Here is a 57,671-nt window from a genome sequence, read left to right as displayed (position 1 = left end):
ATAGGCATTTGTATGCAATGAGTTACAGTTATCTTGTAATGCCATCAATGCTTGTAATGTTGTACGAATATCATTAAAATCAATCTCTTGCGCATGTAGACTACGACCAGATGTTTGAATATGATATTTTAGCTTTTGCGCACGTTCATTGGCACCATATTTATCACGCATTACAATGGCCCAAATACGACGAGCAACACGTCCAATTACTGTATACTCTGGATCAAGTCCATTCGAGAAGAAGAACGATAGATTTGGTGCAAAGTCGTTAATATTCATGCCACGACTTAAATAATACTCTACATACGTAAAGCCATTTGCTAAGGTGAAAGCTAATTGGGAAATAGGATTTGCCCCTGCCTCTGCAATATGGTAACCCGAAATAGAAACGGAATAGTAGTTACGCACCTTATGATCAATAAAGTATTGCTGAATATCACCCATCATACGTAAAGCAAACTCTGTCGAGAAAATACATGTGTTCTGTCCTTGATCTTCTTTTAAAATATCAGCTTGTACTGTACCACGTACAACCTGCAATGTGTTTTCACGTGTCTCGGTAAACTCTTCTACTGTCAAAGTCCGTCCTAGCTCTTGTTCGCGCAATTTAACTTGTTGATCGATCGCCGTATTCATGAACATCGCTAAAATAATAGGCGCTGGACCATTAATGGTCATAGATACAGATGTAGACGGTGCACATAAATCAAAGCCTGCATAAAGCTTTTTCATATCCTCTAATGTACAGATCGATACACCCGATTCCCCGACCTTACCATAAATATCTGGACGGTAATCTGGATCTTCCCCATAGAGAGTTACAGAATCAAAGGCTGTAGATAAACGTTTCGCATCGTCATCCTTCGATAAATAGTGGAAGCGTTTATTTGTACGTTCAGGTGTTCCTTCACCAGCAAATTGACGCTTCGGATCTTCTCCCTCACGTTTGAATTGGAAAACACCTGCTGTATAAGGAAACTCACCAGGAACATTCTCTTTGTACACCCAGCGTAATATTTCACCGTAGTCCTCAAATTTCGGCAATGCTACTTTAGGAATTTTTGTACCAGAAAGACTTGTTGTTTTTAAAATAGTGCGAATTTCTTTGTCTCGAACCTTCGTCACAAACTCATCACCAGCATAAGCTTCTTTTAAAGTTTGCCAATTATCCAATATACGCTTGGATTCTGCTGATAATTCATCTCTGACACCTTGTGCTAAAGAAGAAAGCGATGCTATAAGTGCATCCTCTGGTGCTTTTTCCTTAACTGCCGTAATAGCACCTTCTAATTGGAACAGACGGCGAGCAAATCCCACCTGCTGTTCTGATTTTTTATGATAGCCACGAACCGTGTCAGTAATTTCACGTAAATAATAACGACGATCGTTTGGAATAATGACATCTTGCTTTTGCGTCTTAGCAAATTGCTCATAGCTTGTTTCCCAATTGTAGCCTGTTTTTTCGTTAATAATATGAACTAAAGCTGCGAATAATGCATTGGTCCCTTTGTCATTAAACTGGCTAGCAATTGTTCCATAAACAGGCATACTATCAAGTGATTCTTCCCATAGCTCACGAGATCGTTGGTATTGTTTTTGTACTTGACGTAGCGCATCCTCCGAGCCTTTACGCTCAAACTTATTGATCGCAATGACATCTGCAAAATCAATCATATCAATTTTCTCAAGCTGTGTAGGTGCACCAAATTCACTTGTCATAACATACATGGAAAGATCTGTATACCTTGTGATTTCGGCATCACCTTGACCAATACCACTTGTTTCGACGATGATTAAATCATAGCCCGCTACACGTACTACATCTATTACATCACCAATAGATGCAGATAATTCAGTGCGAGAGCCTCGTGTTGCTAAACTACGCATATAAACGCGGTTATTGAAGATGGCGTTCATGCGAATTCTATCGCCAAGTAATGCTCCACCTGTTTTTTGCTTTGTTGGATCGACTGAAAGAATGGCTACACGTTTATCTGGGAATTCTTTCAGGAAACGGCGAATCAGCTCATCCGTTAATGAAGATTTCCCTGCGCCACCTGTTCCTGTAATCCCCATGACAGGTGTACCTTTTGAACGCTTTCGTGCCTCAATTAACATCTCTTTCGTAGCTTCATCCTCATTTGACTCAGCTGCTGTAATTAGATTGGCTAAAATTTCAGGCGTTTCTGTCGTTAAAGCCTCTAATTTATCTAAATAGTTGCCTGTTGCAGTTGGAAAGTCCGTTCCTTTAATTTGCTCATTAATCATCCCTTGTAGCCCTAAAACACGGCCATCCTCTGGTGAGAAAATGCCTGCAATGCCATACGCATGAAGCTCTTTAATTTCACGAGGTAAAATAACCCCACCACCACCGCCATAAATTTTAATATGCGGTGCCCCTTTTTCACGCAGCAAATCATACATATATTTAAAGTATTCCATATGCCCGCCTTGATAAGAAGAAACTGCAATACCTTGTGCATCTTCTTGAATCGCGGCATTCACGACTTCTTCGACAGAACGGTTATGCCCTAAATGGATTACTTCTACACCGCTCGATTGTAATATGCGTCGCATTATATTGACCGAAGCATCATGTCCATCAAAAAGACTTGATGCTGTCACAAAACGTACGTGATTTTTTGGACGATATACTTCTACCTTTGTCATATGAAATCCCCACTCTCTCCCCTTAATGAATTGAAAAAAGCCGACAATTGCAATGTCGATGTATGCAATTGCCGACAAACCCCTTACGAAATATTAGAACCCCTTTATGCCTGAAATGAACAAGGTGATTTGCATGTCGATGAACTCATCAATTGAATGTTGACGATGTAATGCCCATTTGCGGAACGCCCAACTTTGTCCTGAGACAACTAAGTTATTGGCTGCTAAATGGATTTGCTTGTCTGTCATTGTTAGTTCCCCAGACTGCACACAGCGCTGTAGCAAGCGTTCAAAAGTGGCAACCATTTCAAACTCTTTACTAAAGACATAGCGTTGTGCTTCTTTTGACAATGATTTTGTTTCTTGATACATGATTGTTAGCTCATCAACCATGCTATCAATTTGCACGAAATATTCTCGAATCATTTCTTTTAACTCATCAATTGTTCCAGCTTTAATCTCGTAACTTGAAAGCCGCTCCATTGCATGATGATAGATACTATCACAAACAAGATAAAGAACGTCTTCTTTAGTACGGATGTACTCGTATAAAGTACCAATACTAAAGCCTGCAGCTTTTGCGATTTCTCTCGTCGTGGCACGATGAAAGCCTTTTTCTTTAAATAGCTTAATAGCTCCTTGAATCATTTGTTCACGACGAATGGCGATTAAATTTTCATCTTTTACAGTTGACTGTACTTGGGGCCTTTTATCTTTTTCTGTCATCAATTATTTCGTTAGCATACGCGAGATTACAAGACGTTGAATCTCCTGCGTACCTTCGTAAATTTGAGTAATTTTCGCATCACGCATAAAGCGCTCTACTGGATAATCCTTTGTATAACCATAGCCACCAAATACTTGAACCGCCTCTGTCGTTACACTCATTGCTGTATCGCCAGCCATTAATTTCGCCATTGCAGAAGCCTTACCATATGGTAGGTTATTAGACTCTAACCAAGCCGCTTGGTATGTAAGAAGTCGAGAAGCTTCAATTTGAGTTGCCATGTCTGCTAATTTAAAAGATACACCTTGGTTAGCAGAGATTGGTTTACCAAATTGCACACGTTCTTTGGCATAGTCAACTGCTGCATCCAGCGCTCCTTGTGCAATTCCTACAGCTTGAGCAGCAATACCATTACGTCCACCATCTAGTGTCGTCATAGCAATTTTAAAACCTTCCCCTTCAGCTCCTAGCAGATTTTCTTTTGGAACACGGCAGTTGTCGAAAATGATTTCGGTTGTAGGAGATGAACGAATTCCTAATTTCTTTTCTTTCTTCCCTACAGAGAAACCTTTAAATCCAGCTTCCACGATAAATGCTGATGTACCGTGTTTAGCTTCTGGATCTGTTACTGCAAACACAATATATGTATCTGCCACTCCGCCGTTTGTAATAAAGATTTTTGAGCCATTTAAAATATAATCATCGCCATCACGTTTAGCATATGTTTTCATGCCACCCGCATCAGATCCTGAACCTGGTTCTGTTAAACCATACGCACCAATATGTTTTCCTTCTGCCATTGGACGAAGGTATTTTTGTTTTTGTTCTTCTGTACCGAACTTGTACAGTGGCCATCCTGCCAGTGAAGTATGTGCTGATAATGTTACCCCAGTGGAGGCACAGACACGTGATAATTCTTCAACAGCAATGACATATGCAAGGTAGTCAAACCCAGCTCCACCATATTCCTCTGGCCACGGAATACCAGTTAACCCAAGCTCCGCCATTTTATCGAAAATTGCACGGTCAAATTCTTCATTCTCGTCACGTTCAGCAGCTGTTGGTGCCACTTCATTTATAGCAAAATCACGAATCATTTCACGTAATTGTTCATGCTCTTCTGTTAACTGAAAGTTCATTGTCCATTTCCCCTTTTTAATTAGACTCTGTTCTATGTTACCTGTGTGTTGTTCTGGGTTCAGCGATTGTCAATCATATTGGAGCATTGGAGCGAGTTTCCATTCTTGATGAGGGTCTTTACTCCACTTTAATAAGTCATCCCTAAGAGAATAGCCTATCATCAGGCTTTATTTCAGTAAATGTTTACTAATAACTAGTTTTTGAATTTCACTTGTACCTTCATAGATTTCTGTGACCTTTGCATCACGGAAATATCGCTCTACTGGATAGTCCTCAGTGTAGCCGTAGCCGCCAAAAACTTGAACCGCTTCTATTGACGTTTGTACAGCTGTTCGTGATGCGAAAAGTTTGGCCATTGAAGCTTCTGCTCCACACGGTAAACCTTTTGCACGTAAATCTGCTGCACGATACACTAATAGTTTTGCCGATTCAACAGCTGTTGCCATATCAGCGAGTGTAAAGCCAACTCCTTGTTGAGCAGCAATCGGTTTACCAAATTGCTCACGCTCTTTTGCATAAGTAGTAGCCGCCTCTAGTGCTGCTTCAGCAATCCCCAATGCCTGTGCTGCAATACCGATTCGCCCTACATCTAAATTCGCCATCGCAATTTTGAAGCCTTCTCCCTCTTCCCCTAAAAGGTTGTCGGTTGGGATGCGGCAATTATCGAATGTCAGTTGAACAGTGCGTGAGCCATGTAAACCCATCTTTTGTTCATCTTTACCAATGATTAAACCTGGTGTTCCTTTTTCAACAATAAAAGCTGAAATACCTCGTGTTTTTTCAGCAGGGTTGGTTGAGGCGAATACGATATATACATCAGCCTCTCCGCCATTTGTAATAAAAACTTTAGAGCCGTTAATCACATATTCATCGCCATCTCGTACTGCCTTTGACTGTAGAGAACCTGCGTCAGAGCCTGCACCTGGCTCTGTTAAACAAAATGCGCCTAAATATTCCCCGGCTGCAAGCTTTGGTACATAACGCTTCTTTTGTTCCTCATTTCCAAAGTAAATGATCGGATTTGTTCCAACCGAAGTATGCACTGATAAAATAACCCCCATTACAGCGCTTACTTTTGACAATTCATTAATCGCAATAATATACGATGTAAAATCCATACCAGAGCCACCTAAGTCTTCTGGTGTCGTAATCCCCATTAAGCCAAGTTCACCCATTTGTTGTAGAAGCTCACGTGGAAATTCTCCTGCTTCCATCCGCCCTACCCATGGTTGAATTTTTTCCTGAGCAAATTGACGAACCATATCGCGCATCATCATTTGCTCATCTGTAAATTGCAATTGCATCTATAATGTCACCCCTCTAAGTTGTCCGCAACATCTACATAACCCCATCCCCATAGGATTATTCGTAAACGTAAAAGCCTCTTCCTGATTTCTTTCCTAGCCAGCCAGCTGCAACGTATTTACGAAGCAGTGGACAAGGGCGATATTTACTATCTCCTAGACCCTCATGTAAAATTTCCATGATGTAAAGGCAAGTATCTAAGCCAATGAAGTCTGCTAATGTTAATGGTCCCATCGGATGGTTCATACCTAGCTTCATCACATCGTCAATTGCTTCCTTCGTAGCTACACCTTCATAAAGCGCATAAATTGCTTCATTAATCATTGGTAGCAAAATACGGTTTGAAATAAATCCTGGGAAGTCATTCACTTCTACTGGTGTTTTCGCTAACTTGACTGTCATCGCTTCAACAGCTTTGTATACTTCATCCGTAGTTGCTAAACCTCTAATGATTTCAACAAGCTTCATTACTGGCACTGGGTTCATAAAATGCATACCAATTACTTGCTCTGGTCGATTTGTTACCGCTGCAATTTCAGTAATAGGCAACGAAGATGTATTCGTAGCTAAAATGGCATGTGCTGGTGCAATGCCATCAAGTTGCTTAAAGATGGATTGCTTAATGTCCATATTCTCTACAGCTGCCTCGATGATAATATCTACATCACTAGCATCCTGTAAATCTAGTGACATACTAATTCGACCTAAAACAGCCGCTTTGTCATCCTCCGTTTTACGGCCCTTTTCTACATCACGTGATAAATTTTTCGTAATAACTCCTATTCCACGCTCGAAGAACTCTTGTTTGATATCATTCAATTTCACATCATAGCCTGCTTGTGCACAAACTTGTGCAATACCAGAGCCCATTTGCCCTGCACCAATGACCATTACCTTTTGAATTCCCATTAGTTCAGTCCCCCTGTTTTTGGTACTTCAATCATAATCGCATCACCTTGACCCCCACCTGAACAAATTGCAGCAATACCGATGCCTCCACCACGACGCTTCAATTCTTGTGCAAGCGTTAAAATAATACGTGCACCAGATGCTCCAATAGGATGACCTAAAGCAACCGCACCGCCATTAACATTCACCTTTTCAGCATCTAAATCAGCTAACTGCTTGCTGACCAAAGCGACTGCTGCAAAGGCCTCATTGATTTCGATCAAATTAATATCTGCTAATGATTTATTGGTTTTTTTCAGCAATTTATTAATAACAAGACCTGGTGTTTGTGGGAAGTTTTCTGGCTCAATGGCAAGCTCTTCATGACCTAAAATTATTGCTAATGGCTCTCTTCCTTCACGTGTGGCACGTTCCTCACTCATAACCACGAGGGCACATGCACCATCGTTAACGCCAGGTGCATTACCTGCTGTAATCGTGCCATCCTTGTCAAAGGCTGGTTTCAGTTTTGCTAGTACCTCCAACGTTGTACCTGCTCTTGGTGCTTCATCTGTATCGACGACCAGTGGTTGTCCTTTACGTTGTGGAATCTCCACTGGTACGATTTCTTCAGCAAAGTAACCTTGTTCAATTGCCGCTAGTGCGCGCTCATGACTGCGAACAGACCAAGCATCCTGTTCCTCACGACTGAGCGAGAATTCCTTAGCTGTTGCATTACCATAGCTCCCCATATGCGGTCTCGCTTTATCGAAAGCACATGTTAAACCGTCATAAAGCATGCCATCCACCATTGTGGAATCTCCCATACGCAAGCCATTTCGACCATTTAACAGATAGTACGGAGCATTGGACATAGACTCCATTCCACCAGCAATAATCACTTCTTCGTCCCCTAATCGAATCAATTGATCTGCTAATGTCACTGCACGCATCCCTGATGCACAAACTTTATTGATTGTTTCTGTTTTTACCGCTGTTGGTAAATTGGCTTTTATCGCAGCTTGCCTCGAAGGTATTTGCCCCTGTCCCCCTTGTAAAACAGAGCCCAAAATAACCTCATCTACTTCGTCAGATGCAATATTTGCTTTCTCTAGCGCACCTTTTATTGCAATTGCCCCTAGATCACTTGCATGTAATGTTGATAATGAACCTCCAAATTTACCAAATGCAGTTCTTGCTCCTGCTAAAATGACAGCTCTATTCAAGTAAAACACCCCTTTTGTTTTACGTACTCGATGAAGTAGTATAGCATTTCATTGACTGAACGCTCGCTCGACTTCTATCGATGAAAAATGGGAGCTTGTTAGTTGCAACTCCCATTTCCATTTAATCTTATTCTACAAAACAATTTTTTATTGTGCAATTTATATTTTTCAGATAACTAAAATATTTCTACAATAGCGATCATTTTTCTGCGTTCGCTTCCGTATTCTCGTCCTGTTGAACATTTTCTACGGATGCTACCACTTCCTCTAATGTTTCTTCTTCAGCTTCCTCAGATGAAGGATCAACAGCCTTCACTTTTTCACCGAACACTGAACGCTCTAGTAATTCTGCTACATCGAATGTGCCAATAGAGTCTTCCACTTCTTTTGCCTTTGTACCATCCTCCAGCATTGTTAAGCAATAAGGACAGCCAGATGAAATAACGGATGCATTAGTAGCAAGAGCTTGCTCTGTACGAGCTACATTAATGCGATTACCAACATGCTCTTCCATCCACATTAAGCCACCACCTGCACCACAGCACATAGCAGTTTCGCGATTTCGTTCCATTTCCACAAGCTTCACACCCGGGATACCGCGTAGAATTTCTCTTGGCGCATCATAAACATCATTATAACGGCCTAAGTAACAGGAATCGTGGAAAACAATTGTTTCATGAACTTCATAATTGAGTGCCAGACGATTTTCCTCAATCAACTGATTTAGTATTTCAGTATGATGATACACTTCGCCATTCCAGCCAAAGTCTTGGTATTCATTTTTAAAGATATTGTAAGCATGAGGGTCGATTGTCACTATTTTCTTCACATCATTTTTCTCAAACTCATCAATATTTGCTGTAGCTAATTCTTGGAATAAAAATTCATTTCCTAAACGACGAGGTGTGTCCCCAGAGTTTTTCTCTTTATTTCCTAAGATCGCAAACTTCACACCAGCTTCGTTTAATAGACGACAGAAAGCTAAAGCAATTTTTTGAGAGCGATTATCGAATGCCCCCATCGAACCAACCCAGAATAGATATTCCATTTCTTCGCCAGATTTTTTTAACTCTTTTACTGTTGGAATATGGATTGTTGGATCAAGATCACGCCAATTCTCTTTTTCTTTACGGTTTAAGCCCCAAGGATTCCCTTGTCGTTCGATATTTGTCATGGCACGTTGTGCATCAGGATTAACTTTTCCTTCCGTCATTGTTAGATAGCGACGTAGGTCGATGATTTTATCAACATGCTCATTCATTACTGGACATTGATCCTCACAGTTTCGACAAGTCGTACAAGCCCAAATTTCTTCTTCTGTAATCACATCGCCAATTAAAGATGGGCTGTAAATATCTTCAATTACTGCGCCTTCAGCACCAGCAGCCATCGCAAGCTGATTACCCTTGGTATTGGCAAAGAATTGATAAGGTACCCAAGGCTTTTGCTTTGTTACAACAGCGCCAGTAAATGTTAAATGATCACGCAATTTTACGATTAAATCCATTGGAGACAGCATTTTTCCTGTTCCAGTTGCAGGACACATATTGGTACAACGTCCACATTCCACACAAGAATACAGATCGAGCATTTGCTTTTGTGTGAAGTCTTGTATGCGTCCAACTCCAATTGAAGGCATATCCTCTTCACTTTCAGCATTTTCTCCTGCTTCTTCTAATGCCTCAAAATCGATAGGCGTTAATGTACCCACACGATCTAAACGATTCATGTAAACATTCAGTGGGCTAACAATTAAATGGAAATGCTTAGATTGTGGTACATACACAAGGAATGTTAATAGAATTAAAAGATGTGCCCACCACATAACATAAAACACTCCAGCAGCTACTGATGCAGGTAGGAAGCCAAATATAGCAGCAATGCTTGAAGCAACAGGCTCCGTATAAGTTAACCCCTCACCATGCCAGATTAATCCCATACCATTAGCGATTAATGTTGAGACCATTAAGCCACCAATGAAAATTAATACAAGACCGTTTTTCCATCCTCTTTTTAGACGCACTAGCTTTTCTACATAGCGGCGGTAAAATGCCCACACTACCGCAACTAAAATCATTAAAACTACAAGCTCTTGGAAGAACGTAAAGACACCATAGAAAATACCTAATGGCAGATGTGATCCTGGTGCTAGTCCTTTCCAAATTAAATCAATGGCCCCTAACTGAACCATCAAAAATCCATAGAAAAACATCACGTGAATTAATCCACTCTTTGGATCCTTTAATAGCTTGTTTTGACCAAATACATTGACCATAATATAGCGTAGTCGCTCTTTAACACTTTCATCAAACTCAACCTTTTTCCCCAATTGCACATACTTATAGCGTGTTTTCAACAGATAGAAGAACAATCCTACTGCATAAAGCACAACCACGACTGTTAAGACTATGTTAGCAATTAATAATGGACTCATGGTTGGTCCCCCCTTTAGTTTGTCGTAATTTTCTCTCTTTGCGGCAAATTTGCTAGTTCATACGGAAATGTGCGTCACTATATCAATATATTCCTATTCTAATAAATGAGTGAGCATTCAGTCAACATAAAACGGAAATATTTCTGATAATTTTATATTCTTACACTTTACAAGAAAAAAAGCCACCCTGAAATTTATTCAAAGTAGCATTTTTTTACTTTTCCTTTTTAAAATTTAATTAATAAAAGCTGCGACATTCACATAACAAGTTTATTTTTTGAAGACATTGCCACTGCGAATGTATTCAATATCTGCTACGTTTAATCGAGCATTTACAACACGTGCGGCTGCAAATAAATAATCTGATAATCGATTTAAATATTTTTGTACAACTTTCGGCACGTCCTCCACTTCTTTCATAAGTGTCACCATTTCACGCTCTGCTCGTCGTGCAACTGTACGAGCAATGTGTAAAGTTGCAGCTGCTGGTGCGCCACCTGGTAAAATAAAACGTTGTAATGGTGGTGCCTCATCTGATAAAGCATCTATACGAGCTTCCAGCACTTCAATCGGTTGCTCTGTTAATTTATAGTGGCGTTCTTTCATCACATTGGCAAGGTCACCACCAGCATCGAATAGTTCATGCTGAATTGTTTCAAGATCTGTTAAAATATCCTTAAAAAGTGCTTGATCTAATTCACTTACTGCCTTCCCGATAAAAGAGTTTAATTCATCAATCGCCCCGTATGTTTCAACACGTAAGCTATCTTTATCAACGCGTCCGCCAATTAGACTTGTTTTCCCCGTATCGCCTGTTTTCGTGTAAAGCTTCATTTCTCTCATCTCCTAAAACTGATTTTTATAATTTCTGATGGCCTGAACTGTTGTTTCATAAACACCCTTGGCAATCATTTTACCAACTTCCGTAATCGGGCCACCATACAGCATTTCTTCCCCTTTTTGAGTTGCTGCAATTAACAGACTATCTGTAGCAGTTCCTGTAGCAATAGTTCCACTACGCTCGTCACGAATATCTTCTGATTGCAAAGCTTTTGTTTTCGCCTCTGTAGCTGTCATCAGTGCCTGGAAAAATGCCTCCTCCGATAAACAGCCATTGATTATGATCCATGTATTGATAGTACCAATATATGGATCATCCTGTCTTTCGTGTACACGTGATACATCAACCGCATTGCCCACACCAGCTGTTACAGCTACTATCATACTGCCAAAAGGCGCTGAAAATTCATTGATGGCAACAAGAGCTGTTGGCACTGCTGTCAGCATCACAACAGTACTTGTTGGGGAAAAATTCTCTCTTTGCAAAAAATCACTAACTTCTCTTTTTACATCACTTATCACATAATCACCAGGTACAGAGCGGTTTAACAAGCAATTATGCCAGCCAATACCTGGGTTATGAACAGCAGAGGACACTGTTTTTAACGGAATCTCTGATTGAAGTTGAATATAGTGTTCCGTTATCATGAAATGTTCTTTTTTGATGACAGCTCGCTGCTGGTAATCAGTTGTTGCGGGCATCATTGTAATTTGAGGTTTTGGTATTTCGGGATGGGCATATGTAGCCACTCGTGCTTGATAAACTTCTTCAATTTGGGAGGCTATTAATACTTCATGCGGTACTCCAAGTGCTCTCATTTGCCCACCCTCCATAAGCAATAATTCATCACAATAGAGAGAGGCTAAATTCATATCATGTAGTACCATAACGACCGTTAAACCACACTCCACAGCTTCCTTCCTGACCATATCTAAGATTTGCCGTTGATGTGCAATGTCTAGATGATTGGTTGGCTCATCCAGCAGTAGAATTTCTGCTGTTTGCGCTAATGCCTGGGCAACAAATACTCTTTGTTGTTCACCACCCGATAAAAATTCTAACGGGGTGTGCTCATAGCGTTTCACACCTGTTTGCAGCATGGCATGCTGAACAGCCTGTTCATCCTGTTCAGACCAACTTGAGAAAAAACCTGTTTGATGGGGGTAGCGCCCTAGTGAAATGGCCTCCCTTACACTGTTTGAGAAAGCATTTGCATGAAGCTGTGGTAGTACAGCCATCTTTTGCGCCAAAGCACGGGCATTATAAGAAAGGATATTTTGTCCATCAATTGTGATTGTTCCAGCAGTAGCTGGTAATATCCCACTCATTACCTTTAATAATGTGGATTTCCCACTACCATTCGGTCCCAGAATACCAAGAATTTTCCCTTTTTCCACAGTAAAACTAATGTCCTTGACGATTGGTACATCTTCATAACCACCTGATAGATGTTCGACAATAATCATGCCCGTACCCCCTTACTTCTTCGTTGCTTATAAAAAATATAGGAGAAAACAGGTGCACCAATAAACGCCGTAATAACACCAATAGGTAGCTCTCTTGGCACAATAATTGTTCGTGCTACTAAATCGCAAACAATGAGTAAAGTTGCGCCATTGAAAAACGATAATGGCAATAAATGGCGGTGGTCAGAACCCCAAATCATCCTTGTCATATGCGGTACAACTAATCCTACAAAGCCAATTGTGCCAGAAACCGCTACAGCAGCTCCTGTTAACATGGAGCCACCCGCTAAAATCAAATACTTACTACGTTTCACATTGACACCTAAATGCTTCGCGCGCTCTTCACCATATAACAAAACATTTAGCTCTCGTCTTTGCGTCCAAAGCATAATGGAACCAACAATAACAAATGGCGTGATCATTTGGACATATGGCCATCCACGCATTGACACAGAACCTAGTAACCAGCCAATTACTTGGCGTAGCTCTTCTCCAGATAAAGCGATCATTAATGAAATGAGAGAACCTAGAAATGAGCTAAAAATAACACCTGTTAAAATTAACGTTTCCATCTTCAATGAACGGTCTACCATTCTAGCAAAGCTCATGACCACTACCATCGTGATGATTGCGCCTATCATACTAAAAGTGGGTAGGGCATACAAGCCTACGACCGGTATAGATATACTAAAAAAAATCGTAATAACAGCACCAACAGATGCCCCTGATGAAACGCCTAATGTATATGGATCTGCCAATGGATTTTTTAACAACCCTTGGAAAGCTGCTCCAGCAATGGCCAAAGAAGCTCCCACTAGTCCCGCTAACAACACGCGTGGCAGACGGATTTTCCAAAAGATATTAGCAGCCGTTTCATCAACTGCTTGATTCCATAAAACTTCTAACGGAATATGAACTGAGCCTATTGCTACGCCACACCAGATACTAATGACAAGAAGCGTACATGTTAGTACATAGGCTAGTGCTATTTTTTTCACTTAAATACCTCTGGATAAATAGCTTTTGCTAATTCTTCAAGACCTTCTCCTAAACGGGGACCTTGACGACTTGTTGTGCTTTCATCTACTTGAACGATTGCCTTATTTTTCACGGCATTAACAGTATCGAAACCAGCACGTTGTGGTATTTTTGTTAAAATATCTGGTACATAATGATATGTCACAACGATGACATCTGGGTTTTTCGCAATAATTTGTTCTGAACTAATTTCATACCAATCCTTCGCATCTGCCGCTACGTTTTCTGCATGAATCATCTCCAGCATAGCATTCATAAATGTGCCATTACCCGCCGTATAAATAGTAGGTTCATCCGATGCTTCGACTAGCACTTTTTTGGGTTCGACATCCTTTACTTTTGTCAGGACATCTTCCACTTTTTCCTTCATATTAGCAATGATTTTTTCAGCCTCTGGTAATTTCCCTGTTGCACGACCAAGTAGCTCAATCGTTGTGTAAGTTTCATTAAAGTCTTGTGCATTTTTTACGACAAACACTTTCAAACCTGCTGACTCAAGCTGTTCAATCGCCGCTTCTGAAAGGGACATGCTAGATTCATGCGAAAACACGATATCTGGCTTTAAGGCAATAATTTTTTCAATATTGTACTCCATGCCCCCAACTTTATCCTTTTCAGCGACTTCTGGTGGATAATCATCATTGTCTGTCACCCCAACTATTTCATCATTTAAACCAAGTTCAAATAATATCTCTGTGTTACTTGGAATAAGAGAAACAATTTTTTCAGGCGGTGCTTCAAGTGTAACATCCTTGCCAATGGCATCTGTTATGGTCATTGGGAATGTTGCTTCATCCACCTGTGGAGTCTCTTGCTGTGTTTGCTGCTCCGTAGCTACTGGCTTGTCATTTTTGGCTTCTTGCCCGCATGCTGCTAACAAACCTACTGCTAAAAATGCTGATAATCCTATTTTCCAAAATTTCTTCATGTGAATCCTCCTTTGTTGATCCGTGCGTCAATTGGTTAGAAATATTTTCTCCATCAAAATAAGACCCCTCATCTTCGAATGATGAGGGGTCAAAATCGCACCAAAAAACTGATACAAAATCCACCACCCTATCCTCGTAGGCTGTCATGTCTATACTATAAAGGCAGGTCTCCTGGCTCGTGCTTATTGCGTTTTTCAAGCCTTCCCGAAATCTTCAGTGGCATTATTTGAAAAAACTCACACTTACAGTGGCGGGACCGCATCGGAATTACACCGACTTCCCTTTTCACTTTACTTAAGTAAAGAACCTTTATAATATTCAGTTGATTTCATTATACATGAAAATAAAAGAAGTCGCCTCCATTCCAGACGACTCCTTGGCAATTATACAATTTCAGAAAAATATTGTACGGTTTTCATTTGTGCACCTATTTGTCGCAATGACCACGTTTGCTCTAAATAGATATCCGCTAGCTTTTCGTACTTCCCGCCAAATTTTAGTGCCCATTCCACCGCTACAACACTTTCATAAAGATGGGCCATCTTTTTCGCTATATCTTTTGCTTCAAAAGTTTTAGTTGCTTCATCTAAAGCGCTAAAAATTTGTAATGTAGCCGCAAGATTTACCAACTGCTCTTCCACAATTTGCACTAGTGGACTATCCGCTAGCTTCTCTAGCCTTGTCTCCATTTCACGGACAAACAGTTCATGTGCATGGAATTTATCCACTAAACGAATAAGTTCTAAAGCCAAAATATTTGCCGTTCCCTCCCATACCGTCAATACTTGTGCATCCCTTAGTAAGCGTGGTGTCACAAAGTCTTCAATATAGCCATTACCACCATGTAATTCAATCGCTTCACTAGCATAATGAACGGCTTGCTCTGCCGTTTCCTTTTTCATAATGGCAATATATAAACGATTCATAATGAGATCTTGTTGTGTTCCCTGCCCACTTGTCACTTTATCGTATAATTGAATAAGATCAAATACTGTCGCTACTTCCACATGCAGCTTAGCAGCAAACTTCCCTAATGTATCCTGGATCATTGGGTATTGTGTTAAGGGCTTGCCAAATGCATATCGATTGGTCACATAATGCTTTGCCTCTAAAAAGCCTCGACGCATAATACCAATCGATGCGACTGCATTACAAATTCTCGAAAGATTTAGTGCTTCTAGCATGTAATAAATCCCTTTATTTTGTTCCCCTACAATATAAGCAAGGGCACCATCAAACTCTACCTCGCCCGATGGGACTGCTCGAACGCCTAATTTATCTTTCAATCGACGAATACGAAGATGATTGGCCGTACCATCTTCATTATTCCATGGAACTGCAAATAACGTTAACCCTTTAGAGCCTGCTTGTGCGCCTTCTAAACGTGCCAACACCATTGCTACGCCACACATACCTACATTGGATGCGAAGTATTTTTCTCCATAGAGACGGTACTCATTGCCTACTTTTCTGGCCTCCACAACATTTGCCCCAACGTCTGACCCTCCTTGACGTTCTGTTAAAAATGTTGCCCCTTCGTATAGCTCCGTCTCTCCTGTTGCACAAACATGTGGCAAGAAACGCTGCTTTACATCCTCATCAGCATAATGATCTAATAGATAAGCCGTAGCCATCGTCAAAGTCACGGGACAATAAAAACCGGGCTCTGCATGAGATAGTAAATAACCTTGTGCAAAGCTATAGACATAATTCCCTTTGTGACCTAACTGTGGAATTTCTTTGTGCACGTAGCCAACAATTCCCGTATTATATGTCTCTTCAATTGTTTTTTTGTAACCGTCATTCACCCAAACCTCTGATACCTCTTCTCCATAAGCATTATACCGTTCAAGGCGGGGCTCTCCCTGCCGATCAGTATGTTTTGCCCTTACGTCAATATCACCTGCACATAACTCACCGAAATCTGTCAGTTCTCTGTGTGCATAAGATAAAAACTCTTTATCTAACATCATTTCTAACACTTTTTGAAGCGTTTCTTCCTCTGTAAAAAAGTTTGTTGCACGCATTTCTTCCTGCTGTAAAACCTTCATGCTATCTCACCTCTTGTCCTTTCAAGGATTGTTTTAAAATTTTGCCTGAAGCATTGCGTGGTAGCGCTTCCACTTTTTCGAAAATACGTGGTAGTTTATACTTCGCAAGCCGTTCCTCTAAATAAGCTTTCAATGCATCCTCATCTATGTCTTGTTTCGTAGCATATACAGCCTTCACGGTTTCCCCCCATTGCGGATGTGGTATACCAATGACAGCAACTTCAAATATCCCTTCAAAGCTTAATAGGCAATCTTCAATTTCCTTCGGATAAATATTGACACCACCTGAAATAATGACATCTTTTTTGCGATCCACAATCCAAATAAAGCCGTCCTCATCCATCCGAGCCAGATCTCCTGTTTTTAACCACCCATCAATGTAAGCAGCCTTGGTTGCTATTTCATCCTTGAAGTAGCCAAGCATATTACCCTCACCAAATAAGACAATTTCTCCTACTTCGCCCACATTTACATCTTCTCCATTGTCATTGACAATACGAAGCTCTGTGCCAAGTGGCGCCCGTTGGCCAATACTCCCAGCCTTCGTTTCATGCTCCTTGCCAAATAACAGTGAGCCACTCGGACCCGCCTCTGTTAATCCATAAACACAGGTTAAATTAGTTGTTCGGAATGCCTGTTGAATGAAGCGAACCTCATTTTGAGATAATGGTGCTCCACCATATACCCACCACTTCATGGAAGACAAATCAGCCGTTTGTAGCTTCGGCATCTGAGCCGTTAATAAATAAGCAACAGGCGCTCCAAAGAAATGCGTCGTTTTTTCCTGCTCAATGGCATCGATAAAAAGGTCTGGTGTAAAGGTTGGTGTTAATACGCTTGTTGACCCTACAAATACGCCCGCCATTAAAAATAAATGCAATGGTGCTGAATGAGTTAATGGCATCATGAGCAATATACGGCTTTCAGGTTTCACTTCCATTTCAACAGCAATCATTTGTGCCACTGTTAAAATATTACGGTAGCTAAATAACACACCCTTTGGTTTTCCTGTCGTACCAGATGTATACAAAATAGTCGAAGGGTCATCTTCTTGTAGCTGGCAATCAATTGTTTGTGTGCTCGCATTTTGAAGCATTGTTTCGTAATGCTGCCAACCTGCTTTTTCTTGGCCGGTTTTAATTTTTAATGGTACAGCAGCTAGCTGTTCCACTGCGGCAAAAATCGCCTCATGAACAACAATCGCCTTCGCTTCGGCATGCTGTGCCACATACTCTACTTCCTGCAATGTAAATTTCGCATTGACTGGAACAACGATTGCCCCGATACGCTGAATAGCAAAATAGCTTACAACAAACTCTAAAACGTTCGGCATAAAGATTAAAACCTTATCATCCTGACTTACTCCTTGCTCTAGCAAAGCATGACTAAAACGTGTTACTTGTTCATCTAAATCACGATAGGTCACTCTTCTGCCATGACAAATAATGGCTTCATTTTTTGGATACTTACGGGCATTTCGTGCTAACAAACTGGAACTATTCATCATGCATCTCTCCCTTTAAAGTAGCTAATTTTTCACTAAACATGCCTTGCATTTGCTGTAATTCCTGTTTCATTTGCGTCAGCTCAGCAATTTTACTCTCAATCTCTTGAATTTTTTGTTCTCCATACTCTACTGTCCGCTCTAATTGCTGAATACCTGAGCGATCAAAATCAAAAAGTAAAACCATCTCTTTGATTTCCTCTAGTGAGAACCCGTAACGCTTGCCTCTGAAAATAAGCTTGAGCTTCGCCAATTCTTTTTTTGAAAAGGTTCGTTGATTGGTAGATGAGCGATCGGGACGAAGAAGACCAAGTTCTTCATAATAACGAATTGTACGAGTAGATACATTGAATTCCTTTGCTACCTCCTGAATCGTCTTCAAAACCATCTCCCCTTTCCTTATTGTCAACAGTATATCATTGACGTTGACGTAAACTTCAACAAAATTTTCGAAATTAACAGAAAAATTAAGTTTGAAACAGCTAATTTTTAGTGCTATCCGTTCCTTGTGCCTTTTTATCTTTCACATTTACTGTTTTATCAACCACTTTTAGAATGTTATCGCCCATTTTTGGCCTTCTAGCCACTAAAAAACCCCTAACATTCATCATGTTAGGGGCTTAAAAAGTATTACATTTTTTCTGGTGCAGATACGCCGATTAAACGTAGTGCATTAGCAATTGTTGTGCGTACAGCTGTAATTAATGCTAAACGAGCCTCTGTTAACTCCTTGTTGGAAGCATCCAATACTTTTTCTGCATTGTAGAAGCTATGGAATGTTGCTGCTGTCTCTTGAATATAGTTAGCGATTCGGTGTGGTGTACGGTGTTTCGCCGCTTCTGCTACCACTCTCGGGAAATCGCCAATCTTTTTCAGTAAATCAATTTCTTTTTCTGCTGTTAACAGATTAAGATGATCTGTTGCTGCAGCAAATCCTTGCTCATTTGCTGAGCGTAAAATAGATGAAATACGAGCATGTGCATATTGTGCATAGTACACTGGGTTTTCATTAGATTGTGATACAGCAAGATCAAGGTCAAAGTCCATATGAGAATCGCCTGCAGTTTTCACGAAGAAGTATCGTACTGCATCAAGGCCAACCTCTTCTACAAGCTCACGCATTGTTACCGCGTTCCCTGTCCGTTTAGACATTTTGAATTTTTCACCGTTTTTATAAAGCTGAACCATTTGAATAACTTCTACTTCTAATGTATCACGATCATAGCCAAGGGCCTGAATAGCTGCTTTCATACGTGGAATATAACCGTGGTGGTCAGCTCCCCAAATATTGATTAATTTATCGAAACCACGGACAATTTTGTCTTCGTGGTAAGCAATATCTGGCGTTAAGTATGTGAACGAACCATCATTTTTAATTAACACACGGTCTTTATCATCACCAAATGTTGTAGAGCGGAACCAAGTAGCACCATCTTCTTCAAAGACATGACCATTTGCTTTTAATTTATCTAACGCTACTTCGATTTTACCGTTTTCATATAGAGACGTTTCAGAATACCAGACATTAAAGTTCACGCGGAAGTTTGCTAAGTCTGTTTTTAATTTATCTAATTCTAAGGCTAAACCGTGTTGACGGAAGAATGCAAAACGTTCATCCTCTGATTTTGCTAAAATAGCTTCACCATGCTCCTCCGCTAATTTACCCGCAATATCAATAATATCTTGCCCATGATAGCCGTCTTCTGGCATCTCCGCTTCCATACCTAGTGCTTGTTTATAGCGTGCTTCTAATGAGTAAGCTAGGTTATTAATTTGATTGCCCGCATCATTAATATAATATTCACGAGAGACGCTGTAACCAGCCATATCTAATACATTACATAATGAATCCCCAACAGAAGCTCCACGTGCATGTCCTAGATGAAGGTCCCCTGTAGGGTTTGCTGAAACAAACTCCACTTGAATCTTTTCCCCAGCACCAGCATTTGAACGGCCGTAGTCAGTACCTTGTTCAAGAGCCTGTGTAATTACCCCAGTTAGGAAATCTTTACGTACTGTGATATTCATGAAGCCAGGACCAGCAATGTCGATCTTTTCAATATCTGTACCTGCTGTATCAAGATTTTCTAAAATAGCTTCCGCAATAGCACGAGGTGGTTTTTTAGCTAATTTCGTTAATTGCATTGCAATGTTTGTTGCATAGTCCCCATTCGCTTTATCCTTTGGTGATTCCAAGTGAATCGATAATTCTGTACCAGCCTCAACTAAGCCTGCTTTTTCAACAGCCTGAGCTATTGCTGCTTTTATAGCCTGTTGTACTTGTTCTACTGCGTTCATCATTGTACCTCCGTAAATGTAATATCTAATGTATAGTTGCCAACGGATTGCCCACCCATTAGTAAATCGTACTGTACATGGAAATCTCCGCTTAATGCCTGTTTCGTAAAGGTCATTTTTTTCGTGTCAATAATGAGTGGCATGGAACCAAACTCACTTTCATAATGCCCTTTTTGTTGCTCAATTATGTTAAGTGGTAAGCGCATATTGACCGAGCCAGCACGCATAATCAGCGCCTTCTCATGTCCTAATTTCATTGTTGTGCGGATAGTTTTATCCTCCTGCACCTCATCATATTTCAAATATAAGCTTCCTGCTTTTTCAAGTAGCTGCCCTTTGAGCCACATTTCATAACTTTCGGACTCTCCATCACTTGGACGAATTGTAGAAATGAGCTTAATGTTCACTTGCGATCTTATTTCGTTCGCCATAATGGACGCTCCCTTTTAGTCTTTTACTATAACCTTTTTATTATAGGATGAATACTCCTGTTTTTTCAAGATAGAAGTCATGTAAAGCATCTCACAAATATAGATGGAGAATAAATAAAAGCTCCTCTCTTTACATAATCGAAAGAGAGAAGTTTCATTTTATCTATACCATTTTATCTATACCATTTTTTAATGATTAATTGTTGAACTATTAATAATATAGCACTAACTGTCCAATAGATAGGGATAATCGCTGGATTGAACAAACTAAAAATGAGGATCATGATTGGATTAATGAACACCATAATCTTCATATTAAATGGTTGGCTTTTCTCTAAGGAGAAAACACTTTGCATCAAATAAATCAAACAAGCAATAATCGAAATGCCAATATCTATCGTACCTAAATTCATCCATAGGAAATTTTCACTTGCGATGATGGTATCTAACTTAATCGCGTAATACAGTGAAAATAATACAGGCAATTGAACAATAATAGGTAAACAGCCTAATAAAGAACTTTTCAATGAATCTGACGTTAATGCTTGCATTTTTTGTTGTACTATTATTTTTTCAGATTCATTTTGACTGTTCTTATATTTAGTGGTAAGCGCATCTAGTTCAGGCTTAATGGCTGACATTAGTTCTTTCGAGCGCTTTTGATGTTTTGCAGATTGAATAAATAGCGGCATTAGAATTAATCTTACTGCAATCGTAATGCCAATGACACTCACTGCATAGCTACCTGTAAATGAATGGATGAAATGAATGAAGTAAATAATCGGTTGTGCTAAAAAGGTTAACAATGATATTCCTCCTAGTTTAAAAGTTTACATGAAACTAGGAGATACACTTTCTTCCTCACTGTTTTCCGACGTCCTAATACATAGAACAAACCACGTTAGCATAGGTGGAGTCCAAGTATTCGTGATATTATAGTCAACTTCAAACGCTTCGTCCTTTACTTCTTGAACCGTTATTTTATTGACCAGATACAGATGCAAATGAACACTTAGCACAGTTAAAACCAAAGAAGCTAATAGCCAAAAGTATTCCATTGTACTGACAATAATGAATAAATCATTGATGAGAAGTGACCAAATCATAATACTCCTCCTTCCTATCACTAATTAAATTAAAGAACCATACATTCTACTGACCAATAGATGACAGTTGTTTCATCAATTTTTCTCTCTTCTATAAAATAGAAACTATTACTTAACTTATCTACGCAACTACGTAAAATAAGTTTCAAATTTATGACGTATAGCTATTCTTCATTTCAATAGAAAATACAAAATGGGGCAAGCCTATAGCTAACCCCATTCAATCAATCTGTTTTCAATGCCTTACTTATTTTACCCAGCCTAAAATCATTTCTCGTAATAATTTAGAAGCTGTGTTTGCCGTCATTTCTGATGAATCATAGATAGGTGCGACTTCTACTAGATCAAAGCCTACAACATTTACACCACTAGCTGCTATCGCGTGGATGGAAGCTAGTAATTCTTTTGATGTAATACCTCCACAATCTACTGTACCAGTGCCTGGAGCGTGTGCTGGATCTAAAACGTCAATATCAATCGTTACATACACATTGCGCCCAGCTAATGTTGGTAAAACCTCTTTTAACGGCTCAAGCACTTCAAATTTTGAAATGTGCATGCCGTTTTCCTTTGCCCATTCAAATTCTTCTTTCATGCCTGAACGAATGCCGAAAGAATAAACATTTTTCGGTCCAATATGTTCCGCAATCTTACGAATTGGTGTTGAGTGAGAAAGTGGTTCTCCCTCATATTCCACACGTAAATCGGTATGTGCATCAAAATGAATGATGGCAAGATCATCATATTTAGCAGAGACAGCCTTCATAACTGGCCAAGACACTAAATGCTCCCCACCCATACCGACAGGAATCTTGCCATCCGCTAATAATGTTTCAATAAATTTTTCGATTTCATCTAATGAGCGCTGTGCATTCCCGAAAGGTAGTGGAATATCACCAGCATCAAAGTACTTTACTTCCTCAAGCTCGCGATCTAGATATGGGCTATACTCTTCAAGACCGATCGATACCTCACGGATACGCTGTGGACCGAAACGTGATCCTGGACGGTAACTTACTGTCCAGTCCATTGGCATGCCATAAATAACGGCTTGTGCATCCTCATAGGTAGGATGACTTTTTATAAAAACATTTCCTGAATAAGCTTCATCAAATCTCATTGCTTGCCCTCCGTATCATTAACAAATTGTATTGATTATCAAATCTCTTCAACTTCTTCTATTATGGCTTACAGGATTGTAATGAAACCTGTATCCTTTCGTCCTCGTATACATTATTGGAACATCTAGCAAATTTCGATTAAAATCTACAAGGTGTGATTTTTCTGTCGAATGCTCGCATTTCAAGTAGTACAAAAAAAGTATAGATGTTTTTGAATAAAGTGCAATAGTTTTTAGTTAGAATTTCGATTAAAGATGAGTGTTCAAACACATACTAAAGCTAAAATTAGAAGTTGTAAGAAAACGAGGTGAAGTCGGATGAAACGAAAAAGCTATCATCGAAAGCAAAAGCGTGTAAAGCGCACACGGAAATCCCTTACTCTTTTTGTCGCCTTTGCATCTGCAATTGTCGTAGCATTTGTCGCTCTACGCATCTATGTTCAAGTGGCTGGTGCACCGCCTTTAACCGTACCGAAAGCTTCCATCTTCTTAGATGAAAATGAGAACCAAATTGGAGATCACTTTACAAATCAACGACGTTATTGGGTTGGTCTTGATGAGATGTCACCTTATTTAAAAGAAGCAGTAGTTGCTGTTGAGGATAAAGATTTTTATAAACATGGTGGTTTTGATTATTCACGTATTGCTGGTGCCATTTTAGTGGATATTAAGGCGGGCGGAAAAGTCCAAGGGGCTAGTACCATTACGCAACAATATGCACGTAATCTTTATCTTTCCCATGAAAAATCTTGGACACGTAAATTAAATGAAGCCCTGTATGCTTATAGATTAGAAGTTTTTTATGACAAGGACGAAATATTAGAGGGCTATTTAAATACGGTATACTATGGACACGGCATGTATGGAGTAGAAGCAGCAAGTAGATTTTACTTCGGTAAATCTGCCGCTGATTTAACACTTGCGGAAGCTGCAATGCTAACAGGCGTACCAAAGGGACCAAGTATCTATTCACCTATTGCCAATTTAGAAAAGGCTACGAATCGCCAAAACGTAATTTTAAAACTAATGGCGGATCAAGGTGCCATTACACAAGAAGAAAAAACACGAGCTGAAAATGAACAGCTTGTCTTAAAAAATGATAGCTGGGTTGCCACAAAATCTGTCGCCCCTTATTTCCTTGATGTGGCATGGCAAGAGGCTAGCGAAATTTTAAAGTCAAAAAATCTCGATATTAGCGAAGGTGGCTGGACAATTCAAACAACGCTTAATCTGGAACACCAGAAAGCCGCTGAAGAAGCAGTAGTAAAAAACATGCCTGCCAATGATCTTCAAACAGCATTCGTTAGTATGGAATCGAAATCAGGTGCTGTCACTGCATTAGTTGGAGGTCGTGACTATTCAGTAAGTTCATTTAACCGTGTCACACAGGCTAAACGTCAACCAGGCTCTACTATCAAGCCGATTTTATATGCAGCGGCACTAGAAAATGGTTACACACCGCTTACATTTTTAGATGTTGGTGAGACAACCTTTACCTATGATAATGGGCGTGGCACTTATGCACCTAAAAATGTCAATGGTCAGTTTGCAGATCATGATATGACGATGGCTCAAGCGATTGCGATCTCAGACAATATTTACGCCGTAAAAACATTAGAGGACATTGGCTTCAAGGAATTTCATGATATGGCAAACCGTTTTAGTGTAGGGATTGGTGCTAAAGATAATTTATCTATCGCACTCGGTACAATTGAAACGACATTATATGAGATGACGAATGCTTATAATATTTTAGCATCTCAGGGACAGCAAACCATTCCAACAACCATTGTGTCCATAAAAAATGCTCATGGAGACGTTATTTATGAAAATAAAGATGTTTCAAGCAAGGCGGAAACGGCTATTTCAAAAGAAAATGCATACATTTTAACTGAGATGATGACAGGTATTTTTGACCCGGTTTTCAGTGATTATTCTCCTGCTACAGGCATTAGTATTCGTTCCCGCATGACACACACCTATGCGGCTAAATCAGGTTCTACCAATAGTGACCAATGGCTAATTGGTTTTACACCAAGTCTAACTGCTGGTGTGTGGAACGGCTATGATCAGGGTAAAAACCTTACAACGAAGGAAGATACTGCTGCCACTAAGCAAATTTGGATTGACTTTATGGAGAGCGTCAACAAAGGAACGAAAAATGAGGATTTCAAAAAACCTAAAGGTGTAGAGGGCGTTGTCATTGATATCGAAACAGGTAAACTCGCTACTGATGCTTGTCCAAAACAACGTCTTGTTTATGTAGAAGCTAAGGATGTACCAACTGAAAAATGTACAAACTTCGATATTCTCGACAGTGATACATGGGGAGAATTTTGGAACATGCTGCCATTCTCACTTTTTAAAGGTGATGATAAAAATAAACAATAATGCGGAAACCTTTTTGAACAGCTCTCGTTCTATGTTATGAAGGCTCTCGACAAAGTAACTAATAGACGAATAAATAAGAAAAGCTTTCTCTTCCCCGGAGACGTGTCCGTGGGAACAGAAAGCTTTTCTTTTTTTATGGTACGCGAAGTATGAGCATCATGGGGCATTTGGCTTGGGTTTGGGTTATTCAAATGCCGCATAGCGCTCATCATATTCGCGATACCAAGTGTCCTAGCTTACTAAAATGTAAGCTCTGCATCAAGTGTACTTTGTTTCAAACCCACTTTCAACCTAATATCGAAAGCGATCGCAAAATGTCACAGATTGTTCAATCATTATTGGTCTATTCGACAAATAAGTCTTGACGCAGTTGCTCATCACTACGTCCCCACAAATCTGGATTAAGTTGCTCTAGGAAAGTAGCCAACACTTTTTTAGACGGTGCATCCATATGCTCTACAATAATCTGACGCTTCATGGATTTATCCATTTTGTTCACATGGTCAGCTAGAATTTTATAGCCACGTCTCTTTTCACGGTTAACGACCATTTCACAAGCTGTTACACCCGCATAATAGGGTCCATCTTCTTTATGGTCTACCGTCACCCACACTAACCAATAGGATTTCCCACCTTCTGAATCAGCACGGTCCATCGTAAATTTAATACCTCGCTCAACATCACTTCGTGCATGCATGGCACCAATTTCAACAGTAGCTGTCCCCTCTTCTACATCAATCATAACGGGCGATACATTCTCTAATGAAAGTGAACCAATTCCAAACCCTTTATGTCCATCTGTTGGATCGTTTTTTATAATGGTAAAACCCATTTTTTGTTTTGGTTTTTCTTCATTTGCCATACTTAAATATCCTCCATTCTGCTATTATAAAGGAAAGCATATCGCGTATATTTTGTCGTATAACACACTATTTCTAACGCGCACTTATGCCTCAACGCAAGTAAGAAGTTTATACTTTCTTATAAACTAACTATACAACATTATTCTATAAAGGAGGCAATATTATGCCATACGTAACAGTGAAAATGCTTGAAGGTCGTACAGAGGAGCAAAAACGCGCCCTTGTAAAGGAAGTAACAGAGGCCGTTTCGCGTACAGTTAATGCACCTGCAGAAAATGTAACAGTTTTTATCGAAGAAATGTCAAAAAACCATTATGGGGTTGCAGGCGTTCGTTTTAGTGATAAATAAGATGAAGATGGGTAGAGCATCTTAGCTCTACCCATTTTTAAACTGACAATCATCGTTCCGTTATTTCAATAACTAGGATGTGTTATACAAAATGAATAAATTTAGACTGACCTTGCTCGTTTGCGTGTTACTTTTTGGCCTATTATTAATATTTATTAATCCGATTCAACATGCTATTATCGCTCATTTGAGTGACCAATTAAATACAACTGACTACAGCGTTAAAGACATTGAAAAAAACAAAAAAGCAGCAGCTGATTTTGAGTTTGAAGCCGTTCAATCATTATCTATCGCTGAGGTACTCCAAGCACAAGTAAAAGCTAGTAATATGCCTGTTATCGGCAGTATTGCTGTTCCAAGTGTACATATGCAGCTACCAATTTTAAAAGGTGTTGGCCATTCTGTACTTGCTATTGGAGCAGGTACGATGAAACCCAACCAACAGCTCGGTCAAGGGAACTATGCATTGGCTGGTCACTACTTTGAGGAAAAAGATATTTTATTCAGCCCACTCTATCAAGCACAAATTGGCGATATCATCTATATCACGGATATGAAAGATGTCTATGAGTATAAATTAACAACGAAAAAAATCATTGCTGCAACTGATGTTTATATCATTGACGATATTCCCAATCAAACTACACTAACATTGATTACATGTGCAGAAAAAGGTTCTAAACGACTGGCATTACAAGCAGATTTTGTTCAAAGCTACTCGTTAGAAAATGCCAAAGGAACCTTTTGATGCAAGCAATACGCAAAAAGCGCCATCCTAAAAAGGATGACGCTTTTTCATAGTGTTGAAAAACAAAACCATCCATAGAATTTATATGAAAGGTGAAAAAGGATTTCCGTTGCAGGCTACTTGCTTTCCTGTGGGCGAGCGCCGAGCCGCTTCCTCTGCTACCGCTCCGTTTAGAGGCTCGCCTGTCTCGCTATTCCCACGGGAGTCAAGTAGCCTTCCACTCCAATCCATAAAAATGTTCACTTTTTAGCAAAAAAGTGAAGGTATTCACTACTCTTTTATGGAGGGGTGTTGTCACACATCGCTTCTCCACATTGAAAGTAAGAGGCTATCCTCTCTTATAATATAAATAATGGGCTATTTTGTTCAGGAAAAGACACTTTTGCAGAATGGTTGATTGGAGTGGAGCCAGCGTCACTCCTAGGGGATTTAGCGTCACAGAGGAGACCCTGGAGCGAACGCAGTGAGTGGAGCGGCTCATCGGACGCCCCCTGGAAAGGACGCTGGCGGAACGGAAATCAACCCCTCGCCTTACAAAATTGCTTATTATGCCGTTGACATTACCTTTTTTCAACAACATGAAAAAGCGCCATCCTAAAAAGGATGACGCTTTTTCTTATTATACCTCTGTTTCACGGCGGCGCATAAACCATACTGCCCCAGCTACAAGTAGTAAACCAACAAAGACAAGAGCTGTTTGATTTGCTCCATCTGTTTGTGGTAATTTACCTTGTGCTCTTAGCAGCGCTTCTAAGCGTGCTGTGTCTGCCTTGATTTGATTAATATCAATCGCTTGGGCTACCTCTGCCTGTTGGTCTTTAGATAGCTTACTATATCTATTAAGGAAATCTTTATAGGCATCTAACGTATCTTTTGTAGCGTTAGATGGATGATATGGTGGTAATTGCTTCCCTTGATCAATCACATTTTGTACTGATGTACCACCATTATCAGGGGTCGTTGGTTTGTTAGGATCTGTCGTTGGCTTACTTGGATCCACTGGTTTATTTGAATCTGTGTTCGGCTTATTTGGATCTACCGGTTTAGTTGGATCTGGATCTGGATCTGGATTTGGATTATTTGGATCTACTGGTTTAGTTGGATCTGGGTTTGGCTTATTTGGATCTACCGGTTTAGTTGGATCTGGGTTTGGCTTATTTGGATCTACTGGTTTAGTCGGATCTGGGTTTGGATTGTTCGGCTCCACTGGTTGTCCTGGATCTGTTGTAGGTGGTGTCGGCTGTATTTTAGCCTCACATGTATTACCTACTGTAACTGTCCCAATAATGGTATTACCATTCTCCCTAACTATATATTTACCCGGTTTGATCAATGAGTGGTTAATCGTAATTTGCCCTTTGCTATCTGTAACAAATTCTATTAACCCATTCTCTTCTACCGCTTTACCATTTTCATCTGTAAACGTAACTTTCACACCTTCACGTGGCTGACCATACATATTGTTAATTGTTAATGTAAAGTTTGGACAAGCTGGAGCAATAGGTAATTCAGCTTTACAAGTTTGTTTATAAGAAACCTCAATTTCGCCTAAATAAACTTTGTTGTCGTAAACCTCATACTTTCCTGCAAGTACATCTTCAGAAATAAATGTAATACTACCATCTGCTTCTATCACTGTTGAAATAATGTTACCTTGTTTATCTTTAATGACAACATCTTTACCAGCCTTAACCAACACATTATTTTCATCTTTCAATGCTACAGTAAAGCGCTCGCAAGCCGGTTTTGGTTGAACCGTTGCTTGACAATGAATATTACTTGCGAAATCGCCAATTTTATTGCCATCCTTATCAAATACTACGTAAACACCTGGTTCTAAATCTTTTAATTCTACTTTACCGTCTTTTGTTTCCTCAGTAGCTATCGTCTTGCCATCTATATCTTTAATTGTTACTTCCGTTTTATCTGCTACTAATTCTCCATCAACATCTTTGACCGTTAATTCGAATGTTTCGCACTTCGGTGCTTGTATAATTGTAAATTCATAATCGCAGCTTTTCTTGTACGTTAGTGTGACTGTACCTAAGAATTGATTACCCTCATACAATGTATATTCACCAGGTTTTACACCATTAGTAGGATCGTTTTGATTGGATTCAACAATAAACTTACCTGATGCGTCAGGAGATACCTTTGTCACTACTGTAGTACCTTGCTTTAATGTTAATTCTAAAATATTAGTACGAATATTACCTTGATCATCTTTCACAACAATTGTGTAGTTTTCACATTTTGGTACTGGTTGAACCTCAGCTTTACATCCGCCGTCATATTTCACTGTTACCTTCCCTAATTCACCTTCAACTGAATGAGTTACTGTATACTCACCAGCAGTAAAATGATTCGGTAATGTCACTTTGCCATTTGTTACTGTGTACGGCGCTGTTTCTATACCATTGTGATCCTTTAATGTAACTGTGCCTGTTGTAATGGAATGACCATCAACATCCTTAATCGCTATTTCAAATTGTGTACAACTACCACCAATGATTGGTGTTGTATTGACAAGTTGTGTAATGAAGTCTGGTTGCTTATCTAGTGTCGTGTTTTCATCTAACTTAAATTTAAAGTCAGACATCTTACTATAACCAGTTGGTGCAGCTACTTCACGAATAAGATAATCGTTGTACGGTACATTTTCAAATGTGAATTCACCATTTACATCTGTAGTAGCTGTTTGGATAATATATTCATTCGGTTTTGCAGTTTTTTTAATAAGTTGGAATTCAACACCAGCTAAATTTTCTTTAAATTGGCCTGTAGCTGAATCGATACCAATCTTTTTAAATTTAGCACTGCCTCGTGTTGACGTAAAATCTGATTCAGAGCTACTAAAGCTAAATTTATCCTTATAGTCGCTCTCTGTTTTTTGATTAGCTTTTGTTTGACCCGTATAATGCAATGTTGCTGTATTTTCCAATGCATCCCCAAATTGACCAAAGCCTATTGTTTTATACTGTACTTGATACCCCTTTTGATTTAAATCAGGAAATTCGAGGCTAAAGCCACCTTGTGTATCGAATGTGACCGTTACCCCTAATTGCGAAGGTGTTTGCCAAGTAGTTCCTTTTTGAATACCAGTTTTAGATACTGTATATGGTGTTAATAGAATACTACTTTCCAATAACATTAAATTATTACCTGGTAAATCTGTTAAGATGACATTTTGACCTAAATTAGAATGAGATCTATTCACATCTAATGTCCAAGTAATTGTTTCTGTATTCGCGTTTTGTTGTGGTGTATTTTTTGTCACTAAATTATTCGCTACATCCTCGTCAATCGTTACTGGCTTTGATTCAAGCGTAAATTCTTGCGTACCTTTTGTTTTAAATGTGGCATCATTCGTGTAAACATTCCCTCTATCAGTAGCCGTATCAGAACCAATACCTAAAATATGATCGTCATCCATTGTGTTATAACGAACAACGTATGCTTGGTAGTTTATGTCTCCTGCTAAGGAATCACTGAATTTTAATGTAAAGCCTTTATCTGATTCAGCCGAGATTGTGTAATTACTCGAGTTAATCGGTGTAGTACCAATCGTTCCACCTGTATCACTACCACCTAAGTCAGTTAAAGGTAATACTTCAATTGTTCCTGGTAAATACTTATGTCCCTCACCAACTGTATCAATTAAAACGGCTCCATTAATATCCTTTTTATTGATATTCACTTTCACATCCCATGTAAATCGCTGCGTGGAGTAGTTAAAGGTTCCCGATTTGCTGCCATTGTTAACAGTAGTTGACTGTGGGATATAACTCGTTGAAGATGACTTTTTATATGTTTTACCGCCACTAGTCCACTCTGTAGCAGCTGTATTGCCATACCCTTGCTTTTGTACAGTACCCTCATCACCAATTGCGAAGCTCGTTTGATAAGTGATAGTTGATGTACTACCTGCTGGTACATTAATACCTGAAATTGTAAAGCCTTTTTTCTTATCTCCATCAATTAGAATATAAGTAGTTGCTATACCATTAAGCTTTACAGTGTTATCTATTAACTCATGCACCCCATCTGCAGCACCTGCTGTAAATGTATCTGTTAGTTTTAGGTTGTTAATTGGTTTAGTTGGATTATCAGATATAATGTCGACCGTCCATGTAATTACTTTTTTATCAAAATCAACTGTATATGATTTTTTTAATAAGTTTTCTGTAAGTGCATAGTCTATATTCTTCTCTTTACCTGAACCACTTGTCACACTATTGTTAAACAGACCTGCTTCATTTTCATAAAAATCCTGTTTAGTATAGTTCGCATCATACACTATTGTATAGGCATCTGAAATACCGTTATCAAAGGTTAATGTGAAACTTTTAACATCTCCAGTTGCAGGAGTAGGAGTAGGAGTAATAGTAAATCCACTTGTTACTCTATTAGCTTCCGAAACTGTTGTCGCCACATTGCCAGCCGCATCATTCATTTTATATACTTTAATGCTTGATGCATCAATTTCGTGAGGACCTTGGATTGTATCTTCAATATAGGCATCAGCTTGATCGATACTTAACAGATTATGATTATAATCAATACGCCATTTTGTTTCATAGTTTGTATTGCTCACTAGCTTTTTATCTAGTGCTTTACCATACGTAATGGTGTGAGTAGCCGTATTAGAAGTTTCTAGTTGCCCATTGTTAGTAAATAGTACCTTGTTATGAAAGTTAACTGCACCATCACGTTTATCAGCATCTAATGTTACAGACGTTTTGTACGTAATTTTATATGCATATTTACCAGTCAACTTACTTTCAATATCGCTCCAACTACCATTTGTAAGAACATTCGTTTCAGTACTTGTTCTTACACCATTAAGACCAACCACATATTGATATACATTCACGGAATTAGCCATAATTTCATGTGATGTTGGATCGTCTGTCAAAGTTGGATTGCTTAATGATTTACCCGCTTCATTAACCCATACTTGCCATTCCATTTCATGGTTACCACTTGCTGTTGGTGTAGGAGTGCCTAGTTTTGACTTACTTACCTTTTTGTTGCTCGTTGAAGGTAAAAAACTAAATTGTGCTTTAATTATCTCACTACCACCAGTGGCTGCTGGAATTTCCAGCTCTTGCTCAATGTTATCAGAAAGGAGGTTAAATCCAGAATTAAATGTAATGCTTAATTCCTCCGGTTGAGAGCTGCCTGAGCCTGGTTCCATACCGCTTAACTCTACACGTACTTTATTATCTGTAGTTACATAATTATATGTGATACCGTTCACTGTTCTGCTTCCTGTAAATGCCCCATCAAAGTCAATTAATGATTGCGGCAGTTGGAATTCAAACCAGCTCCCGTCTCCCCATGCTTCGCCTTGACTATCTTGCATTGGTACGGAAAATTTAACAGTGAAGTTAGCTGTTGTATTTGGATCTAGCTCTGTACCAAATTCACCTGCTCCAACCGTTGTTCCACCAATTTTCATCACAAATGATGATAGTGAAGCTGGAATTTCTTGAGCCGCTAATGGTGCCGCATTCATTGGCAATGTTTTCACAGGCTCAACTGCTGCTTTTTCTTCTTCAGGAGCCTCGCCCTCAGGAGCTTGCTCCGTGTTTTCATTTTCCGATGGAGTTGTAGAAAGGTCTTCTTCACCTGTGTAGTCTTCTGTCAAATCTGTGCCATCGTCGACAGGCGTAGATAGGTTTTCTGCCATTCCGGCCTCCGCACCATTGTCATTTGCGACTGGTGGTGTTGAAAGGTCATCTGCTGCAAATGCTGACAGTGGACTTAGTAGTGTTTGGAACACTAACAACATGGTCAGCATAGCAATGTTCATTTTTTTCCTCATGTCTCTCCTCTTTTCTAATAGATAGAGAGCTTGAATTGTTTGCTATGACGATAGCTTCCTTTCACTGTTTAGGAAAGGCGTGCTACAAACAATCAGTTGCTCCCTCTTTCCTAAAATTAACTTGTCACTCTTGTGAATAAAAGCCAAATTGTATGCTAACATAGGTCATAAGAATTAACAAATTATAGCCTTTTTCACTTTTTATTTTATAAGCACTACTTTTGTGACACCTACAATAATTGGCCTCACCCCCCTTTAGGATTTTTGTTCCATTATAACTAGGGGTCCTGAACAAATTCTAAACAAATCATGTATACATACAAAAAAGCAGTAAACAACGCTCTTATTTGAACGTGTTTACTGCTTTGTTTATTCTTATTTTATTTGCTGTCTTCTCTTAACAGTGTTAAGATTTGTTTTTTAATAGTTGAGTGAATAGAGTCATCCTCTAAGAAATCTAATGGAAAATAGATTTTATGGTCTCGTTTCATACGACCTGAAATGGAATCAACGATGATGGATTCACGCGAAAGCTCTCGTAGCTCGCCATTTTTCATTTCTAGAAAAATCGGCACACGCACCTCTTCCTCCCCAGGTCTATAAAAATCATAGGGCAAATCTGCCGTTGTATCATGAACAAGATAATAATCTGGATTCAGGTCTGCTTGCTTGAAAAGCTCTTGTAGTTTTTGATATTTATCTAGCTCAACACCGGGATCTAAATCAATGTATTGGAATAGCTTACGATTAACAAAGCGTCGACTTAAATCACTTAGAATAGCATCCCCCTCTTGCATCCATAGCTGAAAATATGTAAAAAGTATACTCTCATCTAAAGCAAGATAATCCTCTAATGTAATAGCATTGCGAAAAAATGCTAAGAAGTGAGTAGGTTCATGCTTAAATGTATAACCTTCTTGGCTTAATTGTTTAACTCTTTTTAAAATATTATTTAAAATAACTTCCGCACTCCGTGACACAGGGTGGAAATAAATTTGCAAGTACATTTGATAGCGGCTCATAATATAATCTTCCACTGCATGCATGCCTGTTGCTTTAATAACCACTTGGTTTTTACGTGGACGCATTACTCTTAAAATCCGCTCCATATCAAAGTGACCATAGCTGACACCTGTAAAATAAGCATCACGTTGTAAGTAATCCATACGATCCGCATCAATTTGGCTGGAAATTAAACTGATGACTTGCTTATTCGGATATGTCTTTTCAATCACTTGCGAGACCTTTTCTGGAAAATCATCTGCTACTTTTCTTAAAACAGCATTTACCTCTGTATCCCCTAATAAAATTTGCCTTGTATAGTATTCATGATCCAGTTCGAAGACATTTTCAAAGGCATGTGAAAATGGACCGTGCCCTAAATCATGCAAAAGGGCTGCACATAATACTAATAGTCTTTCCCCTTCATCCCAATCGGGACGACCGACGAAGATATCATCTACTATGCGGCGTACAATTTCGTAAACACCAAGTGAATGACTAAAGCGGCTGTGTTCCGCCCCATGAAATACTAAAAATGTGGTACCTAGCTGACGAACTCTGCGTAAACGCTGAAATTCTCTTGTACCCACTAAATCCCATATCACTTGATCGCGAACATGTACATATCGGTGAACAGGGTCTTTAAATACCTTCTCTTCTTGTAATTTAGCGTTTGCATATGTCATTTGGATAGCACCTCCATTTTGTGATAGTTCTATTATATGCCATAAATCTAGGACTAGCATACTTATTAACTTTTTTCTATAGATACTAACAACCTTTTTTCGCCATATGCCTATTTATTGTAAATTTCTATTGATCTAATATTCACAGCAACTTAAAAATATACAAAGCAAATGCTATACCTAATATGTAGAGATAGCAAAGTGTTGAAAAACAATGGCATTTTTATGAAAGATGAGAGGTGGGAAAGATTTTCCGTTCAACAAAATTTAGCAAAGCTTTTACAAATCAAACGAAGATGATGGTTGTTGAAATCAATCACTTCTCCACATTGAAAATTAAGAGGCTATCCTTTCTTTAAAAATAGAAATCATGGGCTATTTTATTCACTACTACTAGTATGTAAGACAAAAAAGACACTTTTGTAGTACGGTTGATTAGAGTGACGTCTCCCTGGAAAGGACGCTGGCGGAACGGAAATCACCTCCTCACCTTGCCAAAAGGTCATTTTCTACTAATGACAATATCTTTTTTCAACAACATGAAAAGCTATCCCTAACAAATAGAGATAGCTTTTTATTTTACTTATTCTTTAATTTTGCTAAAACCTTTTCCATTAGTTCGTCTTCTGTTAGTGCTGCAACAGGGCGACTATTTACAAAGGTGAATGTTTTTTTGCGTCCTGGGCCACAATAAGAATGACAGCCAATTTCGATGGTTGCATCAGGATCGATTTCCTTTAATTTTGGAATTAACGTCTTTAAGTTAACGGCCTGACATTCATCGCAAACTTTAAATTCGTTTGCCATTTTGTCAACAACCCTTTCTATATAGTATTTTTTCAACAAAATATCGCTCTATTGAACACATGACCTTCACATATTTAAGTATGCAGCATGTGCACAAACCTACATCGGGTATTGTATCGTACTTTTCCCCTTCTATTCAAGCATAATTCCTTCTACATAGATGAATAAAAGGTTAAAAGATTGGTCATGCTAGTCTTACATAACAAGTTCCAAATAAAGGTGGGAGGATTTTAAGATGAGTAAAATAAGACAAGATGCTTGGTTACAAGAAAACGATGAATTATTAGCAGAGGCGGTTATTCGTCATGTGACGGAAGGTAGCACACAGCTCAATGCTTTTGAAGAAGCTGGTGATGCATTAAATCGTACTGCTGCAGCCTGTGGTTTCCGTTGGAATGCGGTTGTTCGTAAAGAATATGAGGAACAATTAGCAGAGGCTAAAAAAGAAAGAAAAGAGAGAATGCGAGTGTTAGGAGCACCAGCGAGACGTCGTGCCTCTAGTATGTTTACCGTGAATAATAGTGCTGCGGAAGGAAAATCAATTCCGCTATCTGCTCTTTCTCTTGATATTGTGATAGCTTATTTACTACGTTTACAGCATTCTGGTGAAGTAGGAAATGAATCTTCAAAATGGAGACAGCTAGTACATGTAACATCTGAGAAAAATAAAAAACTAGAGAAAACTATTACAAAACTAGAGGAAGAAAATCGAGCAATCCGCAAAGATTACGAGCAGTTTGTTCAAATTATGAATCGTGCTCGACGTCTTGTAACACTGGATGAAGAAGAAGAGCGAATTGCACCCGTTTTCAAAATGGAGAAAAACGGAAATCTCGTAACAAGTGGCCCAGTTTATCAATCAGAAAATGGCGATGCGCTAAATTAGCAGCATCGCTTTTCCCTTTTATGTTTCATATAATCAGCCTATTATTTTCGTTCAAGCATTTTGGCATTACGCTCAAATACTCGCTGTAAATAGAAACCGTATAATGTTAATTCTTCATCATAGAAAGATTGTGGACGAACTTCCTCGGACAACTGATGAAGTAATTGCTGTAGACGAATAACCACCCCTTCTACTGTTAAATCGGGGTCAACAAGCTCTGATAATGATGCCATCACTTCAGGTACGATTTGAGGATAAATAAACTTTGTCTCCTCTTGTCGCAAGCTTACTTCATAAAAGTCACGAATGAGTGCCGCACGTTGTGAGCCACTTCCTTCAATACATAAATAAATTTGCACAGCCACTCCTTGGCGTAAGCGTCTTTGGGATATACCAGCAAATTTTTTCCCCTCAATACTTAGATCATAAGAGCCAGGGCAATAGGAGCCTACAATTTCATAAGCTTCTATTTTATCAGCTACTTCTGGAAACAATCCCTTCACAAGGTCTACCATCACATCATAGCCATCGTTTATACTAAGCGACTCTGATTGTTCAGACAATACAATAGAAATATTGAGGACTCCTTCATCTAGCACAACTGCTAATCCACCAGAGTTACGAACGATTGGATGATAGCCTCTAGACTCTAGTAAATCCATACCTTGCTGAACATACGGCAAACGATGATCTTGAATACCAAGCACAACGGATGCCTCATGGACCCATGTACGAATAGTTGGCGGAGAAGTTAATTGTCCAACTAATTGGCACAACGTATCATCCGTTGCAAACGATTCTAATGGTGATCGTTGCTTGGCACTAATGGATTGATCATAAAAACGCCAAATTGGCTGTTGTAAAATACTTTTCATATTGGTACTCCTCTAGTCACATATCTTCTTCTTAGAATACATCATCTTTAGTTGGTGTCAAATTCGTGAATTACTGTCATGAACTTAGGGATTTTGTACAAACTATGATAAACTAATTTTGAATGGTATTCACTTATAAAGGAGTGTTTCAATAATGAATGAAGCAGCAATTACATTAGATGGATGGTACGCTTTACATGATTTCCGCTCAATCGACTGGGCTTCTTGGAAACTTGTTTCTGCAGAAGAACGTCAAGCAGCAATAGAGGAATTTATTGCTTATTTAGAAAAATTGAACGAAGCAGATATCGCTAAAACAGGCGCTCATGCCTTTTATGCTATCGTGGGTCAAAAAGCTGACTTTATGGTTATGACATTGCGTGAAACAATGGATGAACTACAAGAGATTGAAGCAGAATTCAATAAATTAGCAATTGCTGATTTTACAATTCCTACATATTCTTATGTATCTGTTGTGGAGCTTTCAAACTATTTAGCTGGCGAATCAAATGAGGATCCTTACCAAAACCCACATGTACGTGCACGTTTATACCCAGAACTTCCACGTGCCAAATATGTATGCTTCTACCCAATGGATAAACGCCGTCAAGGCAACGATAACTGGTACATGCTATCAATGGATGAGCGTAAATCATTAATGCGTTCTCATGGAATGATTGGTCGTGGCTATGCAGGTAAAGTGAAACAAATTATTACTGGCTCAGTAGGCTTCGATGATCACGAATGGGGCGTAACACTATTCGCAGACGATGTATTACAATTCAAAAAATTAGTATATGAAATGCGCTTTGATGAAGTGTCTGCTCGCTATGGTGAGTTCGGTGCATTCTTCGTCGGAAACCTACTTGATAACGATAAATTAGTTAAGTTCTTAACTGTTTAATACACATAGAAAATGCGAGTCCTCCACAACGGACTCGCATTTTTAAATTTCGTTTTCTTCAGCATTCTCAGATTCAAATATTAAAATAATGATGTGAATAAAGAACCCAGTAAGAACCATGAGAAAAACTAAATACCAATTATATGGTTGATGATAGTATTCTGCTATCCCAACTGCTAAAAAAGCACTGATGATAATGGCTACAAACATACTAAAAATACGCATGAAAACGCTCCTTCTTGAAAGCAAAAATAAAGTCACTTTTAGTATGTCTCGCTCTATCTTTAATATACTTGTAATATAAAAAAGTGCCATCTCTCTGCGATGACACTTTGTTCATTCATCCATTCAATTTCTGCATACTTCCTCAAGAGTGTTCGTCCTTTACTTTTAAAATCAAAATAACAGTTTGAATAAAAAAACCGATTACAATTATGACAATAAAGAGATACCAATGGAGCGGCTGTCCATAAAACTCGCCCAATAGAAAAGCCAGTACCGCACTTAATAAAATTCCAAACCAAACTCCAATTTCCATAAGTACTCACCTCACATGTATTGAATACACATGCAAATCATCCATCTCACATTCCCCTAATTCTATCTTTTTCTATTTACCCGTTTTGACTAAAAGACTATCGGATCTTGTAGCGTTTTCAATTATTTTCTAGGCACTTATCGTTATGATTACTATATGCATAGTAACTTTAATGTGTGATTGTCTTTCTTATCAAAATTGAACATGTCTACAATACCCTCGTGCATATACTGTCTGCGAGGAGGTATGAAAATCGCTGTTATCAAGACGAATGATGCACAGACTGCCCTACTAGCAAGGCTAATGCGTGCCGAAGCAGAAGGTGAAGGAGAGCTAGGCATGCTGATGGTTGGGAATGTTGGCGTTAATCGTGTAAGAGGTGACTGTTTAGATTTTGGTGATATTCGAACGATTGAGCAAATGGTTTATCAGCGTCCGGGAGGCTTTGAAGCAACACAAAAGGGTTATTTTTATCAGCGGGCCCGTGAACAAGACATTCGTTTAGCGAAAAGGGTGATTCAAGGGGAAAGATTTCATCCAGCTACTCGCTCCTTGTGGTTTTTCATGCCAGCGGGGGATTGTCCCGCACAATGGTATGGTCAATGGAATACTGGCAGATTCAAATCTCATTGCTTTTTCTCGCCATCTGAACAAGATTGTCCTCAAATTTAAAAAGAAAGTAGGTTGATAATTGATGATGCCTTATTATTGGACACCAACAACGCAACAACAAATGACTCCTCCTCCAGTCACTCTTCCGAGCGGACGACCACCTGGTCGTGAGGAGTCCTATATAGAAAATATTTTACGTTTGAATCGCGGAAAACCAGCTACCTTCCATTTTTCTTTCGAACATGCTGTGGAACAGGGAAAAAATACAAAAACTGTTCGTGGTGTGGTAGAAGCCGCTGGTCGTGATCATGTCATTATTCGTGAACTAAAATCCAATCATCGCTTCCTATTCCCTATGATTTATTTCGATTTTGCTGAATACGATGAGGAAATGGCTTACTTTAATCAAAATCCATAATGCCATCTTGTAATGTAAAAATCCGCTATACGCTCACTGACAAAAGTCGATGAGTGTAGGCGGATTTTTATCATTCACTATATTTAGTGCTCTTTTAGATACGTTAAAGTTGCTTTCCCTAAAGTTTTCGCAGCTATTAGCATGGCACGTTCATCAAAATCAAAGCGTGCATGATGATGTGGATAGGCAGTTTCCCATTCCGGCTTTTTAGCACCTGTGAAGAAGAAAGTACCCGGTACCTTTTCTAAATAATAGGCAAAATCTTCCCCAATCATAAACGGTGGACATGTTATTACTTGCTCCACACCTGGAACAGTAGACGCCAACTGTGCTACAAACTCTGTTTCTTTTTGATGGTTATATACAGGCGGATAACCTCTTGTATAACGATATTCATAGCTTGCCCCAAATGCCAGACATGTCGCATTTAAAACTGCTTCTAGTTCCTGCTCCATTTGTGAACGTACTTCTTCTTCAAAGGTACGAATTGTTCCTGCTAAAATCACTCGATCCGCAATCACATTAAACGGATTAATAGCCTCCAAATGACCAATTGTTAAAACAGCTGATTTTAATGGATCAATGCGTCTTGAAACAAGTTGTTGAGCATTGACCACAAATTGTGAGGCAAGGGTAACAGCATCGATGGAATGATGTGGCTCTGCGCCATGACCGCCTTTCCCTTGAACCGTGATTTCTACTTTATCCGCAGCTGCCATAATGGCTCCATCCTTCACTAAAATTTCTCCTAGTGGTGTAGGCGCCCATAAGTGCGTACCAAAAATAACATCTACGCCATCTAAACAACCATCCTCTATCATTGGCTTTGCGCCACCTGGTGCTACTTCCTCTGCATGCTGGTGAATAAACACCACATTGCCTGTTATTTCATCCTTCATCGCATTGAGTGCTTTAGCTAGCCCAAGCAATGTTGCTGTATGACCATCATGTCCACATGCATGCATTTTTCCAGCTACTTTAGATTTATAAGGTACATCATTTTCCTCTTGTATCGCTAATGCATCAAAATCAGCACGTAATGCTACTGTCTTACCAGGTTTTCCGCTACATAATATAGCTACTACGCCACGTCCCCCTACTCCTTCACGAACCTCATGACCCAATTCTCTATGAAAAGCAGCTATATAGGCTGGCGTCTCCACTTCCTCAAAGGATAATTCAGGGTATTCATGTAAATGACGACGAATCCCTACCATTTCATTATAGTACCCATCTATTAATGCAAATAGTTTTTCCATACTACATAACCTCTCTTTTTGTATTTTCGAAATATTGCAAGTAATAATAGTAGTGTACTATAAATTCTTACAAAATGAATAGGATTTAAATCGCCAACGTAAAAAATTCGTTTATAACAAAAAAACTCTCCTACAAATAATGTAAGAGAGTCTTAACTTTAAATTAGCGAGCATGTTTTAAAGCAGATAAAATAATGAGTAACCATCCAGCTAAGAATAGGACGCCACCAATTGGTGTAATGGCACCCAATACTTTAATTCCACTTATCGCCAGTACATATAAGCTACCTGAGAAGAACACAATGCCCAGATTAAAGAAAATACCTGCTACATTTAATTGCTTTACTTCACCTAATAGTTTAGAGCTCATTAATAGACCAATGACCAGCAGCCCTGTTGCATGAAACATTTGATATTGAACAGCAGTCTCCCAAATTCCTCGGCTATATTCATCTAATATTTCCTTTAACGCATGTGCACCAAATGCACCCAATGCCACTGCTAATAGGCCATGAAGAGCACCTGTCACGATGAATCTTTTCATTTCTCGTACCCTACCTTTTAAATGGATTAAAAATCAAAAATGGAGTCACCATTTGCTCCATCTTCTTCAATTTTTGATGTGTATAAAGTTGCTTGTTTTGACTCAGACACAAGCATTTGAGGTATATGCTTAGGTGTTGTGATGGCTGGCGTATCGTTTGGAGAATCTAATACCACATCACATAATGCTCGAATAGCTGTAAGTGCCTCGCGAATTTGCTGATCATTTCCTGCATTTTTTGCGCCAGATAATTGTTTTTCAAGTTGCTGTATCACTGCTTGATAAGGAATCATGACATTCTCCCCCCTTCTATTTTTGGTACAAATTTTAAACACTCCATGCCTGAAGATTGCTTCACGACAACGGATGGTATTTGCTTTGTTTTAAAGCCATATGCTGCACAGGCTCGTGGCGTTTGAGGGTCCCAGGTTACTTTGAAAAATTGACACTTGAAACAATTCACCTTCATTATTGTCCCACACTTTCTTCTATATTAACTGTATCATGATTTATAAAGTGTATAAAGAAAACGATTTGTGCCAATCTATACTAGACACCAATCAATTGGCTGTTTGCCCCATTCCACCAATTGTTGATTAATTTTTGAATAAGGTTTACTACCAAAGAATCCTCGGTAAGCACTGAGTGGACTCGGATGTGGCGCTTCGAGTATAACATGTGGTGTTTTATATTTACGTATCAATTGCTTTTTACGCTGTGCTGGTTTACCCCACAGTACAAAAATTAGCGGCTCTTCCCTTGCTGCTAATTGGTCGATAACAGCGTCGGTAAATTGCTCCCACCCTTGATCTTTATGAGAATGAGCCTGTCCTGCTCGAACAGTAAGCACAGTATTTAAAAGCATAACACCTTGCTCTGCCCATTTTGTTAATGTTCCATTTGGAGGAATAGGACAGCCTAAATCATCTTGCAGCTCTTGCAACATGTTTCGCAAGCTTGGTGGATGTGGAATACCTGGTTTAACGGAAAAGCTTAAGCCATGTGCTTGATTCGGACCGTGATAAGGATCTTGTCCTAAAATAACAACCTTTACATCATGGTAAGCTGTTGTATAAAAGGCATTCATCACATCAGTCATTGGTGGATAAATCATTTGCGTCGAATATTCATTTGCTACAAATTGACGTAGTTTGTGATAGTATGGTTTTTTCAATTCTTCTGCGAGTATTTCTTGCCAATCATTCGGGAATACTTGTTTCATCGTTCTTTAAGCCCCTTTCTCTTCTTACAACGGTACAAAAAATCAAACATGAATTCAAGCATCAGTTCAAACTGACCATATATAAATATCATATTCTGACTATTTTTATAGAATCAGTTTCGGATTATACTAGATGGTAATTTTACAACTCTCAATGCTAAAGGAGATCTTTCAGATGACTCTAAAAAAAACATTAACAATTGCTGGTTCAGATACATCAGGTGGCGCAGGTATGCAAGCTGACCTGAAAACATTCCAGGAGCACGGTACATATGGGATGGTGGCTTTAACAGTAGTCGTAACAATGGATCCGAATGGCTGGACACATAACGTCACACCATTGCCAACAAAGCTTCTTCAAAAACAAATTGATACCGCCCTTTCAACAGGAATTGATGCCATTAAGACAGGAATGCTTTCAACAGAAGAGATTATTCGTATCGCTGGAGAAGCTATCGCAAAATCTGGCACTTCAAATGTCGTCATCGACCCTGTTATGGTATGTAAAGGTGACGATGAAGTACTGAATCCTGGAAATACTGATGCTATGGTGCAACATCTTCTACCACTAGCAACTATAACAACACCAAACCTTTTTGAAGCAGGACAATTAGCTGGCACAGGTACACCAAAAAACATTGACGACATGAAAATTGCTGCTCGTAAAATTCACGAACTAGGGGCTAAGGCTGTTGTCATTAAAGGTGGAAAAGCATTAGCTACTGAAAAAGCAACAGACCTTTTCTTCGACGGTGAAACATTCTTCTTATTAGAATCGGAAAAGGTCGCGTCTACTTATAATCATGGCGCTGGTTGCACATTTGCAGCTTCTGTAACAGCCAACCTTGCTAACGGTCTTTCTATTAAAGATTCTGTCATTGAAGCGAAAGAATTTGTATCTGCTGCCATCGCACATGGCTGGGCGCTAAATGAATATGTAGGACCAGTCATGCATGGAGCGAAATCTCGCTTTGGTGCTCCTCCAGTAACAGTAACTGAAATTTAACATAGAAAGGATGTCTCAAAGAATTTTGGAGACATCCTTTTTAAAAATTATCAATGGTAAACACTCTGTTCATGATGAATCATTTGCTTGCTAAAGATAAAAAGTGGACAAGATACGTTAGGGCTACATATCCCATATATTAGCTGTATGGGAGGGGAAAAGATGAAAAAAAACAAGGCAGAGGACTTAACGGAAGAATCAGGTTTACTAGCTGGAGAAATCACCTCTTCAAAAGTTGAAGTAATTGCTTCCATTATATTAACACTTGGTTACTCATTATCCACCCTTGCCACAATATTAGCGTTGCAGGAGGAGGAAGAATTGGCACAAGCCAAAACGACTGAAACACAAGATCAAAATCTTTATATGAAGCAAATGTTTAAACAGTTACAAAATGTCAACAACCGTTTAGATACAATCGAACGAAAGCTTAATCGATACTAATAAATACATAACCAATAGATGAGGTAGTCTCTTTATAGGACGCTTCGCTTTTGGTATAAAAAAACATTTGCTGAATCAAGACAAAAAACCGCGACTCTCCGTCATAAAAGAGAATCGCGGTTTTTTACTATACTATGATAATGAGCTTCACTTTTCTTCCTCTTTTCACAGCTACCCTGTTTCACCTGTATAAGGAACGTCATCTATTGTACCAAGATAGAATCCGTTATTACTAAAATAATACTCCCTTCAACAGGTGGGGCTGTCTACACACACGAATTAGGAAGAAGTCATGGTTGCAATATCTTTTCGGATGTGAAAACGGATACAATACAAAACGACACATTTTGTACACACTATTTTCACACTCCCTATATTGATACATTACAATAATTTTTTCAAGAATATTGCTTGAATACTTATCATAGAATTATAGATAATGATTCATTTTTTCATGAGTCATTAAATTGTCATAACAATGCAATCAATTTCCCTTTGCGAATTTTTTTTACTATACTAAAAGGAGAAATGATCGAGAGGAGTGTTAAGATGCAAGAAGTGCAGGTAGAGACGTTACAGGAATTGCTGAATTCTTTCGCCAACAAAGACGTTTATATTCATCTTGAGACGACAAATGGATCTTATGCAGCACACTATGATGAAAAATTCTTTAATGCAGGTGCTTTTATTCGCAATGCTAAGATTAATTATGAGCTTGCTAAAGTGGTAGATCATGCACCGCATCGTGTTGGTTTAAAATTACCTCACGGCTGGGTTTATGCACAAGGCATTACACATTTTGAATTAGATGATTTAGGCCGTTTATTAATGGCTGGACTAGACTACTCAGGGAAACTGGCGATTGCGCTTGAAATTAGCGAAACGCCATTTACTTACTAAGGGGGACGACTATTTGAATTTACAACCACAACGTCATATTTTAATTGTGTACCCTCACCCAGATGATGAAGCTTTTTCAGTTGCTGGGACAATCGCCTACTATACAAAGAAGATGAATACACCTGTTACATATGCCTGTTTAACATTAGGCGAAATGGGACGTAATTTAGGTAATCCACCCTTTGCAACACGCGAATCTTTGCCTGAAATCCGCCGCAAAGAATTGGTAGCAGCAGCAGAGGCAATGGGTATTCAAGATTTACGTATGCTAGGTTTACGAGATAAAACAATCGAATTTGAAGACGATGAGAAAATGGTAAAAATAGTTGAAGGGTTAATCGAAGAGCTAATGCCTTCATTAATCTTCACGTTCTTACCTGACTTTGCTGTCCATCCAGACCACGAAGCCACAGCACGTGCTGTAGTTGAAGCTGTTCGTCGAATGCCTAAGGCTGCCCGACCACAAGTATTAGGCTGTGCCTTTGCCAATGATACAATTGAAAAAAATGGTGATCCACATGTTGTCTATGATATTTCTGAAATGAAAATGGACAAATTAAAAGCATTACAAGCCCATTCATCCCAAACTGGTTGGATGATGCAGGAAACTGAAAAGCGCATTGATGATGGTGAACCAATGAGTGAAAGCTGGCTAAATGTTGAAAAGTTTTATATTGTTGACCCAGATAAATATGTAAAATAAAAAAAGATGATGTCAATGGCAGAAAAAGCAACTTTGCAAGGTGAGAGGTTGATTTCCGTTCCGCCAACGTCCTGATGTGCCGCTCCACTCCAATCAACCATTCTGCAAAGTGTCTTTACTTTTTTTCGTAGTAGCATAGCGATCCAATCGCCCATTACCTTTATTCTTAGAGGGGATAAGCTTTTATTTTCAATGTAGAGAAGTGATGAGTGACAACATCTCATAAAAGAGTAGTGAACACCTTTACTTTATTTGAAAATCTTTGCTAAAAAGGTAACACTTTTGTGGATTGGAGTGGAAGGCTACTTGACTCCGGTGGGACAGCTCGACGCTCGCCCACAGGAAAGCAAGTAGCCTGCAACGTAAATCCATTTCTATCTGTCAATTGACTGTTTTTCGACAATAAGAAAAGTACTGTTCTCATTTTTGGAGAACAGTACTTTTTAATTAGGCAGCTCTTACCCTCTTCATCATATGCACAATGATTGTGATGGAAAAAGCAATCACCAAGAATAGGAAGAATAAGTAATGCGGGATATGAATATTAACAACACTCACTAGCATTTTTAAGCCAATAACACCTATTATAATAAAGGCCGTTGCTTCAAGCTCTGGAATTTTTTCGATAATGATTAAAAACACACCTGCAATTGTCCTCATCATTAATATGCCTAACATCCCCCCAATTAAAAGTACCCACACTTGATCTGATATGGCAAAGGCTGCAAAGATAGAGTCGATCGAAAATGCAATATCCATTAGCTCGACAGAAATGACGGTGGCCCAAAAGGTTCCAAAGAGTCGCACCATCCATCCTGATTTTTTCACTTCCTTCACGCTATCCTCATTCCCAATTTGAAGAAAATGAGCTACACAGAGCCAGCCTAAATATAATGCACCTAACACTTTAATAAACCAAAATTCCACAAGATAAACACCTATACCAATAAATAAAAATCTAAAAAAATAGGCACCTAGCATACCGTACATTAATGCCCGCTTTCGTTGTTTATCTGGTAAATGTTTAACAAGAACTGCCAATACAAGTGCATTATCCGCTGACAGTAGCCCTTCTATAATAATTAATGAGGATATTAGCCCCCAGGATACAGGGTCCATTAATACTTCCTGCCACATCGCCCAATCAAAAAATTGCCAATATGTAGATAGAATTCCTTGAATGATTTCCACTACTTACCCTCCTACTTGTCCTCAGCTAATCTAGTATATGCTTGACCATTTTTGTTATGAGAATTGTATTTATCCTGATTCAGCAAATGCTTTTTGTCCCAAAAGTAACGTTTCAGCAATTGCTCGAGGCATCATTTATTCGATAAAACGCTTACATCATAAAATAGACACGGAAAATTTAGAATTTACTAAAAATTAACCACCAAAAGCAAATAAAGTGTGCTATCATAGATAAATGTTTTAAACGTATAACGGAGGATGAATACTATGGAAGTTGCTGATACTAGAACCGTGCAAGTGGAGAATGTCCTGATTGCACATCATTTTTTAAAAGATGTAGTTGTCCATACACCACTACAAAAAAACGATTATTTATCCGAGAAATACGGAGCTACTATTTACTTTAAACGCGAAGATTTACAACATGTGCGCTCATTCAAGCTCCGAGGTGCCTATTATAAAATTAAAAAAATCGAGGAAGAAGCACGCAACGCTGGTGTTGTCTGTGCAAGCGCAGGCAATCATGCACAAGGTGTAGCTTATGCCTGTGCTCAATTAAAAATCCAGGCTAGCATTTTTATGCCTCAAACAACACCAAAGCAAAAAATAGACCAAGTGCGAATGTTTGGGCGCGAATTTGTAGAGATTATTTTAGCAGGCGATACGTTCGATGACTCTGCTGAAAGCGCCTTAAGCTATTGCGAAGAACACGATAAAATATTCATCCATCCATTCGATGATTTCGATGTCATTGCTGGTCAAGGAACTGTTGCAGTAGAAATTATGAATGACATGGAGGAGCCAATCGACTACGTCTTTGGCAGTATTGGTGGTGGCGGCTTAATGTCTGGCGTTTCTGCCTACGTTAAAAACCTCTCCCCTTCTACTAAAATTATTGGCGTAGAGCCTGCCGGTGCTGGCAGTATGAAGGCTGCTTTTGCTGAAGGGGGCGCTGTGGCTCTTGATTGGATTGATAAATTCGTCGATGGCGCTGCCGTAAAATGCGTCGGCCATCACACTTATGATGTTTGTCGCCGCTATTTAGACGACATTATTCTTGTACCAGAAGGCAAAGTTTGTACAACGATTTTAGATCTATATAATAAACATGCCATTATTGCCGAGCCTGCTGGGGCACTATCAGTGGCAGCTCTTGATTTTTATAAAGAAGAAATTAAAGGGAAATCAGTCGTGGTCATTATTAGCGGTGGTAATAATGATATTGGACGGATGCAGGAGATTAAAGAAAAGTCGCTTATTCACGAAGGCTTACTTTACTACTTCATCGTCAGCTTCCCTCAGCGCGCAGGGGCATTACGTCAATTCCTCACAAGCGTTGTAGGACCTAACGACGATATTACTACCTTTGAATACACAAAGAAAAACAATAAAGAAAGTGGTCCTGCCCTCGTTGGTATTGAGCTTGGCGATCAAGCGGATTATGAAGGGCTGCTTGCACGAATGGATGAATTCGGCTTCAAATACAAAGAAGTAAACAACGACATTCAACTATTTGGCTTACTCGTTTAAAATGAAGAGTCTCACTTCTCAGCAAGTGAGACTTTTTTATTGTGATAAAGTTTATCAATCGTTTTTATTACCCTAAATAAAAAACATTCAAACTAGTGCATGAGCGTTATATATATTGTTGAAAAAAATAATATCACCTGCGGAAAGTGACATTCTGGCAATGCGAGGGGTTAATCTCCGTTCCGCCAGCTTCCGATGAGCCACTTCACTCACTTCCGTTCGCTCCAGCTTCTCCTATATGACGCTAAATCCCCTAGGAGTGACGCTGGCTCCACTCCAATCAACTATTCTGCAAATGTGTCTTTTCATTTTCTTTCATACTAACAGTAGTGAACCCCTTTGCTCAATTTATGGGTTGAGTGGAAGGCTACTTGACTCCCGTGGGATAGATCGGCATTCCCCCACAGGAAATCAAGTAGCCTACAACGGACATTCATTTTCACCATTGACAAAAACGCTATTGATGGATTTTTTTAACACTATAAAAAACGCCCATACAAATGTATGAGCGTTTCGTCATTAACCTAATAAAGCACGGTCTGAATTCATTTTTTCCCCACGAATGCGTTCAAATTCGGCCATTAAATCTGGGATCGTTAATTCATGCTTACGGTCTTCAGCAACCTCTAAAATAATTTGGCCTTTGTCCATCATAATAAGACGATTCCCTAAATCCAAAGCTTGTTGCATATTGTGCGTTACCATTAATGTCGTTAACTGATCTTTTTCAACTAAATACTTCGTAATACGGGTAATTAATTCTGCACGTGATGGATCAAGTGCAGCCGTATGCTCATCCAGCAATAAAATAGAGGGCTTTGTGAAAGTAGCCATTAACAGTGACAATGCTTGCCGTTCCCCACCTGAAAGTAAGCCTACTTTTGCAGAAAGCCGATCTTCCAGATTTAAACCAAGCATTTCTAATGATTCTTTGAACAAGGTACGACGCTTTTTGTCCACACCGATGTGCAGTCCTCTACCCTTATTTCGTGAATAGGCCAGTGCTAAGTTTTCTTCAATTGTCATCGTAGGAGCTGTTCCCGCCATTGGGTCTTGGAACACACGACCAATGTATTGAGAGCGTTTATATTCAGGCAAATTCGTGACATCATTACCATCAATAGAAACTGTGCCAAAATCAGGTGTTAAGGCGCCTGAAATCATATTCATCATCGTTGATTTCCCTGCACCGTTACTACCAATGATTGTCACAAAATCACCTGGCTTTAAGTGTAGATTAATCTCTGCTAGTGCAATTTTTTCATCTGGTGTTCCTTCATTAAACACCTTATTAATACCATGTAATTTAAGCAAGGCCTTTTCCTCCTTGCTCTACTGTTTTTACTCGTGACAGCTCTGCAGCACGCTTCGCCTTACGTTTACGTTCCTTACTTTTATTGATAAATTGTGGTAAGATCAGCGCCAAAATAACGATGATAGCCGTAATTAATTTCATATCTCCTGAATCAAGGAAGTCTACACGTAATGCTAATGCTAAAATAATACGGTAAATGATAGCTCCTGCAATGACTGCAAAAGTTGTACGGATAATGGTCTTTGTCCCAAAAATGGCTTCACCAATAATAACCGATGCAAGACCAATGACAATCATACCAATCCCCATACTAACATCGGAGAACTTCGAATATTGTGCGATTAAAGCTCCAGAAAATGCGACAAGCGCATTGGAAAGTCCAAGCCCTAAAATGATAAGTGTATCTGTATTTGCAGAGAAGCTACGAATCATTCGTTTATTATCACCAGTTGCTCGGATAGCTAGCCCGACCTCAGTCTTCAAGAACCAGTCTGCTATTAACTTAATTAAAATCGTGATGATTAATACGACTATCAGCACACTCCATGTATTTGGTACATGCTGAAAGCCCATGCCTTTTAATAGGTTATTGAGAGCAGCATCGATCCCTAAATCACTCCAAAATGCTTGAAACTTTGAAAAAATCGTTTCTGAGTTTAGTAGTGGAATATTCGGGCGACCTATCGTATTTTCTGCAGTTAACCCCATGATGCGCAGGTTAATCGAGTATAACGCAATCATCATTAAAATCCCTGATAATAGTGGATTAATCTTTCCTTTCGTGTGAAGAATTCCTGTCATACATCCAGCAATAAATCCAGCAACAATTGCCACTAAAGTCGCTAAGATTGGGGAGTAGCCAAGCAAAATCATTGTTGCTGCAGTTGCCGCCCCTGTTACAAAGCTTCCATCAACCGTTAAATCCGGAAAATCTAACACCCGAAACGTTAAATATACACCAAGTGCCATAATTGCATAGATGATTCCTTGCTCCACTGCGCCAAATAATGCTAAAAACATCGTTGAATCATCTCCTAAATCTTTTTATTATTTCTACTGCTTATAAATGAAGATAAAGCGGGGATAGTTCTCCCCCGCTTCCATTTATTTTTCTAGAAGTTCTGCACCCCAAGAATCTTTTATTTCAATTCCTAAATCGTCCGCTACTTTTTTATTGATTAATAGTTTCAGATTTTGTGGATATTGTGCTGGCGTCTCGGCAGGTGTTGCTTCACCTTTTAAAATTTTCACAGCCATTTGACCAGCCTCGTAACCGATATCGAAATATTCAAAACCATAAGCAGCTAAACCGCCTCGTGCAACAGAATCTAGCTCTCCCACAACAAGTGGTAATTCATTTGTATTAGCAACATCAATAACAGACTCTAAAGCAGAAACTACTGTATTATCAGTAATAATATAGAAAGCCTCTACCTTACCAATTAGTGATTCTGTTGCTTGTTTTACATCTGCCGAAGTAGATGCTGACGCTTCTACTACTGTTAAGCCTTGTTCATCCATCACCTTTTTCACTTCTTTAACTTGTGCAACAGAGTTTTGCTCACCAGCATTGTAGACCATCCCTACTTTTTTGGCGCCAAGCTCTTTTAGGAATGCGACTGTTTTAGAAATCGTTTCAGGATGTAAATCAATTGTTCCTGTAACATTTTTGCCTGGCTTCTCCATTGATTCGATTAACTGCGCACCAACAGCATCTGTGACAGATGTGAAGATAATTGGAATATCACTTGTGGCTGTCGCCGCTGCTTGTGCAGAAGGTGTGGAGTTAGCAAAAATTAAATCTACGTTTGCACTTACTAGATTGTTAGCAATCGTTGTGTTAAGGCTGTTATCTCCTTGTGCAATTTGTGGATCGTAGTCAACTTTTAAGCCAGCATCTTCAATTGCCTTTTTAAAGCCTTCCGTTGCTGCGTTTAATGATGGATGCTCTACAATTTGAGTAATCCCGATTTTATATGTTTTATCCTCTGTATTCCCGCTCTCACTTGCATTGTTTGATTCATTCCCTTTTGAATCTGTTGAACTAGATCCGCTACTACCGCAAGCAGCAAGTAGTAACACTAATCCAAAAAGAAGGAATGAAAGCTTTTTTACACTGTTCTTCACAAATAATCCCCCCGATTATATTCTCAATATCTATCACACTTTATCCAAACAAAGTGTGAATGTATCGCTATATTATCGTTATTATCAAGCTCCGTCAACAACATTATGAATGTTCTGACTTTTAAAACTCACGAAACATTTTAGTTTTTCATTCAATTTGCCGCTTTAAACCGCTAAACTACGCTATTTTAGTTATTTGCTTTCTTTTTAAAAAACAGTAAAAAATATTTATGACAATTTTACGAAGTGTGTCATATAGACAAAAAGTCTGACATTTGACTTCTGCTAGATATCTATAATAAAATATTGTCTTGTGTGAAAGCACCGTGGTTCGTAACCATCCCACGCAAAAAAACTAAGGAGAAATGAATATGAAGATAAAATTTTTAGCAGCAAGTGGTATTATTGCAGCGCTATATATTGCGGTGACAATGCTTGTTGCACCGTTTGGTTTTACAGAGGTACAATTCCGTGTATCTGAAATGTTTAACCATTTAGTTGCCTTTAACCCACGCTTTGCCGTAGGGATCATTATTGGCGTATTGATCTCTAATCTATTTTCACCACTTGGCATTTACGATTTAGTGTTTGGTGTTGGTCATTCGATGATTACACTTGGACTGTTCATTTTAATCTGTAAATATGTCAAAAATATTTGGGCACGTTTAATTATCAATACATTATTATTTACTTGCACAATGTTTATTATTGCCTTCGAGTTGAATTTGGCCTTAGAACTACCATTCTTCTGGACTTGGCTAACAGTGGCGGCAGGTGAGTTTATTGTGTTAGCTGTTGGTGCACCGATTATGTATGCACTCAATAAACGCCTTCACTTTCATCATTTGATTTAATAGACGAGTCTTTTTAGATTCGTCTTTTTTTCTTGACACTATTCTGAAAATAAACTACAATTCTTTCTAATATAAATGCAAGGAAGAAGAGTAGTAGCAAGCATGGTTACTTTCAGAGAGCTGGTGGATGGTGCAAACCAGTAGTAGGTACTTGTGAATGGACTTCAGAGCAGCCTTATTAAATGTAAGGCCGATTCACTCCCCGTTATCGGAGTAAGAAAGCGCGCAAAAATTGCGAATGAAGGTGGCACCACGGTTACTCGTCCTTTTTAAGAGGATTAGAGTGGCTTTTTTTATGGGAAAATTAGCATAGAGGAGTCGAGTAAAGATGAGTAAAGTAGTAGAGAAAAAAGGTTATTTTGGAGAATTTGGCGGAAGCTTTGTTCCAAAGGAGCTTCAAAATGTCTTAACTATTCTAGATGAGCATTTCCAAAATTTTAAAGATGATGAAGAATTTAAAAAAGAATTGGATTACTATTTCCGTGAGTATGTTGGTCGTAAATCCCCACTTTATTTTGCAGAAAATTTAACAAAGCAATTGGGTGGCGCAAAAATTTATTTAAAACGTGAAGATCTTAATCATACAGGCTCACATAAAATTAATAATGTCTTGGGACAGATTTTACTAGCCAAACGTATGGGGGCAAATCGCGTTATTGCCGAAACAGGTGCAGGTCAACATGGTGTAGCAACTGCGACTGCTTGTGCCATGTTCGGAATGGATTGCACTATTTATATGGGCTTAGAGGATACAAAACGTCAAGCATTGAACGTGTTTCGCATGGAGCTTCTTGGCGCGAACGTAGTAGCTGTTGATAAAGGGCAAGGACGTTTAAAGGATGCAGTTGATGAAGCATTCGCTGACTTAGTCGAAAACTATGAAACAACGTTTTACTTATTAGGTTCAGCAGTTGGGCCACATCCCTTCCCATCAATGGTTAAACACTTCCAATCTGTGATTAGTCGCGAAAGTCGTGAACAGATTTTAGAAAAAGAAGGAAAGCTACCAGCAGCGATCCTTGCCTGTGTTGGCGGTGGCAGTAATGCCATTGGAGCATTTGCAGACTACATTGCAGATGAACAGGTTCGTCTTATTGGAATAGAGCCAGATCAAGCTGCTACATTAAACGAAGGTTCGCCCGGAGAGCTACATGGCTTCAAATGCTTAGTATTACAGGATGCAGACGGCAATCCACTACCAACCTATTCAATAGCTGCTGGTTTAGATTACCCTGGAGCAGGTCCAGAACATAGTCATTTAAAAACAATTGGCCGTGCTGAGTATGTGACTGTGACAAACAAAGAAGTCCTTGAGGCATTTCAAGTACTTTCGAAGGTTGAAGGGATTATTCCTGCCCTTGAGAGCTCACATGCGGTCGCACATGCTCTAAAATTAGCACCAACTTTATCATCTGAAGAAAGCATTATTATTAATATCTCAGGTCGTGGTGATAAAGACGTGGAACAGGTTTTCCACATGTTAACTAAATAATTCAATAAAAGAGCAACTTCCATAAAAGGAAATCGCTCTTTTAACTATATCAATGATCTAGGTATATTTCGGCAATACTATCACAAAGTTTAGCTTTTAGGAACTGTCAATATTCAGAACACTAATATATTTCAGTTACGTAATTTAATCTATGTATGCCAACAATTCTCTTTTACAGACACATAAAAAAACGGATGTAGACTAATTCTACATCCGTTCCTTTAACGATTAGGAAATTGCCTTTTTATGCAGTTTCATTTTTAGTTTTTCTAACATATCTATCGTCATTTTGGCTAAATCATACTCTGCTTTGAAGCCCCACTCTTTTTGAGCTGCGTCAATATTTAAAGAGTTTGGCCAGCTGTCTGCAATCGCTTGACGCACTGGATCAACCTGATAATCCATTGTGAAATTTGGTAAATGCTTCTTGATTTCAGCTGCGATTTGTGATGGTTCAAAGCTCATCGCTGTAATATTAAAGGCATTGCGATGAACGAGCTTACTACCATCTGCCTCCATTAAATCTACAATAGCTTGTAAGGCATCTGGCATGTACATCATATCCATAAACGTACCTTCCTGAATATAAGATGTGTACTTACCTTGCTCAATTGCTTCATAGAAAATTTCTACTGCATAATCAGTTGTACCACCACCTGGAGGTGTTACATAAGAAATTAATCCAGGGAAACGTACACCACGTGTATCAACACCAAAACGATTGAAGTAATAATCGCATAATAATTCACCCGCTACCTTATTTACACCATACATAGTTGTTGGACGTTGCAAAGTATCCTGCGGTGTATCTTCCTTCGGTGTAGATGGACCAAATGCTCCAATTGAACTTGGCGTGAAAAATTGCATATTTAACTCACGAGAAACTTCCAATGCATTCATTAAACCGCCCATATTTAAATTCCAAGCTAACAATGGATTTCTTTCAGCTGTGGCTGATAGTAATGCTGCTAAATGCATCATCGTATCTGCACCAAAGTCCTTTGCTAAATCGTGCATTCTTTGTCCATCTGTCACGTCCAATATTTCAAATGGGCCCTTAGTATGTTCAAGCTTTCTAATGTCTGTAGCAAGTATATTGTCCTCTCCATAAATACCACGAAGTTTTTCTACAAGCTCAGAACCAATTTGACCAAGTGCCCCAGTAACAATAATCTTTTTCATTTCTCAAAACCTCCACATATGAACAATTGTACTTGCTGAAAGTACAAATATATATTGATAAACATTGATTTAATAACACTTTCAATGAAACTCATTATAATGTGTTCGTTTTGAAAATACAACAATTATATTAATAATATTCATTAAAAGGAACATATAATCCCTTACTTCCAGTATATGAGCACTCAAAAAATATTGTGCTACAAAAATATACAAAATACAATTGTACACCTCAAAAATACAAAAAATTAAATCTTTCATAAACTAGTTTTGTAACCACGCAAAAAAAGAACCTTCTTTGCTAATTTCCGCAAAAAAGACTCCTTTTCAACATTATTCTTTAATATTAAATTAGATTGAAAAACGTTTAACAGCAATTTGCAAAACTTTTGATACTTTGCGCAATTCTTTAATGTAATTATGGAATTGTTGTTGAGCTGTTAATTGATCTGCTGTTAATGTAGCAACATGCTTAGTGGATACAGCATTCGTATCCGATATAGCTGTTAACATAACCGCATCCTCACTCACCTTTTGGGTGTGAGTGGCTATCTCTTGAACTGTAGCAGATACTTCCATCATATAAGGCTTGATTGTATGTACTTTTTCTAAAATTTGATCAAAACTTGTCGCTGTTTGTCCTGTTACGGCAACACCTTTTTCAGTAGCCAACAACACGCCCTCCATCATTTGTACTGCATAGCTCGAATCTAAATGGATGTTTTGTACAATGGATGTAATCGTTTGTGTTGATTGGACTGTTTGTTCCGCAAGCTTCCGCACCTCATTGGCTACAACTGCAAACCCCTTTCCATGTTCTCCTGCTCTTGCTGCTTCAATGGATGCGTTTAACGCTAGTAAGTTGGTTTGTGCTGTTATTTTTTCTATGACCTCAATCATTTGATCGATTGATGAGGCACGCTCAACCAAGTTAAAGATAGCTGTATTCGATTTTTCTACGGCCTGCTTAATCACTTGCATTTGCATTAAATTAGCCTGTACAATTTCAGTTCCACTCTCAGCATCTCTTGCTGTTTGATGCGCAAAGCTTTCCACGACCTGCACTTTTTCTAAAATGACTTGTACATCATTTAAAACTTCCTCTAAAGAAGCAGTATTGGAAGCCAATTTACTAGTAGAAGCAGCCGTTGAATCTGAAATAGATTGTACATCTTTTGCTATTTTTAACGTTGTTGTTGATGATTGCTCTGAGGATCCTTGCAATTTACCTGTCATTTCTTCTACTTCATAGGCGCTGTCCGTTACAGTATGGAGTAGGTGTTTTACCTCTGTGACCATTTGATTGTAAGACAGTACTACCTCACCAAGCTCATCATGGGCAACATAACTTGCATTCGCAGTGAAATCGCCTTGTTCTGCTCGTTTTAATAATGATTTCAATTGACGTGTTGGTACATTGACTGCCTTAGTTGCGATAAATCCTATCAGAATGACAAGCAACACCACTGCTAAGCATACGCCACCTAGTAACCAATAACCAAATTGCACATCTTGTTGATAATACTTCTGTTGATCCTTCGCTTTTTCAACCAAATAATTTTGTGTTTCTTCTAATAATGTATGGCTTTCCTGACTTATTGGTAGAAATGTCAGCGAATAGAACTGCTCTAGCTCACCTTGGTTCAATTGCTTATAACTCTCAATCAATTCTCCTTGTTTCTTCAGCAAGGATTTAAATTTTTTAATTTGATGACTCATTTTTTTATCAATTTCTTGGCTATCCAATTGCTTTAAAGGCTGTGCCATCTCTTTTAAAATAACCGTCATTTCTTGATAGTCACCCTGAGCATCTACGATAAAA

General features: G+C 39.0%; 51 protein-coding genes, 2 riboswitches and 1 other annotated feature (2 of these 54 running past the window's edge). Of the genes, 14 read left to right on the top strand and 37 right to left on the bottom strand.

The features are described from left to right. From icmF to speB, 19 genes are all read right to left on the bottom strand, one after another. Positions 1-2,670: the 5' portion of a fused isobutyryl-CoA mutase/GTPase IcmF gene (gene icmF / locus NV349_RS02710; protein ID WP_271912339.1), read on the bottom strand. Its footprint begins 579 nt before the window's first position; the window shows 2,670 of its 3,249 coding nt (coding positions 1-2,670); its start codon is at positions 2,668-2,670; its stop codon lies beyond the left edge, outside the window. A gap of 93 nt (positions 2,671-2,763) precedes the next feature. Beyond that, positions 2,764-3,396 carry a TetR/AcrR family transcriptional regulator gene (locus NV349_RS02705; RefSeq protein ID WP_036121448.1) on the bottom strand — a complete coding sequence of 211 codons (633 nt, stop codon included), beginning with the start codon at positions 3,394-3,396 and terminating at the stop codon, positions 2,764-2,766. Positions 3,397-3,399: 3 nt separating this feature from the next. Beyond that, positions 3,400-4,536, bottom strand: a complete 1,137-nt coding sequence (locus NV349_RS02700; protein ID WP_036121450.1) for an acyl-CoA dehydrogenase — start codon at positions 4,534-4,536, stop codon at positions 3,400-3,402. A 168-nt stretch (positions 4,537-4,704) separates the two neighbouring features. Continuing rightward, positions 4,705-5,841: an acyl-CoA dehydrogenase gene (locus tag NV349_RS02695; RefSeq protein WP_058844291.1), complete on the bottom strand. Its 1,137-nt coding sequence runs from the start codon at positions 5,839-5,841 to the stop codon at positions 4,705-4,707. Between the two features lie 58 nt (positions 5,842-5,899). Continuing rightward, the gene (locus tag NV349_RS02690; protein WP_036121460.1) at positions 5,900-6,751 is read right to left on the bottom strand and encodes a 3-hydroxybutyryl-CoA dehydrogenase; all 852 of its coding nucleotides are present in this window, start codon (positions 6,749-6,751) and stop codon (positions 5,900-5,902) included. Then, positions 6,751-7,956 (bottom strand): acetyl-CoA C-acetyltransferase, encoded by a 1,206-nt coding sequence (locus NV349_RS02685; protein WP_271912338.1) that lies wholly within the window; start codon positions 7,954-7,956, stop codon positions 6,751-6,753. Before NV349_RS02685 ends, NV349_RS02690 begins: the two co-directional genes overlap by 1 nt. Positions 7,957-8,155: 199 nt before the next feature. After that, positions 8,156-10,390: a heterodisulfide reductase-related iron-sulfur binding cluster gene (locus NV349_RS02680; protein WP_271912337.1), complete on the bottom strand. Its 2,235-nt coding sequence runs from the start codon at positions 10,388-10,390 to the stop codon at positions 8,156-8,158. Between the two features lie 270 nt (positions 10,391-10,660). After that, positions 10,661-11,224: a cob(I)yrinic acid a,c-diamide adenosyltransferase gene (locus tag NV349_RS02675; RefSeq protein ID WP_036121468.1), complete on the bottom strand. Its 564-nt coding sequence runs from the start codon at positions 11,222-11,224 to the stop codon at positions 10,661-10,663. Between the two features lie 12 nt (positions 11,225-11,236). Continuing rightward, positions 11,237-12,697 (bottom strand): adenosylcobinamide amidohydrolase, encoded by a 1,461-nt coding sequence (locus NV349_RS02670; RefSeq protein ID WP_036121471.1) that lies wholly within the window; start codon positions 12,695-12,697, stop codon positions 11,237-11,239. Beyond that, entirely contained in the window at positions 12,694-13,695 is a 1,002-nt protein-coding gene (locus NV349_RS02665) for a FecCD family ABC transporter permease (RefSeq protein ID WP_058844294.1), read from the bottom strand. Before NV349_RS02665 ends, NV349_RS02670 begins: the two co-directional genes overlap by 4 nt. Further along, a complete protein-coding gene (locus NV349_RS02660) occupies positions 13,692-14,663 on the bottom strand; it encodes an ABC transporter substrate-binding protein (protein ID WP_271912336.1) in 972 nt (323 codons plus the stop codon). Before NV349_RS02660 ends, NV349_RS02665 begins: the two co-directional genes overlap by 4 nt. Positions 14,664-14,808: 145 nt before the next feature. Further along, a riboswitch (cobalamin riboswitch) is annotated at positions 14,809-14,990 on the bottom strand. Positions 14,991-15,047: 57 nt separating this feature from the next. After that, complete coding sequence (locus NV349_RS02655) at positions 15,048-16,715, bottom strand: acyl-CoA dehydrogenase family protein (protein ID WP_271912335.1); 1,668 nt, start codon at positions 16,713-16,715, stop codon at positions 15,048-15,050. Position 16,716: 1 nt separating this feature from the next. Then, positions 16,717-18,219, bottom strand: a complete 1,503-nt coding sequence (locus NV349_RS02650; protein WP_271913521.1) for a class I adenylate-forming enzyme family protein — start codon at positions 18,217-18,219, stop codon at positions 16,717-16,719. Then, on the bottom strand, positions 18,212-18,601 hold the full coding sequence (locus NV349_RS02645; RefSeq protein ID WP_036121497.1) for a MerR family transcriptional regulator: 390 nt from the start codon (positions 18,599-18,601) through the stop codon (positions 18,212-18,214). Before NV349_RS02645 ends, NV349_RS02650 begins: the two co-directional genes overlap by 8 nt. 248 nt (positions 18,602-18,849) lie before the next feature. Next, on the bottom strand, positions 18,850-20,517 hold the full coding sequence (gene argS, locus NV349_RS02640; protein WP_271913519.1) for an arginine--tRNA ligase: 1,668 nt from the start codon (positions 20,515-20,517) through the stop codon (positions 18,850-18,852). Continuing rightward, the gene (locus NV349_RS02635; protein WP_036121502.1) at positions 20,517-20,948 is read right to left on the bottom strand and encodes a YwiB family protein; all 432 of its coding nucleotides are present in this window, start codon (positions 20,946-20,948) and stop codon (positions 20,517-20,519) included. The genes argS and NV349_RS02635 overlap by 1 nt, the downstream gene beginning before the upstream one ends. A gap of 173 nt (positions 20,949-21,121) precedes the next feature. Next, the gene (locus NV349_RS02630; protein ID WP_271912334.1) at positions 21,122-21,754 is read right to left on the bottom strand and encodes a YidC/Oxa1 family membrane protein insertase; all 633 of its coding nucleotides are present in this window, start codon (positions 21,752-21,754) and stop codon (positions 21,122-21,124) included. Between the two features lie 24 nt (positions 21,755-21,778). Next, complete coding sequence (locus NV349_RS02625; RefSeq protein WP_271912332.1) at positions 21,779-22,054, bottom strand: hypothetical protein; 276 nt, start codon at positions 22,052-22,054, stop codon at positions 21,779-21,781. Between the two features lie 247 nt (positions 22,055-22,301). Continuing rightward, positions 22,302-23,174 carry an agmatinase gene (gene speB / locus NV349_RS02620; protein ID WP_036121512.1) on the bottom strand — a complete coding sequence of 291 codons (873 nt, stop codon included), beginning with the start codon at positions 23,172-23,174 and terminating at the stop codon, positions 22,302-22,304. A gap of 318 nt (positions 23,175-23,492) precedes the next feature. Here speB and NV349_RS02615 point away from each other — a divergent pair, with 318 nt between their 5' ends. Beyond that, positions 23,493-25,565, top strand: coding sequence for a transglycosylase domain-containing protein (locus NV349_RS02615; protein WP_271912331.1), 2,073 nt, complete (start codon positions 23,493-23,495; stop codon positions 25,563-25,565). Positions 25,566-25,908: 343 nt separating this feature from the next. On the opposite strand, the gene NV349_RS02610 is transcribed toward NV349_RS02615, so the two are convergent. Next, positions 25,909-26,427, bottom strand: a complete 519-nt coding sequence (locus NV349_RS02610; RefSeq protein ID WP_036121521.1) for a YwhD family protein — start codon at positions 26,425-26,427, stop codon at positions 25,909-25,911. A gap of 164 nt (positions 26,428-26,591) precedes the next feature. Between NV349_RS02610 and NV349_RS02605 the strand changes: the two genes are divergently transcribed. Further along, positions 26,592-26,777: a 2-hydroxymuconate tautomerase gene (locus NV349_RS02605; protein ID WP_004231516.1), complete on the top strand. Its 186-nt coding sequence runs from the start codon at positions 26,592-26,594 to the stop codon at positions 26,775-26,777. A gap of 91 nt (positions 26,778-26,868) precedes the next feature. Next, positions 26,869-27,525, top strand: coding sequence for a class A sortase (locus tag NV349_RS02600; protein WP_036121527.1), 657 nt, complete (start codon positions 26,869-26,871; stop codon positions 27,523-27,525). A gap of 619 nt (positions 27,526-28,144) precedes the next feature. Here NV349_RS02600 and NV349_RS02595 read toward each other — a convergent pair. The 3 genes from NV349_RS02595 to NV349_RS02585 form a co-directional block, all read right to left on the bottom strand. Continuing rightward, a complete protein-coding gene (locus tag NV349_RS02595; RefSeq protein ID WP_271912329.1) occupies positions 28,145-33,352 on the bottom strand; it encodes a collagen binding domain-containing protein in 5,208 nt (1,735 codons plus the stop codon). 380 nt (positions 33,353-33,732) lie between these two features. Then, positions 33,733-35,040, bottom strand: coding sequence for an HD domain-containing protein (locus NV349_RS02590; RefSeq protein ID WP_080717019.1), 1,308 nt, complete (start codon positions 35,038-35,040; stop codon positions 33,733-33,735). Positions 35,041-35,619: 579 nt separating this feature from the next. Next, positions 35,620-35,847: a YuzB family protein gene (locus NV349_RS02585; protein ID WP_036117359.1), complete on the bottom strand. Its 228-nt coding sequence runs from the start codon at positions 35,845-35,847 to the stop codon at positions 35,620-35,622. A gap of 235 nt (positions 35,848-36,082) precedes the next feature. Between NV349_RS02585 and NV349_RS02580 the strand changes: the two genes are divergently transcribed. Continuing rightward, a complete protein-coding gene (locus NV349_RS02580; RefSeq protein WP_036117361.1) occupies positions 36,083-36,733 on the top strand; it encodes an RsfA family transcriptional regulator in 651 nt (216 codons plus the stop codon). A gap of 41 nt (positions 36,734-36,774) precedes the next feature. Here the strand turns inward: NV349_RS02580 and NV349_RS02575 are convergent, their stop codons facing one another. Continuing rightward, positions 36,775-37,608 (bottom strand): octanoyl-[GcvH]:protein N-octanoyltransferase, encoded by an 834-nt coding sequence (locus tag NV349_RS02575; protein WP_271912328.1) that lies wholly within the window; start codon positions 37,606-37,608, stop codon positions 36,775-36,777. A gap of 154 nt (positions 37,609-37,762) precedes the next feature. Between NV349_RS02575 and hemQ the strand changes: the two genes are divergently transcribed. Further along, on the top strand, positions 37,763-38,512 hold the full coding sequence (gene hemQ, locus NV349_RS02570; protein WP_036117365.1) for a hydrogen peroxide-dependent heme synthase: 750 nt from the start codon (positions 37,763-37,765) through the stop codon (positions 38,510-38,512). A gap of 42 nt (positions 38,513-38,554) precedes the next feature. On the opposite strand, the gene NV349_RS02565 is transcribed toward hemQ, so the two are convergent. Then, complete coding sequence (locus tag NV349_RS02565) at positions 38,555-38,737, bottom strand: hypothetical protein (protein WP_036117367.1); 183 nt, start codon at positions 38,735-38,737, stop codon at positions 38,555-38,557. A gap of 142 nt (positions 38,738-38,879) precedes the next feature. Further along, positions 38,880-39,050, bottom strand: coding sequence for a hypothetical protein (locus NV349_RS02560; protein ID WP_170829838.1), 171 nt, complete (start codon positions 39,048-39,050; stop codon positions 38,880-38,882). 246 nt (positions 39,051-39,296) lie between these two features. On the opposite strand from NV349_RS02560, the gene NV349_RS02555 reads away from it, so the two are divergent. After that, a complete protein-coding gene (locus NV349_RS02555; RefSeq protein ID WP_036117377.1) occupies positions 39,297-39,722 on the top strand; it encodes a cell wall hydrolase in 426 nt (141 codons plus the stop codon). 22 nt (positions 39,723-39,744) lie between these two features. Continuing rightward, a complete protein-coding gene (gene gerQ / locus NV349_RS02550) occupies positions 39,745-40,080 on the top strand; it encodes a spore coat protein GerQ (protein WP_004227629.1) in 336 nt (111 codons plus the stop codon). Between the two features lie 83 nt (positions 40,081-40,163). On the opposite strand, the gene NV349_RS02545 is transcribed toward gerQ, so the two are convergent. From NV349_RS02545 to NV349_RS02525, 5 genes are all read right to left on the bottom strand, one after another. After that, positions 40,164-41,339 (bottom strand): M20 family metallopeptidase, encoded by a 1,176-nt coding sequence (locus NV349_RS02545; RefSeq protein ID WP_036117381.1) that lies wholly within the window; start codon positions 41,337-41,339, stop codon positions 40,164-40,166. A gap of 163 nt (positions 41,340-41,502) precedes the next feature. After that, positions 41,503-41,883 (bottom strand): DUF423 domain-containing protein, encoded by a 381-nt coding sequence (locus NV349_RS02540; protein ID WP_036117383.1) that lies wholly within the window; start codon positions 41,881-41,883, stop codon positions 41,503-41,505. A 26-nt stretch (positions 41,884-41,909) separates the two neighbouring features. Continuing rightward, positions 41,910-42,176, bottom strand: a complete 267-nt coding sequence (locus NV349_RS02535; protein ID WP_036117384.1) for a YwdI family protein — start codon at positions 42,174-42,176, stop codon at positions 41,910-41,912. Beyond that, positions 42,173-42,352: a hypothetical protein gene (locus NV349_RS02530; RefSeq protein WP_036117386.1), complete on the bottom strand. Its 180-nt coding sequence runs from the start codon at positions 42,350-42,352 to the stop codon at positions 42,173-42,175. Before NV349_RS02530 ends, NV349_RS02535 begins: the two co-directional genes overlap by 4 nt. Positions 42,353-42,427: 75 nt before the next feature. Continuing rightward, on the bottom strand, positions 42,428-43,105 hold the full coding sequence (locus tag NV349_RS02525) for a uracil-DNA glycosylase (RefSeq protein ID WP_036117389.1): 678 nt from the start codon (positions 43,103-43,105) through the stop codon (positions 42,428-42,430). 175 nt (positions 43,106-43,280) lie between these two features. Between NV349_RS02525 and thiD the strand changes: the two genes are divergently transcribed. The 4 genes from thiD to bshB2 all read left to right on the top strand — a co-directional run bounded on the left by thiD (position 43,281) and on the right by bshB2 (position 46,158). Then, positions 43,281-44,111: a bifunctional hydroxymethylpyrimidine kinase/phosphomethylpyrimidine kinase gene (thiD, locus tag NV349_RS02520; protein WP_036117391.1), complete on the top strand. Its 831-nt coding sequence runs from the start codon at positions 43,281-43,283 to the stop codon at positions 44,109-44,111. 162 nt (positions 44,112-44,273) lie between these two features. Continuing rightward, positions 44,274-44,555, top strand: a complete 282-nt coding sequence (locus NV349_RS02515; RefSeq protein ID WP_058844322.1) for a hypothetical protein — start codon at positions 44,274-44,276, stop codon at positions 44,553-44,555. A 549-nt stretch (positions 44,556-45,104) separates the two neighbouring features. Further along, positions 45,105-45,455: a YojF family protein gene (locus NV349_RS02510; RefSeq protein ID WP_036117395.1), complete on the top strand. Its 351-nt coding sequence runs from the start codon at positions 45,105-45,107 to the stop codon at positions 45,453-45,455. Between the two features lie 13 nt (positions 45,456-45,468). After that, positions 45,469-46,158, top strand: coding sequence for a bacillithiol biosynthesis deacetylase BshB2 (gene bshB2, locus NV349_RS02505; protein WP_036117397.1), 690 nt, complete (start codon positions 45,469-45,471; stop codon positions 46,156-46,158). Between the two features lie 447 nt (positions 46,159-46,605). Here the strand turns inward: bshB2 and NV349_RS02500 are convergent, their stop codons facing one another. After that, a complete protein-coding gene (locus NV349_RS02500; RefSeq protein ID WP_036117400.1) occupies positions 46,606-47,349 on the bottom strand; it encodes a TerC family protein in 744 nt (247 codons plus the stop codon). Positions 47,350-47,616: 267 nt separating this feature from the next. On the opposite strand from NV349_RS02500, the gene ilvA reads away from it, so the two are divergent. Next, positions 47,617-48,879 carry a threonine ammonia-lyase IlvA gene (ilvA, locus tag NV349_RS02495; protein WP_058843265.1) on the top strand — a complete coding sequence of 421 codons (1,263 nt, stop codon included), beginning with the start codon at positions 47,617-47,619 and terminating at the stop codon, positions 48,877-48,879. A 519-nt stretch (positions 48,880-49,398) separates the two neighbouring features. On the opposite strand, the gene NV349_RS02490 is transcribed toward ilvA, so the two are convergent. The 3 genes from NV349_RS02490 to NV349_RS02480 all read right to left on the bottom strand — a co-directional run bounded on the left by NV349_RS02490 (position 49,399) and on the right by NV349_RS02480 (position 52,321). Next, entirely contained in the window at positions 49,399-50,193 is a 795-nt protein-coding gene (locus NV349_RS02490; protein ID WP_036117422.1) for an ABC transporter ATP-binding protein, read from the bottom strand. After that, the gene (locus NV349_RS02485; protein ID WP_036117424.1) at positions 50,186-51,214 is read right to left on the bottom strand and encodes an ABC transporter permease; all 1,029 of its coding nucleotides are present in this window, start codon (positions 51,212-51,214) and stop codon (positions 50,186-50,188) included. Before NV349_RS02485 ends, NV349_RS02490 begins: the two co-directional genes overlap by 8 nt. An 84-nt stretch (positions 51,215-51,298) precedes the next feature. Beyond that, positions 51,299-52,321, bottom strand: coding sequence for an ABC transporter substrate-binding protein (locus NV349_RS02480; RefSeq protein WP_036117426.1), 1,023 nt, complete (start codon positions 52,319-52,321; stop codon positions 51,299-51,301). Between the two features lie 320 nt (positions 52,322-52,641). After that, a riboswitch (PreQ1 riboswitch) is annotated at positions 52,642-52,686 on the top strand. Positions 52,687-52,692: 6 nt separating this feature from the next. Between NV349_RS02480 and NV349_RS02475 the strand changes: the two genes are divergently transcribed. Together NV349_RS02475 and trpB are read left to right on the top strand one after the other, a co-directional pair. Beyond that, entirely contained in the window at positions 52,693-53,175 is a 483-nt protein-coding gene (locus NV349_RS02475; RefSeq protein ID WP_141903903.1) for a QueT transporter family protein, read from the top strand. 71 nt (positions 53,176-53,246) lie between these two features. Then, positions 53,247-53,446, top strand: a binding site (T-box leader). A gap of 57 nt (positions 53,447-53,503) precedes the next feature. Next, positions 53,504-54,667, top strand: coding sequence for a tryptophan synthase subunit beta (trpB, locus tag NV349_RS02470; RefSeq protein WP_271912323.1), 1,164 nt, complete (start codon positions 53,504-53,506; stop codon positions 54,665-54,667). A gap of 228 nt (positions 54,668-54,895) precedes the next feature. On the opposite strand, the gene NV349_RS02465 is transcribed toward trpB, so the two are convergent. Continuing rightward, positions 54,896-55,849, bottom strand: a complete 954-nt coding sequence (locus NV349_RS02465) for an L-threonine 3-dehydrogenase (RefSeq protein ID WP_141903905.1) — start codon at positions 55,847-55,849, stop codon at positions 54,896-54,898. Positions 55,850-56,200: 351 nt separating this feature from the next. After that, a protein-coding gene (locus NV349_RS02460) for a methyl-accepting chemotaxis protein (protein ID WP_271912321.1) crosses the window boundary here: on the bottom strand, positions 56,201-57,671 show its 3' portion. 200 nt of this gene lie beyond the right edge of the window; 1,471 of the gene's 1,671 nt are visible here — the last part of the coding sequence; the start codon falls outside the window, past its right edge; its stop codon occupies positions 56,201-56,203.

Source organism: Lysinibacillus sp. OF-1 (assembly GCF_028356935.1).
Taxonomy (GTDB): Bacteria; Bacillota; Bacilli; order Bacillales_A; family Planococcaceae; genus Lysinibacillus; species Lysinibacillus fusiformis_D.
The sequence above is the reverse complement of the archived record's forward strand: the minus strand, read 5'-3'. Positions and strand labels throughout refer to the sequence as shown.

What these genes read in the sequence shown, in the direction of transcription:
- NV349_RS02555 (WP_036117377.1), top strand. Translation starts at nt 39,297, where the DNA reads ATGAAAATCGCTGTTATCAAGACGAATGATGCACAGACTGCCCTACTA.
- NV349_RS02595 (WP_271912329.1), bottom strand. Translation starts at nt 33,352, where the DNA reads ATGAGGAAAAAAATGAACATTGCTATGCTGACCATGTTGTTAGTGTTC.
- NV349_RS02585 (WP_036117359.1), bottom strand. Translation starts at nt 35,847, where the DNA reads ATGGCAAACGAATTTAAAGTTTGCGATGAATGTCAGGCCGTTAACTTA.
- thiD (WP_036117391.1), top strand. Translation starts at nt 43,281, where the DNA reads ATGACTCTAAAAAAAACATTAACAATTGCTGGTTCAGATACATCAGGT.
- NV349_RS02485 (WP_036117424.1), bottom strand. Translation starts at nt 51,214, where the DNA reads ATGTTTTTAGCATTATTTGGCGCAGTGGAGCAAGGAATCATCTATGCA.
- gerQ (WP_004227629.1), top strand. Translation starts at nt 39,745, where the DNA reads ATGATGCCTTATTATTGGACACCAACAACGCAACAACAAATGACTCCT.
- NV349_RS02475 (WP_141903903.1), top strand. Translation starts at nt 52,693, where the DNA reads ATGAAGATAAAATTTTTAGCAGCAAGTGGTATTATTGCAGCGCTATAT.
- NV349_RS02610 (WP_036121521.1), bottom strand. Translation starts at nt 26,427, where the DNA reads ATGGCAAATGAAGAAAAACCAAAACAAAAAATGGGTTTTACCATTATA.
- NV349_RS02615 (WP_271912331.1), top strand. Translation starts at nt 23,493, where the DNA reads ATGAAACGAAAAAGCTATCATCGAAAGCAAAAGCGTGTAAAGCGCACA.
- trpB (WP_271912323.1), top strand. Translation starts at nt 53,504, where the DNA reads ATGAGTAAAGTAGTAGAGAAAAAAGGTTATTTTGGAGAATTTGGCGGA.
- NV349_RS02605 (WP_004231516.1), top strand. Translation starts at nt 26,592, where the DNA reads ATGCCATACGTAACAGTGAAAATGCTTGAAGGTCGTACAGAGGAGCAA.
- NV349_RS02580 (WP_036117361.1), top strand. Translation starts at nt 36,083, where the DNA reads ATGAGTAAAATAAGACAAGATGCTTGGTTACAAGAAAACGATGAATTA.
- NV349_RS02625 (WP_271912332.1), bottom strand. Translation starts at nt 22,054, where the DNA reads ATGATTTGGTCACTTCTCATCAATGATTTATTCATTATTGTCAGTACA.
- hemQ (WP_036117365.1), top strand. Translation starts at nt 37,763, where the DNA reads ATGAATGAAGCAGCAATTACATTAGATGGATGGTACGCTTTACATGAT.
- NV349_RS02540 (WP_036117383.1), bottom strand. Translation starts at nt 41,883, where the DNA reads ATGAAAAGATTCATCGTGACAGGTGCTCTTCATGGCCTATTAGCAGTG.
- speB (WP_036121512.1), bottom strand. Translation starts at nt 23,174, where the DNA reads ATGAGATTTGATGAAGCTTATTCAGGAAATGTTTTTATAAAAAGTCAT.
- NV349_RS02535 (WP_036117384.1), bottom strand. Translation starts at nt 42,176, where the DNA reads ATGATTCCTTATCAAGCAGTGATACAGCAACTTGAAAAACAATTATCT.
- NV349_RS02670 (WP_036121471.1), bottom strand. Translation starts at nt 12,697, where the DNA reads ATGATTATTGTCGAACATCTATCAGGTGGTTATGAAGATGTACCAATC.
- NV349_RS02650 (WP_271913521.1), bottom strand. Translation starts at nt 18,219, where the DNA reads ATGAATAGTTCCAGTTTGTTAGCACGAAATGCCCGTAAGTATCCAAAA.
- NV349_RS02465 (WP_141903905.1), bottom strand. Translation starts at nt 55,849, where the DNA reads ATGAAAAAGATTATTGTTACTGGGGCACTTGGTCAAATTGGTTCTGAG.
- NV349_RS02655 (WP_271912335.1), bottom strand. Translation starts at nt 16,715, where the DNA reads ATGAAGGTTTTACAGCAGGAAGAAATGCGTGCAACAAACTTTTTTACA.
- NV349_RS02530 (WP_036117386.1), bottom strand. Translation starts at nt 42,352, where the DNA reads ATGAAGGTGAATTGTTTCAAGTGTCAATTTTTCAAAGTAACCTGGGAC.
- NV349_RS02515 (WP_058844322.1), top strand. Translation starts at nt 44,274, where the DNA reads ATGAAAAAAAACAAGGCAGAGGACTTAACGGAAGAATCAGGTTTACTA.
- NV349_RS02635 (WP_036121502.1), bottom strand. Translation starts at nt 20,948, where the DNA reads ATGGCGAACGAAATAAGATCGCAAGTGAACATTAAGCTCATTTCTACA.
- NV349_RS02525 (WP_036117389.1), bottom strand. Translation starts at nt 43,105, where the DNA reads ATGAAACAAGTATTCCCGAATGATTGGCAAGAAATACTCGCAGAAGAA.
- NV349_RS02660 (WP_271912336.1), bottom strand. Translation starts at nt 14,663, where the DNA reads ATGAAGAAATTTTGGAAAATAGGATTATCAGCATTTTTAGCAGTAGGT.
- argS (WP_271913519.1), bottom strand. Translation starts at nt 20,517, where the DNA reads ATGAACGCAGTAGAACAAGTACAACAGGCTATAAAAGCAGCAATAGCT.
- ilvA (WP_058843265.1), top strand. Translation starts at nt 47,617, where the DNA reads ATGGAAGTTGCTGATACTAGAACCGTGCAAGTGGAGAATGTCCTGATT.
- NV349_RS02675 (WP_036121468.1), bottom strand. Translation starts at nt 11,224, where the DNA reads ATGAAGCTTTACACGAAAACAGGCGATACGGGGAAAACAAGTCTAATT.
- NV349_RS02680 (WP_271912337.1), bottom strand. Translation starts at nt 10,390, where the DNA reads ATGAGTCCATTATTAATTGCTAACATAGTCTTAACAGTCGTGGTTGTG.
- NV349_RS02545 (WP_036117381.1), bottom strand. Translation starts at nt 41,339, where the DNA reads ATGGAAAAACTATTTGCATTAATAGATGGGTACTATAATGAAATGGTA.
- NV349_RS02510 (WP_036117395.1), top strand. Translation starts at nt 45,105, where the DNA reads ATGCAAGAAGTGCAGGTAGAGACGTTACAGGAATTGCTGAATTCTTTC.
- NV349_RS02700 (WP_036121450.1), bottom strand. Translation starts at nt 4,536, where the DNA reads ATGAACTTTCAGTTAACAGAAGAGCATGAACAATTACGTGAAATGATT.
- NV349_RS02575 (WP_271912328.1), bottom strand. Translation starts at nt 37,608, where the DNA reads ATGAAAAGTATTTTACAACAGCCAATTTGGCGTTTTTATGATCAATCC.
- NV349_RS02600 (WP_036121527.1), top strand. Translation starts at nt 26,869, where the DNA reads ATGAATAAATTTAGACTGACCTTGCTCGTTTGCGTGTTACTTTTTGGC.
- NV349_RS02705 (WP_036121448.1), bottom strand. Translation starts at nt 3,396, where the DNA reads ATGACAGAAAAAGATAAAAGGCCCCAAGTACAGTCAACTGTAAAAGAT.
- NV349_RS02560 (WP_170829838.1), bottom strand. Translation starts at nt 39,050, where the DNA reads ATGGAAATTGGAGTTTGGTTTGGAATTTTATTAAGTGCGGTACTGGCT.
- NV349_RS02690 (WP_036121460.1), bottom strand. Translation starts at nt 6,751, where the DNA reads ATGGGAATTCAAAAGGTAATGGTCATTGGTGCAGGGCAAATGGGCTCT.
- NV349_RS02565 (WP_036117367.1), bottom strand. Translation starts at nt 38,737, where the DNA reads ATGCGTATTTTTAGTATGTTTGTAGCCATTATCATCAGTGCTTTTTTA.
- NV349_RS02695 (WP_058844291.1), bottom strand. Translation starts at nt 5,841, where the DNA reads ATGCAATTGCAATTTACAGATGAGCAAATGATGATGCGCGATATGGTT.
- NV349_RS02590 (WP_080717019.1), bottom strand. Translation starts at nt 35,040, where the DNA reads ATGACATATGCAAACGCTAAATTACAAGAAGAGAAGGTATTTAAAGAC.